The sequence below is a fragment of the Nocardioides sp. genome (assembly GCF_035503875.1).
Taxonomy (GTDB): Bacteria; Actinomycetota; Actinomycetes; order Propionibacteriales; family Nocardioidaceae; genus Nocardioides.
The window spans coordinates 1-55877 of the sequence record NZ_DATJTA010000092.1 but is presented as its reverse complement, the minus strand read 5'-3'; the positions used below and the strand labels follow the sequence as shown (position 1 = coordinate 55877).

The following is a 55877-nucleotide window of genomic DNA, read 5'->3' as shown; positions in this document are numbered from 1 at the left end:
GCAGGTCCACGCGGCGACGACCAGCGTCACCGCGACCGCGGCGTACCCGAGGCAGATCGCGGGGGTCGGCGACGTCCACCAGCCGGCGTACGGCGTGAACGTCAACGCGGTGGCGATCCCCAGGGACAGACCCGGTGAGCTGGTCAGTCGCAGCACGAGCGCGAAGCAGCCGAGCAGGCAGACCAGGAAGGACCACCACCAGCTCCAGGCCAGTCCGCGGCTGGGCCCGAGCGCGAGGTAGCCCCAGTTCTGCGGGGTGAGCACGCTGGCCCAGGTGCGGGTCGGGCCGGCGTGCGAGGCCGCGGCGTTGTCGACGTACGTCAGGCCCATCCAGCTGCGGTCCGGGAAGTCCTGGCGGGCCGCGGAGATGGCCATCGGCGTGCGGAGCTGGAACTCGTCGCTGCGCACCACCCGGGGGGTGCCCGCGATGGTGCCGGCGTCGTCGGGGTCCTCGGCCAGCAGGGCGAGCGAGGACCCGTTGACGTTGAGGCCGACGAACAGGAGCAGCAGGGCGCCGAGCCCCAGCCCGAGGACGAGCACGGGCCGCGCGAGCAGGGCGGCGGCGCGGCGGCGCGCGGCCGTCACCCGGCGCCGTCCTGCTTCTCGCGAAGGATGGCGATCTCCTCGGCGAGCCGCTGCAGCTGGCGCTCGACGGTGGTCAGCTCGCGCGAGACCTGCAGGTTCACGCAGAGCAGCAGCCCGAGGGCCGCGAAGAACAGGAAGTTGGAGGGCACCTCGAAGCCGGCCAGGTCCGAGAGCGCCTCGACGCTGTCGGGGATGATCGCCATCACCGCGAGGGTCACGGACACGACCAGCCACAGGACGGCGTACTTCACCAGCAGCCGGCGGCTGGCCACCAGCCGCAGCACGAGGGCCACGACCAGGACCGCGACCAGGCCCGCGAAGATCTCCGGACTCATGCGACGACCACCTTCCGTCGGCCGCGGGCCAGGCGGATCAGGGCGAGCACCAGCATCACGCCGACGCGGGAGAGGTAGAGCGCCGAGCGAAAGGCCTGGTGGCTCGGCACGCCACCCTGACGCACGCGCATGGCGACCGGGACCTGCCCGACGCTCAGCCGGCCCTCCTTGGCCACGATCAGCGCCTCCACGGTGTCGCCGAGGTACTCGCGCGGCATGTCGGTGCTCATGAGCAGCAGGGCGCGCGGGCCGAAGGCCCGGAACCCCGAGGTCACGTCGGTCAGCCGCTGGTGGTGGACGCGCGACATCACGGCGGCCAGCAGGCGCATCGCGGCGGCCCGCGCCCCGCGGACGTCGTACTCCCCCTCGCCGGCGAAGCGGGCGCCGATCACCAGGTCGTGGTGCTCGAGGGCCGCGACCAGGCGCGGGATCTCCTCGGGACGGTGCTGGCCGTCGGCGTCGCACTGCACGACGACGTCGAAGCCCTCGCGTTGAGCCAACAGCAGACCGGCCCGGAGCGCCCCGCCGACCCCGAGGTTGAAGGGCAGCTCGAGCACCCGCACGCCCGAGGCCCGTGCGATCGCGGCCGTGTCGTCGGACGAGCCGTCGTCCACCACGAGCACCGTCGCGTCGGGCAGCGCCTCGACGAGCTCGGCCAGCACACCGGGGAGCGCCTCGCGCTCGTTGTAGGCCGGAAGCAGCACCAGCACCCGGGTCGGATCCACGTCCACTACCTCTCCCCGCCGTCGGCCGTCGCAGCCCCCGTGAAGACCCAGGTCCGGTACAGCACCGTGTTGCCGAGGAGCAGTCCCAGGACCGTGATGGCCTTGGCGAGCAGCAGCGACGCATCCGGCGACAGCGCGCCGTCGAAACCGCCGGCCAGCAGGGGCACGAGGAGTGTAGTCACCACCAGATTGAACGCGAAAAGCGCAAGGAATCGGCGACCGTGCCGGGCCACGTCGCCCCCACGGGCGCCGAAGACGCTGCGGTTCAGGAGGAAGACGACGACGCCCGAGACCGCGTAGCTGGTCGCCGCCGCCGCGGCGCGCGGGACGTCCAGCTCGACAGCCAGGATCCAGAGCACGCTGACGTCCACGAGGAGTCCGGCGCCGCCCGCCAGCGCGACGCCGAGGAGCTGCCACGCCCATCGGAGCCGGGACACGGCACGCGCCGGTTCCTCAGTCGTCAGCACTCCCCGCCTCGTCGACGACCCGGACCCGCAGCATGGTCGAGCGCACGTTGCGGCGGTGGACCGTCGCCTGGCGACCGGCGTGCTCGGCACTCGCCCACTTCTCCACGATGGACCGCTCGTCGGGGCGGTCGGTGTCGTCGAGCACCACCGTGGCACCGTCGCGGAGCAGGTCGGCGAAGAACGGGTACGCCGGGTAGCGGGCCTCGTGCGTCGAGCCACCCACCGGTCCGTCGACGAAGAGCAGGTCGATCCCGTCGAGGTCCGGCAGACCGGAGGTGTCGAACCACAGCCGGTGGTCCCCGGGCGTGTGCTCGCGCTCCACCAGCGGCGCGTGGACCACGGTCGCGATCTCCGCGACGCCGGCCCGGGCGAGGTGCCCGCGGGTCTCCTCCGCGAACGCGGCGTCGCTCTCGAGTGCGACGACCCGGCTGCCGTCACCGCGCTGCTGCAGGGCGAGGCCGAGAAAGAGGGTGGAGGTCCCGGACCCGCACTCGACCACGGTCACGGGTCCGGTGCGCGTGGCGACGTCGGACAGCATGGCCAGCAGGCTCGAGGTCGTGATCGCCCAGTCGCCCAGGCCAGGGAAGTCCGCCGTACCCGGCATCAGGCGCTCCGTGGTGCGCATCAGCCGCAGCGTGTCGCTGGGCAGGGTGTCCAGCGACGTGCGGAAGCGGTGCGAGTCGACCCGCGCGCCCCGCAGGACGTCGTCGACGCGCGCGAGGTTCTGGCCGGCCACCACCCGCAGCTCGCGGGTCTCGTGAAGGAGCGACTCCTCGACCGCGGTGAGGCGCTTGCCGAGCGCGGCAGCGTCCCGCGCCGCCCGCCCGCTGCTGCGCGACGCCCTGCGGATCAGCGGGCCCGTGCGCTTGCGCGCCTCGTCGAGACGGCGCACGGTCCGAGTCGTCCGCTGCTGCTGTGCCCCGAGGGCACTCAGCTCGCGAAGCACCAACTGACCGACGCGGGCCAGGCCGAGCAAGCCGAGCGCGAGCGCGAGACTGGCGACGGCCACCGCCCAGCGGGTGCTGCCGGCCACGGCGACGACGGCGGCCACCACGGCAGCGCCTGCGGCGACCACCAGGGCCGCCTCACTCCTGCGCAGTCTCATCGCGAGTACCGTAGCCGATCCAGGCCTCGGGCGACCCGCCACGAGACCGACGGTCGTCGGCCGCAGGAGACGACTTCCCGGTCGCCGTACGACGCAGCCGTCGTCGGGCGCGCGGGGGCACTCTCGGGCATGGGTCTCCGTTCCACGTGAGGGGCGTGCGGCCGACGGACCGCACGCGCTCCGGGAAACCTACCGCCCCCCGGGGCCATCGGCCGAGCGGGCCTCCGGCCTCAGCCGAGCAGTGCGTCGACGAACGCCTCGGGGCTGAAGGGGGCCAGGTCGTCGGCACCCTCGCCGAGGCCGACCAGCTTGACCGGGACACCCAGCTCGCGCTGGACGGCGACCACGATGCCGCCCTTGGCCGAGCCGTCCAGCTTGGTCAGCACGATGCCGGTGACGTCGACGACCTCACTGAAGACCCGAGCCTGGATCATGCCGTTCTGGCCGGTGGTCGCGTCGAGGACGAGCAGCACCTCGGTCACCGGCGCCTGCTTCTCGATGACCCGCTTCACCTTGCCGAGCTCGTCCATCAGGCCGGCCTTGTTCTGCAGCCGCCCGGCGGTGTCGACGATGACGGTGTCGGCGTCGCGGACGACGCCCTCCTTGACCGCCTCGAACGCGACGCTCGCGGGGTCGGTGCCCTCGGCGCCGCGGACCACCTCGACACCGACCCGCTCGCCCCAGGTGGCGAGCTGGTCGACGGCGGCGGCGCGGAACGTGTCGGCCGCGCCCAGGACCACCTGGCGGTCCTCGGCGACGAGGATCCGGGCGATCTTGCCGACCGTGGTCGTCTTGCCGGCGCCGTTGACGCCGACCACCAGGACGACGCCGGGCTGCCCGTCGGCGCCGCTCACCTGCAGGCGCCGGTCCATGGTCGGGTCGACCAGGGAGACGAGCTCCTCGCGCAGCACGGTCCGGGCGTCGGCCGGCGAGCCCTCCACCCGCAGCCGGGTGCGCAGCCGCTCGACCAGCTCCTGGGTCGGCGCGACGCCGACGTCGGCGGTCAGCAGGGTGTCCTCGATCGACTCCCAGGTGTCCTCGTCGAGGCGGTCGCGGCTCAGCAGGGCCAGCAGACCGCGCCCGAGGCCGCCCTGGGACCCGGCCAGCCGCTGGCGCAGCCGGACCAGCCGGGAGGCGGTGCCTTCGGGCTTCTCGAGGGCCGGAGCCGCCGGTGCCTCCGGCTCGAGCTCGACCGGGACGTCGGCCTCGGGCTCGATGGTCGCCGGCGGCGAGCTCAGCTCGACCGGGGGTGCATCCGGAGTGGCGGGCGGCTTCCCGAGGACGTCGGTGTGGGTGTTCGGGAGCGGGCCGGGCTTGCGGCGGCGCGTCACCACCAGGCCGGCGACGGTCGCCACGAGGGCGAACGCGACCAGCGCGACGATCAGGACGAGAACGGCGACGGCATCCATGCCGACATCCAATCAGGAGTGCTCGCGCGAGCGGCTATCGGTGGAAGTCCATCGAGCGCTCCTCGGTCTCCACGGGCTCCACGGTCGGCACCTTCTCGGCGGCCCGCGCCATCGCCCGGCCGAGCCAGGGCACCGCCGGGATGCTCTCGCCGCGGTGCGGGTACGCCGCGTAGAGCACGACCCCGGCGCAGATCACCAGGATCACGAGCATGGTGACGATGAGGTAGACCACGAGACGTCCTCCCGAGAGCGTGTGCATCCGTCGGGGCCGATACCCCGGCCCCCACCGTGCCACACGCGTCCCACCGGTCGCGGGTCAGGCACGCAGCAGCGGCTCCACTGCGGCACGGATCACGTCGGGCATCGGCGCGACCGGACGCGCCGGATCGGTGTCGTCGACGTACACGTGCACGAACCGGCCCTCGGCGGCCGCCTCCTCGCCGTCGCCCTGGAAGAGCCCGATCCGGTAGACCACGCTCGACCGGCCGACCTTGTCGACCACCAGGCCGGTCTCGATCGGCTCGGGGAAGCCGAGCTCGCGGAAGTAGCGACAGCCGGTCTCGGCGACGACGCCGATCTGGGGCAGGCGCCGGATGTTGGTGCCGGTCGCCTCGAACAGGTACGCGTTGACCGCGGTGTCGAAGAGCTCGTAGTACGTCGCGTTGTTGAGGTGTCCGTAGGCGTCGTCGTCGCGCCAGCGCGTCGTGACAGTGCGCCACGCGACGTAGTCGGCGCGGGTCGGGCGCTCCCTCATGCCGGCTCGGCCTCGCGCAGCCGCTGGCTGATGACCGCCGAGACACCGTCGCCGCGCATCGTGACGCCGTACAGCGCGTCGCCGACCTCCATGGTCCGCTTCTGGTGGGTGATGACGAGCAGCTGGGAGTTCTCGCGCAGCTCCTCGTAGATCTCCAGCAGCCGGCCCAGGTTGGTGTCGTCGAGCGCCGCCTCGACCTCGTCGAGGATGTAGAACGGCGAGGGCCGGGCCTTGAACAGCGAGACCAGGAAGCAGACCGCGACCAGCGAGCGCTCGCCGCCGGAGAGCAGCGAGAGCCGCTTGACCTTCTTGCCGGCGGGCCGCGCCTCGACCTCGATGCCCGTGGTGAGCATGTTGCCGGGATCGGTGAGGACCAGCCGGCCCTCGCCTCCCGGGAAGAGCCGGGTGAAGGTCGCGTCGAAGGCGCGCTCCACGTCGGCGTACGCCTCGGTGAAGACCTGCTCGACCCGGGTGTCGACCTCGCGGACGATGTCGAGCAGGTCCTTGCGGGTCTTGCGGAGGTCCTCCAGCTGCTCGGTGAGGAACTTGTGCCGCTCCTCCATCGCGGAGAACTCCTCGAGTGCCAGCGGGTTCACCTTGCCGAGCATGGACAGCGCCCGCTCGGCGCTGCGCAGCCGCTTCTGCTGCTCCTCGCGGACGTACGGCGTGGGCGGCGGCTCCTCCTCCCCGGCCTCGACCTGCTCGGGGGTGAGCGCGGCGGCGGGCACCGGCACCTCGGGACCGTAGTCGGCGACCAGGCCCTCGGGCTCCAGCCCGAGCTCCTCGAGCGCACGCTCCTCCAGCTGCTCGATCCGCATCCGCTGCTGGGCGCGGGCGAGCTCGTCGCGGTGCACCGAGCTGACCAGCTCGTCGTGCTCCCTGCCCAGCTCGCGCAGCCGGGTGCGCACGGTCATCAGCTCCTGCTCCCGCCCCCGGCGCGCCTGCTCGATCGCGGTCCGGGCCTCGGCGGCGCGGTGCACCGACACCTCGAGGCGGGCGAGGACGACGGCGACGGCCACGCCCACCGCCTCGGCGGCCCGGCCCTCGCGCAGCAGCCGCTCGCGGCGCTCGCGGGCGCGGGCGCGGGTCTCGCGCTCGGCCCGGGCGGCCCGGCGCAGCGAGTCGGCGCGCCCGTGCAGCGCCCGGGCCCGTTCCTCGGCGGTACGCAGCGCGAGCCGCGCGTCCATCTCCGCCTGCCGGGCCGTGCGGGCGGCCTCGACGAGTCGCTCGCGCTCCGTGGTGTCGGGCTCCTCCTCCGGGGCTTCCTCGGCGCTGGCGAGGCGGGTTTCCAGCTCGGCCAGCCCAGCCACCGCCTGCTCGCGGGCCTCCTCGGCCGTCGCGATCGCCTGGGTCAGCCGCTCGGCCTCGCCGCGAGCGGCGCGGGCCTGCGAGCCGTACTGCCCCAGCTCCTCGGCCACCGCCGCCAGCGTGGCGTCGGACTCGTGCAGCTTGGCCAGCGCGACGTCGGCCCGCTTCTGCGCCTCCAGACGCTCGGCCTCCAGCCGGCTGATGTCGAAGCCCAGGCGCTCCCCGGCAGCCACGGCCTCGGCCAGCTGGGCGTCGGCCTCGTCGACGGCGGCCTGGATCTCGATCAGGCTCGGCTGGTCGGACGAGCCGCCGGAGGCGAAGTGGGCGCCGATGAGGTCGCCCTCGCGGGTGACGGCGACGACGTCCGACGACTCGCGCACCAGTGCCCGGGCGGCGTCGAGGTCCTCGACGACAGCGACCTTGAAGAGCAGTCGCGCCAGCGCCGGGCGCAGGGGCTCGGGGCACTCCACGACGTCGACGGCGTACGCCGCCTCGGCGGGCAGGCCCGGCCAGTCCCGGTCGTCGAGCAGGCCGTCGGTGGGACCGCCGCCGAGCAGCATCCCGGCGCGACCGAGGGCATCGCCCTTGAGGTGACCGATGGCCGCGACCGCCGCCTCGGGGCCGGTGACGGCGACGGCGTCGGCGGCCGAGCCGAGCGCGGCGGCCACCGCGGTCTCGTAGCCGCCACGCACGCTCAGCAGCGCTGCCACCGAGCCGAGCAGGCCGGAGAGCTCGTCGGTGGCGGCCAGCAGCGCACCGGCACCGTCCTTGCGGGAGAGTCCCATCTCCAGCGCGTCCTTGCGGGCGGCGAGCGTCGAGCGGGCACGGTCGGCCTGCTGGGCCTCGTCGCGAGCCTTGGCCAGGCGCTCCTCGATGTCGTCGAGCAGGCCGACGGCGGCCTCGTGCTCGGCGTCGAGACCCTCCTCGCCTGCGTCGAGGCCGGCCACCTTGGTCTCCAGCGCGGTGAAGTCGCGCTGGGCCCGCTCGGCGCGGGTCACCGCGTCCTCGCGGGCCTGCCGGAGCCGGCCGACCTCCTCGTCGGCCGCTGCCGCGCGCGAGCGCAGGGCGTTGACCTGCCCGTGCAGCCGCGCCAGCCCCTCGCGGCGGTCGGCGGCCGCGCGCTGCAGGCCGGAGATCCGCCGCTCCTCCTCCGCCGCGGCGTCCTCGGCGGCCTGACGCGCCGTGACCGCCTGCTCCAGGCCGGTCCGGTGGGCGTCGACCTCGGCGCCGATCCGCTGCTCCTGCGCCTGGACCTGCTCGGCCTGGGCGTCCAGCTCCTCGGGGTCGCGGCCCGCGTGGGTCTCGGTGTCGGCCGTGCCGGCGGCGTTGCGGACCCGCTCGGAGGCCAGCGACTGCGTCCCCCGCAGTCGCTCCCGCAGCCCGGACAGCGCGAACCAGGTGTCCTGGGCCTGCGAGAGCGCGGGCAGGTCCTCCCGCAGGGCGGCCTCGAGGGCGCTCTCCCGCTCGCGGGCCTGCTGGGTCTCGGACTCCACCTGCTCGCGCCGCTGGAGCAGGACGGACTCGTCGGCCATCTCCTGCTCCAGCGCGGTGCGGGCGGTCACGAGGTCGTCGGCGAGCAGCCGCGCCCGGGCGTCGCGGACGTCGGCCTGGACCGTGGCCGCGCGCCGGGCGACCTCGGCCTGCCGCCCGAGCGGCTTGAGCTGGCGCCGGATCTCGGTGATCAGGTCGCTCAGCCGGTTCAGGTTGCCCTCGGTCGAGTCGAGCTTGCGCAGCGCCTTCTCCTTGCGCTTGCGGTGCTTGAGGACGCCCGCGGCCTCCTCGATGAAGCCGCGGCGGTCCTCGGGCGTCGCGTGCAGGATCTGGTCGAGCTGACCCTGACCGACGATGACGTGCATCTCCCGGCCGATGCCGGAGTCCGAGAGCAGCTCCTGGACGTCGAGGAGCCGGCAGGTCTGGCCGTTGATGGCGTACTCGGAGCCGCCGCTGCGGAACATCGTCCGGGTGATCGTGACCTCGGCGTACTCGATCGGCAGCGCGCCGTCGGAGTTGTCGATGGTCAGCACGACCTCGGCCCGGCCGAGCGGCGGGCGGCCGGAGGTGCCGGCGAAGATGACGTCCTCCATCTTGCCGCCGCGCAGCGACTTGGCCCCCTGCTCGCCCATCACCCAGGCGAGCGCGTCGACGACGTTCGACTTCCCCGAGCCGTTCGGGCCGACGATGCACGTGATGCCCGGTTCGAGCTGGAGCGTCGTCGAGGAGGCGAAGGACTTGAACCCCTTCAGGGTCAGGCTCTTCAGGTACAACGTCGGGCTCCCTCAACGTCGGCGGTCGGTCGGGCACGAGCGTCGCAACGTCGCTGCGCTGCGCGGGGGAAGCTCAGCGGGGTCACTCTAACGCGCGCGAGCGCCGCGAACGGGAGCGGTTTGCCGACCGGTCCGAGAGGGTGCTGCTCAGGCGGGCTGCATCTCCTGCAGCGCCGGCGAGGTCTCGATCTCCAACAGCTCGGCGGCGCGGGCCGCGACGAGCTTGTCGTTCTCCTCCGAGAGCTTGAGGACGAGTGCCTCGAGCTCACCCACGCGCGCCCGCAACCGGGCGTTGTCGGCGACGAGCCGGGTGGGGGTTCGCAGGTCGCTGTTCAGGTAGCCGATCAGCGCCTTGGCCATGGACTAGCCTTCCGGGTCTGGGGGTGCGGCCCACTCTGGCGGACCGTCTTCAAGAGTCCCACCACGAGGCCCTGGGGTCAATCTGAGAGCGGGGGCCTACGGGCGGTGGTCCGGCGGCGCCGCGGCACCGGCTGGCAGACCGGGCAGAAGTACGACGAGCGGTTCATGAACGCCACGCGCCGGATCGGGGTGCCGCACCGGTCGCAGGGCTCGTCCTCGCGGCCGTAGGCGTGCAGCGACCGGTCGAAGTAGCCGGACTCGCCGTTGACGTTGACGTAGAGGGCGTCGAACGACGTGCCGCCCTGCCCGAGCGCGTCGGCCATCACCTCCCGGGCGTGCCGGAGCAGCTCGCGGACCTGGACGGCGCTGAGCCGGTCCCCCGGCCGCTCGCCGTGGATCCGGGAGCGCCACAGCGCCTCGTCGGCGTAGATGTTGCCGACGCCCGAGACGAGGTTCTGGTCGAGGAGCTGCCGCTTCACGCCGGACTGGCGGCGGCGTACCTTCGCCACGAAGGCGTCGTCGTCGAACTCCGGGTCGAGCGGGTCGCGGGCGATGTGAGCGATCTCCGGCGGCAGGTCCGCACCGCCCGCGGAGACCGACAGCCCGCCGAACATCCGCTGGTCGACGAAGCGCAGCTCACGTCCCTCGTCGGCCCCGTCGAGCGCGAGCCGGATGCGGAGGTGCCGCTCGGCGGGCGCGCCCGGGGGCTGGACGAGCAGCTGCCCGCTCATCCCGAGGTGCGCCAGCACGGCGTCGCCGTTGTCGAGCGGCAGCCAGAGGTACTTGCCGCGGCGCCGGGCGGCGGCGATGCGACGGCCCGCGAGGGCGGCCGCGAAGCCGGCGGGCCCGCGCGGGTCGCGCCGGACCGGCCGGTCGTGGAGGACGTCGACCCGGGTGATCGTGGCGCCGAGGACGTGGCGCTCGAGGCCGGCCCGGACGACCTCGACCTCGGGGAGCTCGGGCACCGCAGCTACTCGGCGGCGGCCTGCTCGGCCGCGTCCTGCGCGGGGTCGGTAGTGCCGACGGCCGCGGCGATCTCGCCGTACGCCGTCTCGGCCGCGGCCTGCTCGGCCTCCTTCTTGGAGCGACCGACGCCGTTGCCGTAGAGCCGGTCGGCGACCCGCACCTGGGCGGTGAAGGTCTTCATGTGATCGGGGCCGGCGTCCTCGATGACGTACTCCGGCACGCCGAGCGAGTGCTCCGCGGCGAGCTCCTGGAGCGAGGTCTTCCAGTCGAGACCGGCGCCCATGGCGGACGCGGCCTCGATGAGCGGGTCGAAGAGGCGGTGCACGACCTCCGCGGAGACCTCGAAGCCGCCGCTGAGGTGGATCGCGCCGATCACGGCCTCGACGGTGTCGGAGATGATCGACGCCTTCTGCCGGCCGCCGGTCGTCTCCTCACCGCGACCGAGCTTGACGTGCTCCCCCAGCCCGATCGACCGCCCCACGCCCGCGAGCGCGCGGGCGTTGACGACCGCGGCCCGCAGCTTCGCGAGCCGTCCCTCGGACAGGTCCGGGTGCGTGCGGTAGAGCTTCTCGGTCACGACGACGCCGAGCACCGAGTCGCCCAGGAACTCCAGGCGCTCGTTGGTCGGCAGCCCGCCGTTCTCGTAGGCGTACGAGCGGTGGGTGAGGGCACGCTCCAGCAGCTCGGGGTCCAGGATCGGATCCCCGAGCGCGCTGCGGAGCTCTGCGTAGGTGGTCAGCGGACCGGACGCGCTGCTGCTCAGAGGACCTGACGACGAGCGGCGCGCGCGCCGTACTGGCCGCAGGTGCCGCACGCGCGGTGCGGCAGGTGCTTGGCACCGCAGGCGGGGTTCGCGCAGGTCACCAGCGTCGGGGCGACGGCCTTCCAGGCCGAACGACGGTGACGCGTGTTGCTGCGCGACATCTTCCGCTTCGGGACAGCCACTGTTCTCTCCTCATCCGGGGCCGGAGGTCGGCCCAGTTGCACTACTCGTCGTCGTTCTTCAGCGCTGCCAGCCCGGCCCATCGTGGGTCGACCGGCGCGTCGTGCTGGTGGTCGGGATCGTCCGCGAGCCGGGCACCACACTCGATGCACAGTCCGGGACAGTCGTCCTCGCACAGCGGCTGGAACGGCAGTGCAAGCACCACCGCGTCCCGCAGTTGCGGCTCCAGGTCGACCAGGTCGTCCTGCAGCCTGCTGACGTCGTCGTCCTCGTCGTGCGGGGTCTGGTGCTCGGGATAGACGTACAGCTCCTGGAACGTGACCTCGACGTCGTCGGAGATCGGCTCCAGGCACCTCACGCACTCGCCCTCGAGCGCGGCTCGCGCCGTGCCCGTGACCAGGACCCCCTCCATGACCGCCTCGAGGCGCAGGTCGATCTCGACCGGCGCACCCTCGGGGACATGGAGGACTTCGATGCCCAGCTCCGCCGGAGCCGGAACCGTCTGCGTCACCTCACGCTGGGACCCCGGGCGGCGGCCGAGCTCGCGGGTGTCGAGCACGAGCGGCGCTCTCGGGTCCAGGCTGGTCAGGAGATCACTTCCGGGTCCGGGCACTGACAGAACTCAGGAATGCTATCCGGCCGACGGACCACCGACCAAACCAGCGCCCGTCCTCACTCCCCCCGGCGCTCGGCCAACCGGGCGGTCAACCGCGCGTTGACGAAGCCCGGCACCAGCGACGAGACGTCGCCCCCGAAGGAGGCGACCTCCTTGACCAGGCTGGAGGCCAGGAAGGAGTACTCCGGGCTGGTCGGCACGAACACCGTCTCGACGTCGGTCAGCGAGGCGTTCATCTGCGCCATCTGCAGCTCGTAGTCGAAGTCGGAGACCGCTCGCAGGCCCTTGACGATGGCGTGGATGCCGCGCTCCTCGCAGAAGGTCGTGAGCAGCCCGCTGAACCCGGCGACGCTGACGTTGTCGAAGCCCGCGCAGGCCTGCTGCAGCATCTCGATGCGCTCCTCGTCGGAGAAGAGCCGACGCTTGGAGGCGTTCACCCCGACGGCGACGACGACCTCGTCGAACAGCGACGCGGCACGCCCGACGATGTCGAGGTGCCCGTTGGTGACCGGGTCGAAGGATCCGGGGCAGACAGCGCGGCGCACTCAGCACTCCTGTTCGTCGAGAGGGTCACCGGACGGGTCGTCTGGCTGGGCGGCGTGACCGTACCAAAGCACGGTCTCGCCGTAGGCGCGTCGGCGGTCCAGCGACAGGCCGTCCGGCCACGCCGGCTCCGGGCTGCGCACGGAGCGCTCGACGACGACCAGGGCGCCCGGGACCAGCCAGTCGTGCTCCACCAGCGCGGCGAGGTCGGCCGCCACGCTCGCGTCGTCGAGGGGGTACGGCGGGTCGAGGAACACCAGGTCGTACGGGGCGGACGGGCGACGCGCCAGCACGCTGCTCACCGACGCGGCCAGCACCTCGGCCCGGGCGAAGCCCAGCGAGCGCGCGTTCGCACCGACCAGAGCAGCCGTACGGCGGTCGGACTCGACCAGCGTCACGACGCCGGCTCCGCGCGACCACGCCTCCAGGCCGACCGCGCCGGATCCGGCGTACAGGTCGAGGACGCGCAGACCGGTGAGCGTGCCGCACCAGGACTCGACCGAGGAGAAAAGGGCCTCGCGGACCCGGTCGCTCGTGGGACGCGTCGCGGCACCGCCGGGCGTCTGCAGTCGCCGGCCGCCGGCCTGGCCACCGATGATCCGGGTCATCGCGGTCCCCTCATGACTTGTCCAGGAACTCGGAGCGCGCGGACGCCTCCAGCCGGGCCACCTCGGCGGCGAGCAGCGGCGCCCCCGCCAGGTCCGGGTCGTCGTCGAGCAGCGCGTTCGCGGCCTCGCGGGCCGACACGATGGTCTTCTCGTCGCGCAGCACCCGCAGGCTCTGCAGGCTGGAGCGGAAGCCGGACTGCGAGGCGCCCAGCACGTCACCCTCGCGTCGCTGCTCGAGGTCGACCCGGCTCAGCTCGAAGCCGTCGGTCGTCGCGGCCACGGCGTCGAGCCGCTCCCGGGCCGGCGTACCGGCGTCGGCGCGGCTGACGAGGAGGCAGAGCCCGGGCAGGCCGCCTCGCCCGACCCGGCCGCGGAGCTGGTGGAGCTGGGAGACGCCGAACCGGTCGGCGTCGAGCAGGACCATCGCGGTCGCGTTGGCGACGTCGACGCCGACCTCGATGACGGTCGTGGAGACCAGCACGTCGATCTCGCCCGCGGCGAAGGACCGCATCGTCTGGTCCTTGACGTCGGGCGCGAGGCGACCGTGGAGCACCGCGATCCGCAGGCCCTGCAGCGCCCCGTCCGCGAGCTCGCTCGCCATCTCCTCGACGGCGGCGAGCGCGCCCGGCGCGGCCTTGGGCCGGCCGTCGGCGTCCAGGTCGAGCTGGTCCTCCTCGCCCGTCTCCTGCACGTCACCGCTGATCCGCGGGCAGACGACGTAGGCCTGGTGCCCCTTGGCGACCTCCTCGCGCACCCGCTCCCAGACCCGGTTGACCCAGGACGGGTGGTCGGCGAGCGGGACGACGGTGGACTGGATCGGCGCCCGACCGGCGGGCAGCTCGGTGAGCACCGACGTCTCCAGGTCGCCGAAGACCGTCATCGCCACGGTGCGCGGGATCGGGGTCGCGGTCATCACCAGCACGTGCGGCGGACTGCCCGCCTTGTCGGTGAGCGCGGCCCGCTGCTCGACACCGAAGCGGTGCTGCTCGTCGACCACGACCAGACCGAGGTCGACGAACTGCACCGTGTCCTCGAGCAGGGCGTGGGTGCCGATCACGATGCCGGCCTCCCCGCTCGCGAGCCGGCTCAGCGGCGCGGTGCGCTGGGTCTTGGTCATCGAGCCGGTGAGCAGCTCGACCGACGTGGCCTCCGGGGCTCCGCCCAGCATCCCGCCCGCGGCGAGGTCGCCAAGCATGGCCGTGATCGAGCGGTGGTGCTGCTGGGCCAGGACCTCGGTCGGGGCCAGCAGCGCCGCCTGTCCGCCCGAGTCGACGACCCGCAGCATGGCCCGCAGCGCCACGAGGGTCTTGCCGGAGCCGACCTCGCCCTGGAGCAGGCGGTTCATCGGATGGGCCTCGGCCAGGTCCGCCTCGATCTCGGCGCCCACGGACCGCTGGCCCGCGGTCAGCTCGAACGGCAGTCGCTCGTCGAACGCCGCCAGCAGCCCGCCGCCACCGGTGCGGGCCTGGGCGCCCTGTGCCCGCAGCGCTCGCCGCCGGCGGCCGAGGACCACCTGGGTCACCAGCGCCTCCTCGAAGCGGTAGCGCCGCTGCGCCGCCCCCACCTGGCCGTAGTCGTCGGGGGCGTGGACCCAGTTCAGCGCCGTGCGCGCCTCGACGAGGTCGTAGCGCTCGCGGACCTCGACCGGCAGCAGGTCGGGCACGTCGTCGAGGACGGTGCGGGCGAAGGTGATCGCCCGCTGGAGGTCCCAGGACTCCACGCCCTTGGTCAGCGGGTAGACCGGGAAGAGCGCCGGGATCTCGACGGGCTCCTCCCCGTCGTCGTCCTCGCCGCCGAACAGCGTCAGCTGCGGGTTGGTGAGCTGCCAGTTGCCCTTGAAGGAGCTGACCTGCCCGACGAAGATGCCCCGGCGGCCCACGGCGAGGCGCTTGGCGTTGAAGGCGGCGACGCCCTTGTTCTTGGCGAAGAACGACATCCGCAGCGAGGGCCCGTCGGTGCTCGCCACCGTGTCCAGGCGGTACGCCGTCCGGCCGGTGCGCCGGTCGAGGTAGGTGTTGATGTCGCTCTTCACGATCTGCCCGACCACCGTCAGCACCTGGCCGACCTCCAGGTCGTCGACCTTGGTGAGCTCGCCGGTCCTGATGTAGCGACGCGGGAGGTGCCGCAGCAGGTCCCCGACGGTCTCCAGGTGCAGCCCCTTGATCACCTGGTCCCGCTTCTTGGTCTCGGAGCCGAAGACCGTGGCGATGGGTGAGTCGAAACCGATCACTCGACCGACACCAACAGCGGGTAGCGCTCCTGGCCGCCGTCGTAGACGACGACGTCGACCGCCGGGTGGTGCTCCTCGACGTAGCCGGCGACCCGGGTCGCCAGCGAGCCCTCGGCGTCCTCCTCGCCGGCGACGAGCGTCACGAGCTCGCCGCCGCCGCCGAGCAGCCGGTCGACGACGTCGGTCGCGACGGCGTACTGCTCGGAGCCGACCACCGCGAAGTCGCCGGCCACCACGCCGAGGACGTCGCCGACCTCGCACGGTCCGGCCATCGTCATCGCCTGGCGGGCCGCCACGGTGACCGCGCCGTGACGCGCATGGCGGGCCGTGGCGGTCATCTCCAGGACGTCGGAGTCGAAGCCGCGACCGGGCTCGTGGACCGCCAGCGCCGCGAGCCCCTGCACCTGCGCATGCGTCGGGATGACCGCCACCCGCAGACCGCCGTCGGCGTCGGCCTCGGCCGTCGACGCGGCGATCTGGGCGACCCGGACGGAGTCGTGGTCGTTCGGGAGCAGCACCACCTCGCTGGCCCCGCAGGCGGTGACGGCCTCCAGGATCTGGCCGGTCGAGGGACGCCGGCCCGGACCGCCGGGCACGACCACCGCCCCCGCCTCCTCGAAGAGCCTCGCCAGGCCCGGACCCGCCGCGACCGCGACGATGCGACGACCCACCCGGGCGTCCGGACGCGACCGCGCCTCGGCGACCTGCTCGGCGAAGTGGGTGACGCGCACCCGGTGCGGCCGGCCCGCCTCGATCCCGGCCTCGATCGCGGCGCCCACGTCGTCGACGTGGACGTGGACGTTCCACAGGCCGTCGCCGCCGACCACGACCAGCGAGTCGCCGAGGGCCGCCAACCGGCCACGCAGCTCGCTCACCCGGTCGTCGTCCGCGTCGAGGAGGTACATCACCTCGTACGCCGGGCCGTCCGGGCTGAGATCAGGGCCGGCACCGAGCGGCACCGGGATCGTGTGGCGGCCGATGGGGCTGGTGACGGGCACCGGACGGCGGCCGGTCAGCACCGTCTCGGCCGCGTCGAGCACCACGCTGAGCCCGCGACCACCCGCGTCGACCACCCCGGCCTCGGCCAGCACCGGCAGCTGCTCGGGGGTGCGCGCGAGCGCCTCGCGGGCCGCCTGCGCGGCCGCGGCGAACACGTCGCGTGCCCGCGCCCCGGGCTCGCCGGCCGCCCGGGCCGCGGCGTCGGACGCGGCCCGCGAGACGGTCAGGATCGTGCCCTCGACCGGCGTGCCGACCGCCGCGTAGCTGGCGTCCGTCGCCTGTTGCAGCGCCTCGGCCACCACGACCGCGTTGCGCTCCTCGCCCGTCGCCCGGGCGAGGCGGCGCACGATCGCGCCCAGCATCTCGCTCAGGATCACCCCGGAGTTGCCGCGGGCGCCGAGCAGCGCGCCCCGGCTCAGCCGGGCGAGCGCCGAGGGGACGTCGGCGCCGGGGTCGGCGTCGGCGACCTCGCGGATCGCGTCGCGGGCGGCGGAGACGGTGAGGTACATGTTCGTGCCGGTGTCGCCGTCGGGCACCGGGTAGACGTTGAGCGCGTCGATCTCCTCGCGCGCGCTCGCCAGGGCGTCCGTGGCGATGTCGACGAACCGCAGCACCACGGCGAGCTGCACGCCGCCGCTGTGCGGGACCTCCATCCGCTCCCCTTCCCTCGCCTCGTCCGTCGCCGTTCCGACACCCTAGTGTCGGGGACCGACGGTCACCGGGCGGCACCTCGCTCGATTTCCGCCCGACGCACGGAGTCGGATACTCTTGCTCGGTTGCCCGCTGAGCGGGCTCTCTCTTTCTAACCTCGATCCATCAGGAGTTCACGGTGGCTGCCGTCTGCGACATCTGCGCCAAGAAGCCGGGCTTCGGCAACAACCGACCCTGGTCGCGCAAGATCACGAAGCGTCGCTTCGACCCCAACATCCAGCGCGTCCGGGCGACCGTCAACGGCACGCCCAAGCGCCTCAACGTGTGCACCGGCTGCCTGAAGGCGGGCAAGGTCACGCGCTGACCCCAGCTTGACGAGCGGCCCCCGACCTCGCGGTCGGGGGCCGTTCTGCATTGGGCCAACCTCGGTGGTCGAGTAGCGAGCGCCAGCGGATCTCGGTGGTCGAGTAGCGAGCGCCAGCGAGCGTATCGAGACCCTCGGACCTGGTCTCGATACGCCCGTCGCGTCCTCGTGCCTCGGACGCGGGGCTACTCGACCTGGCGCGTGCCTCCCCGCCCTCGCGAGCTCGGGCGAGGCGCGCTCAAAAATGCGTCCAGCCGGTGGGGCCGTCGTACGGCGTGCCGTCGACGGTGACGCCCTCCCCCGCGGCGACCGTGCCGACGACGGTCCAACCCTCGGGCACCGAACCCCGGTCGGGGAACGTCGCGAGCAGGGCGTGGTCGTCGCCCCCGCCGAGGACGAAGCTCATCGGGTCCGCACCCACCGCGGCGCCGACGGCCTCGAGCGGCTCGGGGATCTCGAAGGACGACGTGTCGACGTCGATCGCCACCCCCGAGTCGGCCGCGAGGTGACCCGCCTCCGCCAGCAGCCCGTCGGACACGTCGATCATCGACGTCGCCCCGGCCTCGGCCGCCCGCGCGCCCTCCTGGTACGGCGGCGCGGGGCGCCGGTAGGCCTCCACGAGCGCCCGCGGCGAGCGGAAGCCGCGTCCCAGGACCGCCAGACCGCCGGCCGCCCAGCCCTGCCGCCCGGTGAGCGCGAGCACGTCGCCGGGCTGTGCCCCGGAGCGCAGTACCGGCGCCTGCGTGCAGGCGCCGAGGACGGTCACCGCGATCACCACCTGGTCGGCGCGGGTCAGGTCGCCGCCGACCACGCTAGCCCCCACCAGCTCGCACTCGGCGGCGAAGCCGGCGGCGAAGTCGAGCGCCCACTGCACCGGCAGGTCGGCCGGAGCCGCCAGTCCGACGGTGAGCGAGGTCGCCGTACCGCCCATCGCGTTGATGTCCGAGATGTTCTGCGCCGCCGCGCGGTGCCCCACGTCGGCGCCGCTCGCCCACTCGCGGCGGAAGTGCCGGCCCTCGACCATCAGGTCGGTGGACACGACCACGTGGCCGGTGCGCACTCGCAGCACGGCGGCGTCGTCGCCGGGGCCGACGAGCACCTGCTCGCCCTGCGGGAAGAGCCGGACGAGCTCGCCGATGAGCCCGAACTCGCCGGCGTCGGCCAGGGTCGCGTCGCTGGGGAAAGCCATGTCCCCATCCCACCAGACCCGGGACGCCTCCGGCCCGGCGGCCGACTATGGACACGGCAGGGTGACCGGGTAGGTTGAGCAGCGGTTCACAGGCCGTCACACACGCGGGCAACCCCCGCTCACCCAGGGAGAAGCACGATGGTCGTCCAGGCGTACATCCTCATCCAGACCGACGTCGGCAAGGCTGCCGAGGTCGCGAAGGCGATCGCCCAGGTCAAGGGCGTCACCCTCGCCGAGGACGTCACCGGTCCGTACGACGTGATCGTGCGCGCCGAGGCCCGCAACGTCGACGAGCTCGGCAAGCTGGTCGTCGCCAAGGTGCAGACCCTCGACGGCATCACCCGCACGCTGACCTGCCCGGTCGTGCACATCTGAGCGTGCGCCCGGATGTGACGCGACGCGCTGATCTCCGACGCCCCCGGCCCCTGCGGACCGGGGGCGTCGTCGCGTGCGCGGCCCTGGTGGTCGCACTGACCGGCTGCGGGCCGGTCGAGCTGGCGACGCCGGACCTCGACGAGGCCGACGCCGCCACGTGTGCCGCGCTCGTCGCCGACCTGCCCGACACGCTCGCCGGGGAGAAGCCGGTGGACACCGAGCCCGAGGGCGCCCCCGGGGCGGCGTACGGCGACCCGCCGATCGTCGTCTCCTGCGGTGCGCCGGAGCCCGAGGACTTCCGGGAGACGGCCGACTGCCTGGTCGTGAACGACGTCGGGTGGTTCGTGCCGCCGTCGCAGGACGCGGACAACGAGGCCGACCTGGTGCTGACGTCCGCCGGGTACTCGCCGCGGCTGCGGGTCGACGTCCCCGCCGAGTACCGGCCCGAGGGCAGCGCCGCCGTCCTGGCCGAGCTGGCGTCCGTGGTCTCCGCGCATCTCGACCTCGTCGAGCGCTGCGTCTGACGTCGGTGGGGTGTGGGATCCTCGTCCTATGACCACCGAGGAGTTCGCCGGACCCGTGGCCGTCATCGCCGGAGGCCTCAGCCACGAGCGTGACGTGTCCCTGGCCAGTGGCCGCAACCTGGTCCGGGAGCTGCGCACGCGCGGGGTCGAGGCGCACGTCTACGACTTCGACCGCCAGCTGCTGCACAGCCTCGAGCGCGACAAGGTCGTCGCCGCGTTCCCCATGCTGCACGGTCAGTTCGGCGAGGACGGCGAGATCCAGACCCTGCTGGAGCTGATCGACCTCCCGTACGTCGGGTCCAGCAGCCGGGCCTGCAAGGTGGCCTGGGACAAGGGCGCCGCCCGCGAGCTGCTGCACCGCGCCGGCATCCCGGTCCCCGACAGCGTCGGCCTGTCCGCGACGACCTTCCGCGACATCGGCGCCACCGCCCTGATGGAGCACGTCATGCACCGCCTCGGCCACCGGGTGGTCGTGAAGCCGGCCCGGGGCGGCAGCGCGCTCGGCGTCACCGGGGTCGACGGGCTGGGGGTCCTGCCCTCCGCGCTCGTGGAGACCTACGCCTACTGCGAGGACGCGCTGATCGAGCGGTTCTACGACGGCATCGACGTCAGCGTCGTGTGCCACGAGACCGCCGACGGGCTGACCTCGCTGACCCCGATCGCGATCGAGTACGAGAAGGGCCACGAGTTCGACTTCAGCGCCCGCTACACCGCCGAGTTCGTCTCGCTGCTCGCGCCCGACCTGCCTGATGAGCTGATGGCGCGGCTCGGGGAGGTCGCCCGCGAGGCGCACCGGGTGCTGGGCCTCGCGGACCTGTCCCGGTCCGACTTCATCGTCTCCCCCGACGGCAGCTTCGTGCTCCTCGAGACCGCGATCACCCCGGGCACCACCGAGACCTCGGTCCTGCCGTTCGCGTGCACCGCGAGCGACACCTCGCTGGGCGAGGTCGCGCACGACCTGCTGCAGGCGAGGATCGCGGCACGCTGATCGCGGAACCCCAGCGCCGACCCCTGCGGTTCCCCTAGGGTCAGGGGGTGACGTCCTCCCTCCGGTCCACCCGCGGCCAGGGCCGCGCCCGACGCCCGCTCCCCGAGAACGAGTCCGTCGAGACCGTCGAGGCGGCGCCACCGGCCGCGCCGGTCCCGCTCGCGGGGCTCGCCCGGGCCGTGGCCGGCGAGAGCACCGACGTGATGGGCGGCGAGGCCGTGCCCGACGCCGTCCAGGAGACGATCCGCCGGCGGGCCGGCAAGGGCAGCACGCTCCCCCGCCGTACCGCCCAGGACCTCGGGGACCGGCTCGGCACCGACCTCAGCGGCGTCCGGGTGCATGCCGACGCCGAGGCCGACACCGTGGCCCGGTCCGTGCAGGCCAAGGCGTTCACCCTCGGCTCGGACATCTACTTCAGCAAGGGCACCTACTCCCCCGACAGCCGCGAGGGCCGGTCCCTGCTGGCGCACGAGCTCACCCACGTGCGCCAGCACCAGCACGGCACCTCCGGCGGTGGCGGCGGGCTCCGCGTGGGTCGGGTCGATGACCCGGCCGAGCGTGAGGCCGAGCAGGTCGCGCGTCAGGTCGACGCGGGCCGTCCGGTCGCACCCGCCGCCGGTCCGGGGCACGCCCCCGCCGCCCGCCGCAGCACCGACGCCACGATCCGCCGGCTGTTCGGGCTCTTCGGCACCTCCGGTGTCGGCAACCTGCGCGAGGGCGAGCTCAGCACCGACGACGAGGGCGTCCCGCTGGAGTTCATCGACCTCGCCGACACCCTGCAGGCGGTCCCCCAGCTCAAGGACGCCGAGGGCCTGAAGTACGACGGCAAGGCCTTCGACGAGGCCGACACCTTCACCGGGTCAGCCGGCATGAAGGCCTTCGGCGGGACGATGGCCGTCGTCGGTGGGCTGAAGGAGGTCGGCAGCAGCCTGCTGGAGGGCAAGGACGCGGTCGAGAACCTCTGGCACGCCTACCAGAGCTACGACTTCGGCCTCGGCGGCGGGCCGAGCCAGGACTCGATCGGGAAGAACCTCGGCGCCCAGCAGATGGAGTCGGCCGCGACGAACCTCCTCGGCGGGGGCGGCAACATCACCTCCGGGGTGAGCTCCTTCATGGAGATCGCCGGTAGCGAGATCCCGTTCGTCGACGTCGGTCTGAACGCCTACCAGGGCACCGTCAAGACCAAGAAGGCCATCGAGGACAGCGTCGCCTCCGGCAAGCTCGGCCGGCAGAAGACCCACGTCAAGCGCGAGCAGGACACGTTCCTGCCCGAGGACGTCCGCGCCGAGCGGTTCGGCGAGTTCGCCACCGCGCTGAAGTCCGGCGGCAAGGTCAAGGGCAGCGACCGCAAGCGGTGGCACGAGTTCCACGTCGCCTGGGTCGCGCATGCAGGTGGCCTGGCCGCGGTCGGCAGCTTCGACCTCGCCGCTCCCGACCCGGACGCCGCCAAGACGAAGAAGAAGCCGTCCGGCCCGCCCACCCCGGTCATCTCGGCACCGATCCAGTCCGGCACGACGCCTCCTCCTCCGCCGCCCGCGCCGTTCAACCCGCTCACCGCCGACTGGGCCAAGGCCACCGAGCACGCGGCGGAGAAGACCGCGTTCCTGGCCTTCCTGCGCACCACCGGCAAGAAGGACTTCGGCTACGGCACCAAGCTCCGCACGAAGTACGAGGACGACCTCAAGGCCGGCGGCACCCGCCAGGAGGGCTCCCAGGACTACGAGCAGATGCGCGACCTCGGCAAGGTGGCGAGCTTCGGCCAGCGCCGCAAGGGCGAGACGGCGACCGTCAACAGCATCGAGGCCGCGGGTCACTACGCCGACGCCGTCGGCACCTTCACCGCGGCCGGCGACTTCGGCGCCACCAAGGCCACCGGCAAGGCCCTCAAGGCCGGGTCCGCGCTCTACAAGGGCCTCAAGAGCCTGGTCAAGCGCGGCCGCCGGGTGCACAAGCTGCGTACCGCCAAGAACGACATGGAGTACGGCGGCCAGAAGGATCGCGGCGTCCTGTGGGGGGCCAAGCAGTTCTTCTTCGGCAACGTCGACAAGCAGCAGAAGACCGCCCGCGGCGCCCTCAACGCGGCCGTCTCGGCGCCGGAGCGGCACGAGCAGGCCCACCAGCAGGCGCTCGCCGCGTGGCAGGACCGCAAGGACGCGTACGACGCCTACGTCGAGGAGCGCGACACCTACGAGCAGATGAAGCAGCTCATCATGAACGACACCGGCTGGGACGAGGCGAAGTTCACCAAGATCTTCACCCCCGGCCCCACGCCGGTCCCCGACCCCGGCTCGGCGCCGGTGAAGGGCGCGACCCCGACGAACGCCGCCAAGATGGTCGGCGGCGCGGCGGTCACCAAGACGGCGCGGGTGATGACGAAGGCGGAGGCCACGCCGCTGATCAAGAAGCTGACCCTGCAGTGCAAGCGGAAGGTCGACGACCTGATCACGTGCCTGCTCAGCGACAACGCGACCGTCCGGCTGCGCGCCCGGGAGATCCTGCACATCATCGCCGAGACCAACCTGGCCGGGGCGATCGCGCGGATCGACGACAAGGACCTGGACCTGCTCTACGAGGTGAACAAGAAGCTGAAGACCGACGAGACGTACCGCAAGAACGCCAAGCACCAGGAGGAGTTCAAGCGGCGGAAGTCGGCCATCAAGGAGATCGTCAGTGGCCAGCTGGCCGGGATCGGAGGCTGAGGTGGGCGCGCTCCTCGACCGCGTCGTCGCCGTGCTCCAGGGCCTGCAGTGGCAGGTGGAGCTCGACGACGAGCACCCGGGCGGCATGCTCCTGGAGCCCTCCGACGGCGACGCCCCGTGGCCGTTCGTGGCCCAGGTCGACCCCGACGACCAGCAGATCGCCTTCTACAGCCTGCTGCCCGACGAGGTGCCGGAGGACCGCCGGGAGGCGGTGGCCGCGGTGCTCACGCACGCCAACTACGGGCTCACCGTCGGGTCGTTCGAGATCGACACGACCGACGGCGACGTCCGGCTCCGGACCTCGATCGACCTCGGGAAGGCCGACGTCGACGATGCCGTCCTGGCCGCGCTGGTCTCCCCGCTGATCGCCCACAACCTGGCCGCGATGGACCTGTGGATCGACGCCCTGCAGGGCGTGGCCGAGGGCGCCGACCCCGAGGACCTGCTCGCGCAGTGACCGCGCTCAGCGCAGGCCGGTCGGGCGCTCCAGGGCCAGCTGGATCAGCTCGTCGATGAGCTCCGGGTAGGCCAGCCCGGTCGCCTCCCACATCTTGGGGTACATCGAGATGGGCGTGAAACCGGGCATCGTGTTGATCTCGTTGAGGACGACCTCGCCGTCGGGCTGCACGAAGACGTCGACGCGCGAGAGCCCCTCGCCCCCGATGGCCTCGAACGCCCGGACCGCCAGGTCGCGCACCCGCTCGCTCACGTCGTCGGGCAGGTCGGCCGGCGCCTCGGTGCGGGCCTGGGTGGCGCTGAGGTACTTGGCGTCGAAGTCGTAGAACTCGGCGGCGTCGTGGTCGACGACGATCTCGCCGGGCACCGAGGCACGCGGGGCCGCTCCCCCACGACCGCCGAGCACCGAGCACTCGATCTCGCGGCCCTCGAGTCCCTGCTCCACGAGCACCTTCGGGTCGTGGTAGCGCGCCTCCTCGATGGCGTCGGGCAACCCGCTGGGGTCCTCGACCCGAGTGACGCCGAGCGAGGAACCCGCCCGGGCCGGCTTCACGAACACCGGGAACCGCAGCTCCTGCACGCGGGACAGCACCTGGTCGCGGCGCTGCTCCCAGTCCCGCGGGTGGACGACGACGTACGGCCCGACGGGCAGCCCGTGACCGGCGAAGACCAGCTTCATGTAGTGCTTGTCCATCCCGACGGCCGAGGCCAGCACCCCGGCGCCGACGTACCGCACCCCGGCGAGCTCGAGCATGCCCTGGACGGTGCCGTCCTCGCCGAAGGGACCGTGCAGCAGGGGGAAGACGACGTCGACCTCGCCCAGGTCGGCCAGACCGGTGACCGCCCGGCCGGCGTCGGGGGTCACCTCGGCCAGCCCGCCGGCGGTGAGCTCCCACCGGGAGGCGTCGCCCCCGGCGAGTACCCACTGTCCGTCCCGGGTGATGCCGACCGGCAGGACGTCGTACTTGGCCGGGTCCATCGCCTTCATCACCCCGGCGGCGGTCGCGGTGGAGACGCCGTGCTCGCCGGAGAGACCGCCGAAGAGCAGGGCGACCCGCACCTTCGGGCGCGGCGGATCAGCAGGGGCGGGGGAAGCGTCGGCCATGTCGCCCGACATTACTGAAGGGTCGCGGCGACCTCGTCGAGGCGCGCCCCCCGCGACGCCTTGAGGAGTACGGCGTCGCCCGCGCCGAGGTGCTCGCGCAGCCAGGCGACGGCATCGGCGTTGTCGGCGACGAAGACGCTGGCCGTGGCGTTCCCGCTCTCGGCGCCGCGGTGGATGCCCCGCGCGGGCTCGCCCACGACCAGCACCTGGTCGACGCCGACGCGGGCGGCGTACTCGCCGATGGCGACGTGCTCGGCGTCGCTGTCCTCGCCCAGCTCGCGCATCTCGCCGAGGACGGCGACGGTCCGGCGTACCGACGCGTCGGCGCCGATCGCGGCCAGGGCGTCCAGGCCGGCCCGCATCGAGTCGGGGTTGGCGTTGTAGGAGTCGTTGAGGACGGTGATGCCGCCCGGGAGCTCGCGCAGCTCCATCCGCCACTGCGACAGGGTCGCGACAGCGGAGAGCGCCTCACCCACCTGCTCGGGCGTGAGCCCGAGCGCCAGGGCGGCGGTCGCCGCCGCGGCCGCGTTGAGCGCCTGGTGGGCGCCGACCAGTTGCAGGGTGACCGGCACCCGGTCCTGCGCCGTCGCGAGCACGAACGACGGCCGGCCGAGCCGGTCCAGCGTCAGCTCCTCGACCCGGACGTCGGCCGGGTGCTCCTGCCCGAAGGTGACGACGCCTGCCTGCGTGCGCGTGGTCATCGCCGCGACCCGGGGGTCGTCGGCGTTGAGCACCGCCGTACCGTCCTCGGCCAGGCTCTCGACGAGCTCGCCCTTGGCGACGGCGATGGCGTCGCGCGAGCCGAACTCGCCGAGGTGGGCCTGGCCGACGTTCAGGACGACGCCGACGTCGGGCGGCACGAGCCGCGCCAGGTCGGCGATGTGGCCCCGCCCCCGAGCGCCGAGCTCGAGCACCAGGAACCGGGTGTCGGCCTCGACGCCCAGCGCGGTCAGCGGCATCCCCAGCTCGTTGTTGAACGAGCCGCGGGTGAGAACGGTCGGGCCGACCCGGCCCAGCACCGCACCCAGCAGGTCCTTCGTCGAGGTCTTGCCCTGGGACCCGGTGATCCCGACCACCGTGAGGCCGCCCGCGCGGCGTACCCGCGCGACGACGTACGCCGCGAGCAGCTGGAGCGCCCGCTGCGGGTCCTCCACCACCACCGTCGGGAGCGCCGTGGGCCGGCTGCCGAGCACCGCGACCGCGCCCTGCTCCGCGGCCTGGGGCGCGTGCTCGTGGCCGTCACTGTGCTCGCCCACGAACGCCGCGAAGAGGCTGCCCGGCCGCGCCTCGCGGCCGTCGATGACGACCGGACCGGTGACGGTGACCTCGGCGACCTCCGGTGCCACCGCACCGTCGACGACGGCGGCGATCTCGGCCAGGGTCAGGGCGATCATGGCCACCGACCCTAGTCTGTGACCCATGGTCGACCACCCCTTGCCCTCCACGCTCGCCGTCCACGCCGGCCGCCCTCCGCACGAGGCCGACGAGCCCCTGAACACCCCGATCACCATGGCCTCCACGTTCGTCGGGGGCGGCGATCGGGAGTACGGCCGCTGGGGCAACCCCACCTGGCAGGCCTTCGAGTCCGCGCTGGGCGCGCTGGAGGGCGGCCGCGCGCTGGCCTTCTCGTCCGGGCTGGCCGCGATCTCGGTGGTCCTCGACCTCGTGGGCCAGAGCGGCAAGGTGGTCGCTCCTGCCCACTCCTACAACGGCACGATCGTCCAGCTGGGCGACCTGGAGGCGCGCGGGCGGATCACCACCGCGCTCGTCGACGTGACCGACACGGCCGCCTGCGTGGCCGCGTGCGAGGACGCGGCCCTCGTCGTCCTGGAGTCGCCCACCAACCCCGCGCTGGAGATCGCCGACATCGAGACCATCGCCGCCGCCGCCCACGAGGCCGGTGCGTACGTCGTGGTCGACAACACCTTCGCCACGCCGCTGCTGCAGAAGCCGATCGAGCTCGGCGCCGACATCGTGGTGCACTCGGCCACGAAGTACCTCTCCGGTCACAGCGACGTGCTGATGGGCGCTCTGGTCACGGCCGACGACGAGCTGTACGGCGTACTCAAGGGGCGCCGCGACCTGCTCGGCGCCGTACCGGGAACGTTCGAGGCCTGGCTGGCGCTGCGCGGCATGCGCACGCTGCACCTGCGCGTCGAGCGGGCACAGAGCAGCGCCACCGAGCTGGCCTCCCGGCTCGCCGAGCACCCGGCGATCGCCGAGGTCCGCTACCCCGGCTTCGGCGGCATCGTCTCGATCGTCCTCGCCGGCGGCGCCATGGCCGCCGACCTGCTCACCCACTCGACCGAGCTGTGGGTCTACACGACCAGCCTGGGCGGCGTGGAGTCGACCTTCGAGCGCCGGCGCCGCTGGAAGGCCGAGCCGGCCACCATCCCCGAGGCCCTCGTGCGGCTCTCCGTCGGCATCGAGGACGTCGAGGACCTCTGGGCCGACCTCGAGCAGGCCCTGGCCAAGCTCCCCTGACCACCCTCACCGCCGACCCGGCGCGAGTTCGCGCCGGGTGGGCACCACATTCACGCCGGGTCGGCGGTCAGTCGGTCTCGGCCTTGGTGTCGCGGGCGATGAAGGCGTCCATCATCTCGTTGGCGGTCAGCCGGCCGGCGACGACGTCGTCGACGTGCTGGGCGATCGGTGCGTCGATGTCGGACCGCTCGGCGAGGGCGCGCAGCGAGGCGCAGGACTTGGCCCCCTCGGCGACCTGGCGGGTCGAGGCGTAGATCTCGGCCGACGTCATGCCCTGGCCGAGCTTCTCGCCGAAGGTGCGGTTGCGCGACAGCGGGGAGGAGCAGGTGGCCACCAGGTCACCGAGGCCCGCGAGCCCCATCAGGGTCAGCGGGTTGGCCCCGAGCTTCATCGCGAGCCGGGCGGTCTCGGCCAGCCCGCGGGTGATCACCGACGCCGTGGTGTTGTCGCCGAAGCCGAGGCCGACCGCCATGCCGACCGCGAGACCGACGACGTTCTTGTAGGCGCCGCCCAGCTCGCAGCCAAGCACGTCGACCGAGGTGTAGGGCCGGAACGCCGGCGAGTGGACGCGCGCCTGCAGCATCCGGGCGACGTCCTCGTCCTCGCACGCGACGACCGAGGCGGCGGGCTCGCGGCGGGCGATCTCCTTGGCCAGGTTGGGCCCGCTGATGACCGAGATCCGGTCGGGTCCGGCGCCGGTGACCTCCGCGATCACCTCGCTCATCCGCTTGAGGGTGCCGAGCTCGACGCCCTTCATCAGCGACACCATCACCGCGTCGTCGGGCAGGTACGGCGCCCACTCGGTGAGGTTGGCCCGCAGCGACTGGGACGGCACCGCGAGCACGACGACGTCCGCGCCGGCGAGCGCCTTCTCCGCGTCGTGGGTCGCCGAGACGGTGGGCGGCAGCTGGACGCCGGGGAGGTACTCGACGTTCTCGTGCCGGTCGTTGATCGCCTCGCACACCTCCTCGCGACGTCCCCACATGGTGACCTCGTTGCCGCCGTCGGCGAGCACGATCGAGAAGGCGGTGCCCCACGACCCGGCGCCGAGGACGGCGACCTTGCCGGTGCTGGGATGGCTCATGCTGGGTCCTCCCCCGGCTCGTGCGGCTCTGGACGGCCGGGGTTGCCGATCTCGCGCACCCCTGCCTTGCGCATGTCGAAACGCTCGGCCGGGGCGGTCTCGCCCCGGATCTCCTCGACGAGCGACACCACGGCGGCCATGATCCGCGCGGTCGCCTGCTGGACGACCGGCGGGGTGACCTCCTGCGCCAGCAGGTCGTCGAGGGGGACCGGGTCGCCGACGATCATCCGGATCCGCTTGCGCGGGAACAGGTCGGGCTTCTTCGCGTACGGCGCGAGCAGCTCCTGCGCTCCCCACTGGCCGATCGGGATCACCGGGCAGCCGGTCGCGAGCGCGATCCGGGCCGCGCCGGACTTGCCGGTCATCGGCCAGCCACCGGGGTCGCGGGTGATGGTGCCCTCGGGGTAGACCACGACGCACTCGCCCGCGCGCACGGCCGCGACGGCCGCGTCGTACGCCCCGACGGCGTTGACGCTGAGTCGCTCGACGGGGATCTGGCCCGCGGCCCGCATGAAGAAGCCGAGCGCCCGGTTGCGGAACAGCCCCGACTTGGCGAGGTAGCGCGGCACCCGGCCGTGGTCCCACACGATGTGGGCGGCGGTGAACGGGTCGACGTGGGAGATGTGGTTCAGCACCAGGATGCAGCCGCCCGTGGCGGGGATCTTCTCGCCGCCGGTCCACTCGTGGGTGGTCGTGGCCAGCAGCACGGGCTTCACGATGGGGACGGCCACATGCCATGCCCAGCCACGTCGCTGCTGAAGCTTGCGTACCTTCACGTGCTCCCTCGTCTTGTCCTCCGGCTCGCGCTGACGTCCCCCACGCCCGAACGCAGGCTACTCGGTCGGTGCCGCACGGTCCGGCACCACGACCTGACAGGATCGACCCGATGTCCCGTCCTCCCTCAGCGCCGACCGCCGCGCACCGTCGGTTCGCGCTGCTCGTGCCCGTCAAGCCACCGGCCCGCGGGAAGTCCCGCCTGCTCGGACTGCCCGACGACGTACGCCGCGACCTCGCCGCGGCGTTCGCGCTCGACACCGTCGCCGCCGGGATGGCGAGCGCGTACGTCGGCGCCGTGCTCGTCGCGACGGACGACGCGGCGTTCTCCGTCCGGTTCGCCACCCTCGGCTGCCCGGCCATCCCGGACGGCGTCACGGGCGACCTCAACGCGAGCCTGCGACAGGCCGCGGCGGAGGCCAGGCGCCGGTGGCCGGACCTGCAGCCGGTCGCCCTCTGCGCGGACCTGCCCGCGCTCCGGTCCGCCGACCTCGACGCCGCGCTGGCGCAGGTCGGCGAGGAGCCGGCGTACGTCCCGGATGCCGCCGGCACCGGCACCACTCTGTACACCGCGGAGTGGGACCGTTTCGAGCCGCGCTTCGGGCCGGGGTCGCGCGACGCCCACGACGAGCGGGCCTTCGCGGTCGGCCTGGACGCGACCACCCTGCGCTGCGACGTCGACGACCTCGACGACCTGCGCACCGCGGTCGCGCTGGGCGTGGGTCCGCGCACCCGCGCCCTCGCCGCGGACCTCTGACACGCGACGGGGCCGCCTCCGGCTGGAGGCGGCCCCGTCGTGGTCGGTCGGTCAGGACTTCTTGGCGGCCGTCTTCTTGGCCGGGGACTTCTTCGCCGCCGGCGCCTTCTTGGCGGCGGCCGTCTTCGTGGCCGCCGTCTTGGCGGTCGTGGTCTTGGCCGCAGAGGTCTTGGCCGCCGAGGTCTTCTTCGCCGTCGACGCCTTCTTGGCCGGTGCGGCCGCCTTCTTCGCCGAGGCGGTGGTGGCGGTGGTCTTCTTGGCCGGCGTCGCCTTCTTGGTCGCCGTCGCCTTCGTGGCCGTGGCCTTCTTCGCCGGCGCCGACTTCTTCGCGGCCGTCGACTTGGACGCGGTCGACTTGGACGCGGTCGCGGTCTTCCTCGCCGGAGCCGCGGCCTTGGTCGCGGTGGCCTTCGTCGCGGGGGTCGCGGCCTTCTTGGCCGCGGCCGGTCCGGCCTTGGCAGCGGCCAGGGTCAGCTTCGGGAGCTTCTTCGCCCCCGAGACGACACCCTTCAGGTCGGCACCGGCCGTGAACTTCGGCACCGCCTTCTTCTTCGCCTTGATCCGCTCGCCGGTCTGCGGATTCCGCACCCAACGCGCCTCGCGGACCTTCTTCTCGAACGACCCGAAGCCGGTGATCGCGACCTTCTCGCCCTTCGCCACCTCGCGGGTGATCGTGTCCAGGACGGACTCGAGCGCGTGGGCCGCGGCCTTCTTGTTCCCTTCGTAACGCGCCGCCAGCGCGTCGATGAGCTGTGACTTGTTCACGGTCTTCCCTTCGGAAATGCACCTCGAGCCGAGCCCGTGCTCGACTTTCTCGTTCGCACGCTAGGTATTCGTGGCCCCCCTCACAATCACCACGCCGCCCGTCTAGGCAACTTTTTTGCGCGGCGACGACGGCGGACCAGGCGCCCCCGAGACGCGGCTCGCCCCCAGTCCGGACGCGGACTGGGGGCGAGTCGGGGGTCGGGCGCGCGACCTCAGGCGAGCTTCGTGACCGGCTTCCAGCTCGGTCGCTTCGCCTCGTACGCCGCGATGTCGGCCTCGTGGCCGAGGGTGATCCCGATGTCGTCGAGACCCTCCAGCAGCCGCCAGCGGGTGTAGTCGTCGATGTCGAACGACTCCTCGATCGCGTCGACGCCCTCGCCGGCACGGACGGTGCGCGACTCCAGGTCGACGGTGACCGAGCCGCCCGGGTTGTCGTCGAGGAAGTCCCAGAGCTTCTGGACGACCTTCTCGTCGACCTTGGCCGTGAGCAGCCCGGCCTTGCCGGAGTTGCCGCGGAAGATGTCGCCGAAGCGCGCGGAGATGACGACCTTGAAGCCGTAGTTCTGCAGCGCCCAGACGGCGTGCTCGCGCGAGGAGCCGGTGCCGAAGTCGGGGCCGGCGACGAGCACCGAGCAGCCGTCGTACACCGGGTTGTTGAGCACGAACGTCGGGTCGCCCCGCCAGGCGGAGAACAGGCCGTCCTCGAAGCCGTTGCGGGTGACCCGCTTGAGGTAGACGGCCGGGATGATCTGGTCGGTGTCGACGTTGCTGCGCTTCAGCGGGACGGCGACGCCGGTGTGGGTCGTGAACTTGTCCATGTCAGCTCCCGTTCAGTTCGTCGCCGCGGCGGGCTGCAGGTCGGCGGGTGAGGAGAGGGTGCCGCGGACGGCGGTCGCCGCCGCGACGGGCACGGAGACCAGGTGGGTGCGCCCACCCTTGCCCTGCCGGCCCTCGAAGTTGCGGTTGGAGGTCGACGCGCTGCGCTCACCGGGAGCGATGGTGTCGGGGTTCATGCCGAGACACATCGAGCAGCCGGCGCCGCGCCACTCGGCGCCCGCCTCCTTGAAGATCACGTCGAGGCCCTCGCCCTCGGCCTGCAGGCGCACCCGCGCCGAGCCCGGGACGACGAGCATCCGGGTGTTCTCCGCGACCTTGTGGCCCTTGATGACCTCGGCGGCGAGCCGCAGGTCCTCGATCCGGCCGTTGGTGCAGGAGCCGATGAACACGGTGTCGACCTGGACCTCGCGCAGCGGGGTGCCGGCCTCGAGGCCCATGTACTCCAGCGCACGCTCGGCGGCGATCCGGTCCTGCTCGTCCTCGAAGTCGGACGGCGCCGGCACGCTGGCGCCCAGCGGCGCGCCCTGGCCCGGGTTGGTGCCCCAGGTGACGAACGGCGTCATCGTCGAGGCGTCGAGCACGATCTCCTTGTCGAAGACCGCGTCCTCGTCGGTGACCAGGGTCTTCCAGTGCGCGACGGCGGCGTCCCACTCGGCGCCCTGCGGCGCGTGCGGGCGGCCCTGGATGTAGGCGAAGGTGGTCTCGTCGGGCGCGACCATGCCCGCCTTCGCACCCCACTCGATGCTGAGGTTGCACAGCGTCATCCGGCCCTCCATCGAGAGCTCGCGGACGGCCTGCCCGCGGTACTCCACGATGTAGCCCTGTCCGCCGCCGGTGCCGGCGTGGGCGATCAGGTTGAGCGCCATGTCCTTGGCGGTGACGCCCTCGGGCAGGCTGCCGTTGATGGTCACGGCCATCGTCTTCGGCTTGGCCTGCACCAGGGTCTGGGTCGCGAGCACGTGCTCGACCTCGGAGGTGCCGATGCCGTGCGCGATCGAGCCGAACGCACCGTGGGTGCTGGTGTGGCTGTCGCCGCAGACGATCGTCATGCCGGGCTGGGTCAGCCCGAGCTGCGGGCCGATGATGTGCACGATGCCCTGGTCGGCGTCACCGAGCTTGTGGTTGACCACGCTGAACTCGTCGGAGTTCTTGCGCAGCGCCTCGATCTGGGTGCGCGAGACCGGATCGGCGATCGGCTTGTCCCAGTCCAGGGTCGGGACGTTGTGGTCCTCGGTCGCCAGGGTGAGGTCGGTACGACGCACGGTCCGGCCGGCCATGCGCAGGCCGTCGAACGCCTGCGGCGAGGTCACCTCGTGGACGAGGTGAAGGTCGATGTAGAGCAGGTCCGGCTCTCCGGGGGCCGATCGCACGACGTGCTCGTCCCACACCTTCTCCGACAGGGTCCTGCCCATGATCACTCCCTCGTGACGTGCTGCTTCCGACTCTTAGAGAGTACGCCGCCGATCCCATGATCTGAGACGTGAATCTCGATATGCAAGACGCCGAATCCGAGAGCGTCCTTCCGCCGGTCGAGCGGTGCGGGACTGATCACACCCCTTGCATCCCATGATCCGAGACGGGAGTATTGGCATATGGACAACTCCAGCGGCGTGGGCGTGCTCGACAAGGCGGCACTGGTGCTGACCGCACTGGAGTCCGGACCGGCGACGCTGGCCGGCCTGGTGGCCGCGACCGGGCTGGCTCGCCCGACGGCGCACCGTCTCGCCGTCGCGCTCGAGCACCACCGGCTGGTCGCCCGCGACATGCAGGGCCGCTTCGTGCTCGGTCCCCGGCTGGCCGAGCTCTCCGCCGCCGCCGGTGAGGACCGCCTGCTCGCCACGGCCGGTCCCGTGCTCGCCCGGCTGCGCGACATCACCGGCGAGTCCGCGCAGCTGTGGCGACGCCAGGGCGAGCACCGGGTGTGCGTCGCCGCGGCCGAGCGGCCCAGCGGCCTGCGCGACACCATCCCGGTCGGCTCGCAGCTGACCATGCGTGCCGGATCGGCCGCTCAGGTGCTGCTGGCCTGGGAGGACCCCGAGCGCATGCACCGCGGCCTGCAGAACGCCGCCTTCTCCGCGGCCGCACTCTCCGGCATCCGCCGCCGCGGCTGGGCCCAGTCCGTCGGCGAGCGCGAGCAGGGCGTCGCGTCGGTGTCCGCGCCCGTCCGCTCCCCCAGCGGCAAGATCATCGCCGCCGTCTCGGTCTCCGGCCCCCTGGAGCGGCTCTCGCGCCAGCCCGGCCGGATGCACGCCCCCGCGGTGCTCGCCGCGGCCGAGCGGCTCTCCGAGTCACTGCGGCGCGCGGCCGCGGAGTAGCAACTCCGGGCCGTCAGCCGATCCGGCCCAGCTCGAGACCGGCCAGCATCAGGCAGGAGATCGTCTCGCTGTCGTGGATCTCGCCGGTGCGCACCATCCGCAGCACGTCGTCCCACGCCACCGCCAGCACCTCGGAGATCCCCTCCTCCTCGAGGCTGCCCCCGCCGACGTCCGCGAGGCCACGGGCCAGGAACACCTCGGCCGGGGCGTCGGCCACCCCGTTGAGGGAGAAGACCCTCCCGAGCCGGGTCCAGGTCTGCGCCGTACGTCCCGTCTCCTCGCGCAGCTCGCGCTGCGCGGCCACCAGCAGGTCCTGGCCGTCCGAGCCACCGGCCGGCACCTCGAGGGAATCGCGCCCGATCGTGTAGCGGAACAGCCGGACCAGCAGCACCTCACTGTTATCGGTGACCGGGACGATGAACACCGCCGGGTGGCGGACCTCGGTCACGCCGTACACGCCGGTGCTGCCGTCGGGACGGGTCACGTCGTCCTCGCGCACCCGGATCCACGCGTTCTCGTACGCCGTCCGGGTCGCATGCGTCTGCCAGCCGCTCATGGCGCCCAGCCTGACAGGCCGGCCCGGCACGGCGTCAGAACAGGGCGTCCTGCTCCAGCTCAAGCAGCAGCTGCTTGCGCTCCAGCCCGCCGGCGTACCCGGTGAGGGTGCCGTTGGCGCCGATCACCCGATGGCACGGGATCACGATCGGGATCGGGTTGCGGCCGTTGGCGAGGCCCACCGCGCGGGACGCCGCGTTGGTCATGCCGAGCCGGTGGGCGACCTGGCCGTACGACGCGGTCTCGCCGTAGCCGATCGCGACGAGCTGGTCCCACACCCGTCGCTGGAAGTCGCTGCCGACCGGGGCCAGCGGCAGGTCGAACTCCGTCAGGTCGCGGTCGAAGTACGCGCCGAGCTGGCGCGCGGTCTCGACGAGCAGCGGGTGCGCGTCGTCGCGGTCGCCGCGGACCCGGCCGTCGCCGTCGCGGAACGGCGAGAACTCGATGGCGACGATCGTGTCGTCGCGCTCGACGAGCCGGAGCTCGCCGACCGGCGAGTCGATGACGGTCCACATGGTCAGCTCTCCTCAGGGATGACGGGGACGGGTGGCATGAGGGTGTTCCACAGGTGCATCAGGGCATAGGAGCGCCACGGTCGCCAGCGATCGCTCGCGGCGACCACCACGGCCGGCTCGTGGCCCAGACGGGCCAGGGCGTTGCGGACGCCGACGTCGGTCGGCAGGAAGACGTCGGGGTGGGCCAGCGCCCGCATCGCGACGTAGTCGGCCGTCCAATGCCCGATGCCGGGCAGCTCCAGCAGTCGGTGGCGTACGACGTCGCGGTCGGGGCCGCGGTCGAGCGCGACCTCGCCGGCGGCCAGCGCCGCACACATTCCGACGAGCGCCCGTCCGCGCGAGCGCGGCATCGGCAGCGTCTCCGGGTCCAGGGCCGCCAGGGTGGCGGCGGACGGGAACAGGTGGGTGAGTCCGGGGATGTCCGAGTCGACGCGGGTGCCGTGCTCGGCGACCAACCGGCCGGTGACGGTGCAGGCCCCGGCCACGCTGACCTGCTGGCCGATCACGGTGCGGATCGCGACCTCGTCGCCGTCGACCTGACCCGGCACCCGCAGGCCGGGGGTCGCCCGGGCGAGCGGGCCGATGACCGCGTCGCCCGCGAAGTGGTCGTCCACCGCGAGCGGGTCGCAGTCGGCGTCGACCAGGCGGCGCGCCCGCTCGACGGCGGCGGTCGTGTCGCGCAGGTCCGCGAGCGCGAAGGTCGCCGTGACGAAGGCCGTCTCGCCGCCCGCGGTGGCGTCGTCGACGTCGAGGCGGACCGTGCCCGGCCCGTGCGGGAGGTCAAGCGTGCGGGCGTACCAGCCCGGTCCGGCAACCTCGACCCCCGGGATGAGGTGGTGGGCGAGGAAGTCGAGCAGCGCCCGGCCCGCGAACGGGGTGCGGACCGCGAGTCGCATCGCGACCGTGCCGGTCGTCGCCCGGGAGCCACCGCGACGGCCGCGCAGCTCGGTCGGGCTGGCGGAGTAGACCTCGCGGATCGTGTCGTTGAACTGGCGCACGCTGGAGAAGCCCGCGGCGAAGGCGACGTCGGTGTGTGTCAGCGCGGTCGTCTCGATCAGGACCCGGGCCGTCTGTGCCCGCCGGGCGCGGGCCAGGGCGAGCGGGCCCGCGCCCAGCTCGGCGGTGAGGATCCGGCTGAGGTGGCGCGGGGTATAGCCCACCCGGCGCGCGAGACCGTCCACGCCCTCCCGGTCGACGACGCCGTCGGCGATCAGCCGCATCGCGCGACCGGCCGCGGTCGCGGACACGTCCCAGTCCGGGCTGCCGGGGGTCGCGTCGGGCAGGCAGCGCTTGCAGGCGCGGTAGCCGGCCGCCTGGGCCGCCGCCGCGCTGGGGTGGAAGGTCACGTTGGCGTACCCCGGGGTGCGGGCGGGGCAGCTGGGCCGGCAGTAGATGCCGGTGGTGCGGACCGCGGTGTAGAAGACCCCGTCGAAGCGACGGTCGCGCGACTTCACCGCGCGGTAGCACGACTCGGGGTCGAGGTGCCCCGCCTGCCTCGTCTGCGCCGTCGGCCTCGGTGTCATGACGTCATCCTCCCCCACGCCACCGACAACGTCTGGCGGAAATCGGACACCGTCGTACCGAGCCCGCTCGCTGAGAGAATGGCAAGAATCGTGCGTGGGATGCCCCGATCCGCCCGGTATCCGGGCATCCGGGTGCCACGATGATCCCGTGGCCGACGACGTACAGCCGCCGGCGGAGCCGGCACCAGCGACCCGACCCAGCGCGATCCGATCCAGCGCGACCCGTCGCCGCCGACTCTCCCCCGTGCTCACCGTCATCCTCGTCACCCAGCTGGTCGTCGCCCTGGTGACCGCCACGACCGTCTGGGCGGTCGTCCGCCAGCTCGACGCCGACCTGAAACCGGGTCTGGAGATCCCGCACTCGGACGAGGACAAGCCGGAGGCCGACGGCCCGAAGGAGCCGCTCAACATCCTGGTCATGGGCACCGACGACCGCAGCTGCGAGGGCTGTGCGATCGACGGCGAGGCGGGCGGGGGCGGGTCCGACACCACGATGCTGCTGCACGTCTCGGCCGACCGGAAGGAGGCGTACGGCGTGAGCCTGCCGCGCGACGCGATGGTCGACCGTCCCGACTGCCTGGACGAGGACGGCCGAACGGTGCCCGGCGCCGAGGCGGTCATGTTCAACACCGCCTTCGCCCGGGGCGGTCCGCTGTGCACCATCCAGATGGTCGAGGAGCTCACCGGCGTCTTCATCGACCACTTCATCGTCGTCGACTTCCGCGGCTTCGAGGACATGGTGGACGCCGTCGACGGCGTCCAGGTCTGCATCCCCCAGGAGGTGAACGACCCGGAGCACAACATCTTCCTGCCCGCCGGGACCCAGGAGCTCGACGGTAGGCAGTCCCGCGACTACGTGCGCGAGCGCTACACACTCTCGGTCACCGGCGACATCGGCCGGATGAAGCGGCAGCAGGCGTTCGTGGCCTCGATGATCAACAAGGTGATGTCGGCGAACACGCTGAGCCGGCCCAACCGGGTCCGCAACTTCCTGCGGGCCGTCGTCGGCTCGATCCAGGTCGACGACGACCTCGACACGGTCAAGGACCTCGCCGACCTCGCGATGCAGTTCCGCGAGACCGACCTCGGCGAGATCCGGTTCATCACCGTGCCGATCGAGGAGTACCCGCTCGACGCGAACCGGCTGCAGTGGACCGCCGACGCGGACCGGCTGTGGAAGCGGATCGCCGCCGACGCGCCGTTGGGGCGCAACTTCGGAGGCGGCTCGATCAGCGCCGCCAAGCCTCCGACGAGCCAGTCCCCGACGCCGACCGCCGGTGCGACGGCCTCGCCCGAGCAGGAGAGGGAGCAGGCCGAGGCCCGCGCCGCGGGGCTCTGCGGCTAGCCCGTCCGGGAACCAGCGCACAACGCAGCAGGACCCGGATCCTGGTGGATCCGGGTCCTGCTGGTGGTGTACCCCCGACCGGATTCGAACCGGCGCTAACGCCGTGAGAGGGCGCCGTGCTAGGCCGCTACACAACGGGGGCTTTGCTCTTGCGAGCTGTGCGAAACCTTAACCAGAGTCTCGGTCTCACTCAAAATCGGGGCGTTTCCGGCTTCGGAACTTCCTCGATCTCGCTGGGATACTAGGACTCGAACCTAGAATAACTGGACCAGAACCAGTCGTGTTGCCAATTACACCATATCCCAATGGCACGCCGGCGAACGGCGCTCCGGCTCGTCTCCGAACCGAGAGGAAACACTACACGCGAGGTCCGGGCGCCTCCAAAACGAGCCTCTCGGTGCGGGTCTGCAGGCCCGTCGCGCGGGCAACCAGCACGGTCAGGCCGAGGAACGACAGCGACTGGGTGAGCGTCACCGGCAGGCTCCACCAGGTGCCGCCCGTGGGGTTGAGGACCGTCGCCATCTCGCCGAACGCCAGGGCGACCCCGAAGGCCAGGAAGTTGTTCAGCACGTGCATGGCGATGCCCGCCTCCAGGCCGCCGGTCAGGATGACCAGGAGGCCCGAGACGACCCCGAAGGCGAAGCGGTCGAAGAAGACCGGCGGGTCCTGGGCGCCGTGCGCGAGGGCGAACAGCAACGCCGGCCCCAGCACCGCCAGCCAGGGCGCGCGCACCAGCCCGCCGAACGCCTGGGTCAGGTAGCCGCGGAAGACGTACTCCTCCCCCGCGGCCTGCAGCGGGGTCAGCAGCGCGATGATGAGCAGGAAGTCGCGCGTGGTGCTGGTGAAGTCGTTGAGCCCACCGCCCAGCTCGGCCCCCTCGGCCCGCGCCGGCAGCAGCGCGGCGACCATCAGCGTGACCACCAGCGAGGCCATGGCGAGGCCGAAGCAGGCCGCCAGCCAGCGCCAGCGGATCCGGGGGGCCACCGAGGCCAGCCAGCGCGGCCGCAGGCCGTGCAGCGCCCGCATCAGCAGCCAGGTGACCGGGATCATCGCCCCGATGGCGACGTTGAGGTACGCCAACGCCAGCGGGGTGACCCGGTCGGTGTCGAGCATCCGCTCCACCGTCGAGGTGACGTCGGCGCCCGAGACCACGATGCCTGCGGTGAACACGACCAGCACCACGACCGGGACCACCACGACGAAGGCGACCAGCAGGCCGAGCACCCCCAGCACCGGGCGCCACCAGGACCACGGCCCGAGCCGCTGCAGGCGGTGGTAGGCCAGTCCCCCGCCGTCGATCGCCGTGTCACTCATCCCGGCGGCTCCCTCCACGAACCCCGTCAGCCCAGGGCGGAGCGCAGCCGGGCCAGGCTCCGCTCGCGACCGAGGAGCTCCATCGACTCGAACAGCGGCGGCGAGACCCGCTTCCCGGTGACGGCCACCCGGACCGGGCCGTAGGCGTTGCGCGGCTTGAGGCCGAGCTCGTCGACGAGCTTCGCCTGCAGCGCCTCCTGCAGCGCCGCGGTGGACCACTGGGCGAGCGGCTCGACGGCGTCGTACGCCGCCTGCACGACCCGCAGGCCGTCCTCGTCCAGGACCTTCGCGACATCGGTCTCGTCGCGGGTGAACGCGTCCTCGTCCACGAAGAGGAAGCCGAGCATCCCTGCCGCCTCGGTGAGCTTGTTGATGCGCTCGGCCACCAGCGGCATGGCCTGCTCCAGCAGCTGCGCGTCGGCGTCGCCGACCGGGTCGCCGACGACGCCGGCCTCCTTGAGGAACGGCAGCGCGCGGTGGGTGATCTCCTCCACCGACAGCGTGCGCATGTGGGCGCCGTTGATGGCGTCGGCCTTCTTCAGGTCGAAGCGCGCCGGGTTGGGGTTGACGTCCTTGATGTCGAACGCCTCGACCATCTCCGCCAGGGTGAAGATGTCGCGGTCGGCGGCGATCGACCAGCCCAGCAGGGCCAGGTAGTTGAGCAGGCCCTCGGGCAGGAAGCCCTGGTCGCGGTAGGCCAGCGCGTGCGCCTCCGGGTCGCGCTTGGAGAGCTTCTTGTTGCCCTCGCCCAGGACGTAGGGCAGGTGGCCGAACTCCGGCGTCCGCTGAGCGATCCCGAGCTCGGTGAGGGCGGCGTACAGCGCGATCTGGCGCGGGGTGCTGGAGAGCAGGTCCTCGCCCCGCAGCACGTGGGTGATCTCCATCAGCGCGTCGTCGACCGGGTTGACCAGCGTGTAGAGCGGGTCGCCGTTCGCGCGGCACAGCGCGTAGTCGGGGACGAACTGGGTCTCGAAGGTGACCTCGCCGCGGACCAGGTCGGTCCAGGTGATCGAGCCGTCGGGCATCCGGAAGCGGACGACCGGCCGGCGGTCCTCCGCCTGGAACGCCGCCACCTGCTCGTCGGTGAGCTCGCGGCAGAAGCCGTCGTACCCCATCACCTTGGAGCCGGAGGCCTTGCGACGCGCGTCGACCTCCTCGTTGGTGCAGTAGCAGTCGTAGGTGAAGCGCGACTCGCGCAGCCGGACCAGGGCGTCGGCGTACAGCTCGCTCCGCTCGCTCTGGAAGTACGGCGCGTGCGGTCCGCCGACCTCGGGCCCCTCGTCCCAGTCGAGGCCGAGCCAGCGCATCAGGTCGACGATCGAGTCGTACGACTCCTGGGTGGAGCGGGCCTTGTCGGTGTCCTCGATGCGGACGACGAAGGTGCCACCGTGGTGGCGGGCGAAGGCCCAGTTGAACAGGGCGGTGCGGACGAGCCCGACGTGCGGGCTGCCCGTCGGGGACGGCGCCATGCGGACGCGGACGTTCGGGCCGGTGGGGACGGTCATGAGCTGCTTCTACCTTGCTTTCACGGTGTTCGTGAGGGCGCCGAGGCCGGCGATCGAGACCTCGACCTCGTCCCCGACGTTCATGGGACCGACGCCCTCGGGGGTGCCGGTGAGGATGACGTCGCCCGGGAGCAGCGTCATGATGCTGGAGACGTGGGCGACGAGCGTGGGGATGTCGAAGACCATGTCGGCGGTGCTGCCGTCCTGGACGGTCTCGCCGTTGAGGTGGGTCTGCACCCGGACGCCGTCCCTGAAGGTCTGCGGGTCCAGGTCGGTCTCGATCCAGGGACCGAGCGGGCAGAAGGAGTCGAAGCCCTTCGCCCGGGTGAAGTGTCCGTCCCGACGCTGGAGGTCGCGGGCGGTCACGTCGTTGGCGATGGTGTAGCCGTGGATGACGTCGGTGGCCTTCTCGGGCGGGACGTCGCGGCAGATCCGGCCGATGACGACGGCCAGCTCGCCCTCGTAGTGCACCTCGCTGCTCTGCGGCGGGTAGAACACCGGGTCGCCGGGTCCGACGACGCTGGTGTTGGGCTTGAGGAACATGATCGGCTCGGCCGGGACCTCGTTGCCGAGCTCCGCGGCGTGGGCGGCGTAGTTGCGGCCGATGCCCACGACCTTGCTCCGCGGCAGCACCGGCGCGAGCAACCGGACGTCCTCGAGTCGGTGCTCGGTGTCGAGCAGCTTGACGCCGACGTACAGCGGGTCGCCGGCGAGCGCGACGATGACGCTGTCCTCGCTGGGCTGGCCGAACTCGTCGACCTCCCCGGTCACGACGCCGTACTGGGGGTCCTCACCCGTGGTGAACCTCGCGATGCGCACCTTCCGACCCTATCCGCCTAGGCTCGAGCCCCGTGGAGGTGCTGGAGGAGGCGACCTGGCGCGCGTGTGCCGCCGCACACGCGGAGCGGGTCGACGCGTTCCTCGCGCCGCACCTCGCCCGCCGGGAGTCCGGGGTCAAGCACCCCGTGCACGACTTCCTGTTCACCTACTACTCCCAGCGTCCGGCGCAGCTGCGCCGCTGGCACCCGGGGTACGCCGTCCGGCTCGCCGACGCGCCGGAGTACGACGGCCTGAAGGGGTACGTCGACGGCGCGGTGACCTCCGCGTACGTCGAGTCGCAGCGGCCGATGCTCGAGTCGCTGCACCGGCTGCTGGCCGCGACCGCCGCGCGGCCGGCGAGCTTCGGCTGCTTCGGTCTGCACGAGTGGGCGATGGTGCACCGGCTCGCCGACGACGAGACCCGGCACGCCGACTGGCCGCTGCGCCTCGGCGGCGCCGGCACCGACGCGGTCGTCGAGTCGCACCGGATCGCCTGCTCGCACTTCGACGCGTACCGCTTCTTCACGCCGTCGGCCGTCGGGCTCAACACCCTGCGACCCACCGCGCAGGACAGGCCGGACTTCGAGCAGCCGGGATGCCTGCACGCCGGCATGGACCTCTACAAGCACGCCTTCCGGCTCACGCCGATGATCAGCTCGGACCTGGTCGCGGACTGCTTCGAGCTGGCCCGCGACATCCGGGTGCTCGACATGCGCGCCTCGCCGTACGACCTCGCCGACCTCGGGTTCGAGCCGGTCCCGATCGAGACCGCGGCCGGCAAGGCGGCGTACGCCGAGGCGCAGCGCGGGTTCGCCGAGCGCGGAGCGCCGCTGCGCGCCCGGCTGGTGGCCGAGTGCGAGCGGCTGCTCGACGTCGTCGCTCAGGCGGCTTCGAGGACCTGAGGCTGCGGGCGTCGTACGGCGAGGGCGATGAGCACCGCCGCGGCCGAGATCGCGCCGCCGTAGAGGAACGCGGTGTGGATGCCGTCGGCCGTGGCCTCGACGACCGAGAGGCCGTCCTCCACGCCGGCGACCTGACCGCGCGTCATCACGGTGACGAACAGCGCGGTTCCGGCGGCGCCGGCGACCTGCTGGAGCGTCGAGACGGTGGCGCTGCCGTGGGCGTAGAGGTGCTGGGGCAGCGAGCCGAGCGCGGAGGTCATCAGCGGCGTGAACATGAGGGCGAGGCCGATGCTGAGCAGCACGTGCACCCCGATCACGTCGCCGCGCCCGGTGCTCGGGTCGAAGGTGGTCATCAGCCACAGCGCGACCGACGCGACGGCGGCGCCGGGCGCGACGAGGGGCCGCGGACCCACGCGGTCGAAGAGCCGACCGACGACCGGGGCGAGCAGACCCATCGCCAGCCCGCCCGGGAGCAGCACCAGGCCCGCGTCGAGGGTCGACAGGCCGAGCACCGACTGCAGGTAGATGGGCAGCAGGATGAGCGTGCCGAACAGCGCCATCATGCTGACCGCCACGAGGACCACGGCGACGGAGAAGGTGCGGCTGGCGAACGTGCGGACGTCGAGCAGTGCCCGGTCGCGCAGCGCCAGCTGACGCCCGACGAACGCGGCCAGCGCGACCGCGCCGATCACGAGCGGGATCCACGGCGCCACGGGCGCGTGGCCGGCGGCGGACTCGCCGATGCTGCTGAGGCCGTAGACGAGGCCACCGAAGGCGAGCGCGGAGAGCGCCACCGAGAGGACGTCGAGCGGGGCGCGGACGGGCTCGGTGACGTTGCGCACCCAGGCGGCGCCGAGGCCGAGGGAGAGCAGGGCGATCGGCAGGACCAACCAGAACATCCAGCGCCAGTCGAGCTGGTCGAGGACGATGCCGGAGATCGTGGGGCCGACCGCCGGGGCGACCGAGATGACGATGGAGATCGTGCCCATCATCCGGCCGCGGCGCTCGGGCTCGACGATGGTGAGGATCGTCGTCATCAGCAGCGGCATCATCAGCGCGGTGCCGACGGCCTGCACGACGCGCGCCGCCACCAGGACGGCGAAGGTCGGCGCGGCACCGGCGAGCGCCGTGCCGATGGTGAACGAGATCATCGCGGCCAGGAACACCTGGCGCAGGGTGAAGCGGCGCAGCAGCCAGCCGGTGACCGGGATGACCACGGCCATCGTCAGCAGGAACGCGGTCGTCAGCCACTGCGCGCTGGTCGCCTCGACCCCGAACTCCTTCATCAGCTCGGGCAGCGCGACGCCCATGATCGTCTCGTTGAGGATCACGACGAAGGCGGACCCGACGAGCAGGGCGACGAGCGGCCCGACGCGGACGCCCGGGGGCAGCGTGGGACGGGCGGGTACGGCGGTGGCGGACACGGTTCTCCTGTCGAGCGGTGGCAGCGATGGCCAGTGTGGCAGTGACTGCCAACACGGCAGGGGCTGACAACATTCCCGCTACCCTGGCGGCATGACGCCCGAGGCCCTGCACGAGCGCCGGCGGCACCGGACCGAGCGGGAGATCCGGGAGGCGGCGCTCACCCTCTTCGAGGAGCACGGCGTCGACGGCACCACGGTCGACGACATCGCCCGGGAGGCGGGCGTCTCGCCGCGCACGGTCTTCCGGTACGCCGCCACCAAGGAGCGGGCCGCGCTCATCCCGGAGCCCGAGATCGAGCGCCGGGTCGACGAGGCGCTCGCCGCCCTCGACCCGGGCGAGCGACTCGGCCCGCAGCTCGAGCGGCTCTGGCGCGAGGTGCTGGCGTCCTTCGACGACGGCCGGAGCGAGGCCGGCCGCGAGGCGCTGCGACTGTGGCGCCTGGTCCCCCGCGAGCCGCGGCTGCTGCTCGCGGCGATCGCCGTCGACGAGGAGCGGCTGGGCCGGACGCAGCGGATGCTGATCGATCTGGGCCACGACGCGCTCACCGCCCGCGTCGTCCTGGAGACCACCTCGGCGGTCCTGCGGGTGGCGCTCGACCGGTGGGCGCGGGAGCCGGCCGGGCCAGGGCTGGTCGCGACGTACGACGAGGCCTGCGCCGCCCTGCGGAAGCACGCCTGAGTCGGGACTTCCGACCCTTCCGGCACGGCCCCGCCCGGCGCAGGCTGGAGGCATGGGGAAGCCGGTGCCGCAGTGCCCGATCCGGCTCGGGGAGCCGTGCTCGCTGTGCGAGCCGGGCGTGACCGGGCCGGAGGACTGCGGCCTGGTGTGGCTGGTGATGACCGATCCCGAGCTCCGCGAGCGGCTCGCGGAGCTCCGGCGGCAGCGCACGTCCCACCAGGCGGAGGACGGGTTGCGGACGCCTCCCTCTCGAGCAATAAGGTGAGCCTAACCTAATTTCCTTGCTCGGAAGGACCGATTCGGTGTCACCCTCCCCTGCCCAGCTGCAGCACCTGTTCCATCCGGACCACCTCGACGGGTACGTCGACGCGATGCGGCTCGGCGTGGACCATCTCGCCGCCACGATGCGTCGGCTGACCGGACCGGCGACGGGCGTGCAGCCCGAGCAGGCCGCGAAGCCGATCGCCGACGTCGACCTCGACGCCCCGCTCGGCGACGCCGCCGAGGCGCTGGCCGAGATGAGCCGGGTCTACCTCGACGACGCGATCTGGTTCCACGACCCGACGTACGCCGCCCACCTCAACTGCCCGGTGGTGCTGCCCGCGCTCCTGGCCGAGGTGTTCGTGAGCGCCGTGAACTCCAGCCTCGACACCTTCGACCAGAGCGTCGGCGGGACCTTCGTCGAGCGGCACCTGGTCGACTGGACCAACGGCCGGATCGGCTTCGGCCGTGGCGCGGACGGCATCTTCACCAGCGGCGGCACCCAGTCCAACCTGCAGGGCCTGCACCTGGCCCGCGACCGCGCCCTGGCGCGCACCGCCCACGGCGGGCCGCACGCGCTGTCCCGGCTGCGGATCCTGGCCAGCGCCGACGCGCACTTCTCCGTGCAGAAGTCGGCCCGGCTGCTCGGGCTCGGCGCGGACGCCGTCGTCGCGGTCCCGGTCGGTCCCGACCGGCGGATGGACGTCGACGCGCTCGCCGGCGCGCTGGACGACCTCGCAGCGTACGGCCTCTCCCCCATGGCCGTGGTCGCCACCGCCGGCACCACCGACTTCGGGGCGATCGACCCGCTCGCCGCGATCGCCGAGCTCTGCCGGCGCCACGACACCTGGCTGCACGTCGACGCGGCGTACGGCGGCGGCCTGCTGGTCTCCCCCACCCGTCGGCACCTGCTCGTCGGCATCGAGCACGCCGACTCGGTGACCGTGGACTACCACAAGACGTGGTTCCAGCCGGTCTCCGCCAGCGCGCTGCTGGTCCGCGACGGGCGCCACCTGGGCCACGTCACGTGGAACGCGGACTACCTCAATCCCAAGGATGCGGCCCACCCCAACCAGGTCGACAAGAGCCTCCAGACCACGCGCCGATTCGACGCGTTGAAGCTCTGGCTGACCCTGCGGACCATGGGCCCCGACACCATCGGCGCGTACGTCGACACCGTGGTCGACCTGGCCCGGGACGCCTACGACGCGCTCGCGGACGACCCCTACCTGGAGCTCTGCGCCGAACCCGGCCTGAGCACGCTCGTGCTCCGCTACCGGCCCGCGGGCATGAGCGAGGACGAGGCGGACCTGCTCGCGCCCCGGATCCGGCAGGTGGTCTACGAGCGCGGCACCGCGATGGTCGCCGCCACCAAGGTGAACGGTCGCTGCTGGCTGAAGCTCACCCTGCTCAACCCGCTCGCGACCCTCGACGACGTGCTGAGCGTGACCGGCCGGCTCGTCGAGGTCGGGCGCGAGCTGACCGAGGAGGCCGCGGCATGAGGGACGTGATCGGCATTGGCCTCGGCCCGTTCAACCTCGGCCTGGCCTGCCTGCTCGACCCCGTCGAGGACGTCGACGCGGTCTTCCTCGAGGCCCGCGACTCCCTCGCCTGGCACCCCGGCATGCTGCTCGACGAGGCCACGCTCCAGGTGCCGTTCCTGGCCGACCTGGTGACGATGGCCGACCCGACGTCGCGCTGGTCGTTCCTGAACTACCTGAAGGAGACCGGCCACCTCTACCCCTTCTACATCCGCGAGTCCTTCTATCCGCTGCGCAGCGAGTACGACGACTACTGCCGCTGGGCCGCCGAACGGCTCGACTCGGTCCGCTTCGGCCAGACCGTGACGAGCGTCGAGTGGGACGGGACGGCGTACGTCGTCTCGACCGCCGCGGGCGACACCTTCCGCGGCCGCCGGATCGTCCTGGGCGTCGGCACCTCACCCCGGATCCTCGACTGCGTGCGGGAGGCCGGCGGGCCGGCGATCCACTCCGGGCAGTACCTCGACCACAAGGCCGAGCTGCAGCAGCGCGAGTCGATCACCATCGTCGGCAGCGGCCAGAGCGCGGCGGAGATCTACCAGGACCTGCTGGCCGAGTCGCCCGACCACGACTACCGGCTGACCTGGCTGACCCGCAGCCCGCGGTTCTTCTCGATGGAGTACACCAAGCTCACCCTCGAGCTGACCTCGCCGGAGTACACGGCGTACTTCCAGGACCTGCCGGAGCTGACGCGCGCCCGGCTGCTGCGCGAGCAGCGCTCGCTCTACAAGGGCATCAGCGGCGACCTGGTCGACGACATCTTCGACCTGCACTACCGGCTGCGGGTCCAGGGAGAGGGTCCGCGCACCACGCTGGTCACCAACACCGCCGTGACCGGCGCGAGGTGGGACGGCACGTCGTACGACCTCGACCTGCACCACGAGGAGACCGACGAGCGCTTCGGCCTGCGCACCGACGGGCTGGTGCTCGCGACCGGGTACGCCGCGCAGGTGCCGGACTTCCTGGAGCCGGTGCGCGACCGGATCCGGTGGGACGACCAGGGGCGGTTCGCCGCGTCGCCGACGTACTCGGTCGACCACGGCGACCGCGAGATCTACGTGCAGAACGCCGAGGAGCACACCCACGGCTTCGTCGCGCCCGACCTGGGCATGGGCGCCTACCGCAACTCCGTGCTCGTGGCCGCCCTGACCGGCCGCGAGGTCTACCCGATCGAGAAGCGGATCGCCGTGCAGAGCTTCGGCGTCCCCGACCACCTGAGGAGGGCCCGCTGATGAAGGCCACGCTCGAACCGCTCGACCTCGACCGCGACCTGGCGCTGGTGCACGCCTGGGTCACCCACCCGCGCTCGGTCTACTGGGAGATGCAGGGGGCCTCGGTCGACGAGGTCGCCGCGGAGTACGCCCGGATCGTCGCCGACCCGCACCACCAGGCCTGGCTGGGCCGGGTGGACGGCGAGCCGGCGTTCCTCGCCGAGACCTACGACCCGGCGCACTCGCCACTTGCCTCGCTCCCCGAGATCGCCCCCGGCGACCTGGGGATGCACGTGCTGGTGGCGCCCACGGACTCGCCCGTCCCCGGCTTCACCCGGCTGGTCTTCCGGGCGGTGATGGAGCACTGCTTCGCCGACACCTCGGTACGACGCGTCGTGGTCGAGCCGGACGTGCGCAACGACCGGATCGGCGCGATGAACGCCGCGTTCGGCTTCGTCGTCGCGCGGGTCGTGGACCTGGGCTCGAAGACCGCCGCGCTGTCGTTCTGCACGCGGTCGGCGTTCGAGGGTCCGACCGCGCACCTGTCGCCCGAGCGGCTCGCGACCGCCCAGCGGCACCTGGTCGCCAAGGCGATCAGCGAGTACGCGCACGAGCGGATCGTGACGCCCGTCGCGGACGCCGACGCCTGGCGGCTCGCGGCGCCGGACGGCGGGTCGTCGTACACCTTCCGGGCGCGGCGGCTCGCCCTCGAGCACTGGGCGATCGAGGAGGACTCGCTGACCCGCTGGGTCGACGGCGCGCCCGCGGACCTCGACGTGCAGGCCTTCGTCGCGGAGTTCGCCGGGCCGCTCGGGATCCCGGACCCGCTGCTGCCGACGTACCTGGAGGAGCTGGCGAGCACGCTGGCCAGCGCCTGCTGGAAGCTCGCACACTCGTCGGCGAGCGTCGCGCAGCTGCTGGAGGCCGACTACCAGGAGCTCGAGGCGGCGATGACCGAGGGCCATCCCGGCTTCGTCGCGAACAACGGCCGGATCGGCTACGACCTGGCCGACTACGCGGCGTACGCGCCCGAGACGGGGTCGGCGGTCCGGCTCGAGTGGCTGGCCGCCCGGCGCTCGCTCACCCGGCTCTCGCTCGGCCAGGACCTCTCCGAGGCGCGGCTGTACGACGGCGAGCTGGACGCGTCGGTGCGCGCGTCGTTCTCCGCGGTGCTGCGCGGGCTAGGCCTGGACCCGGACGACTACCTCTACGTGCCCGTGCACCCGTGGCAGTGGCGCCACCAGCTGGCCATCACCTTCGCGCCCGACCTGGCCCGGCGCGACCTCGTGCACCTCGGCACCGGCCCGGACGACTACCGCGCGCAGCAGTCGATCCGCACCTTCTTCAACACCACCCGGCCCGAGCGGCACTACGTGAAGACGGCGCTGTCGATCCAGAACATGGGCTTCAAGCGTGGCCTGTCGCCGCGCTACATGGCGGCGACGCCGGCCATCAACGACTGGGTGCACCGCCTCGTCGAGGACGACCCGACGCTGAAGGGCTGCGGGTTCACGGTGCTGCGCGAGCGGGCCGCGATCGGCTACACCGGCGACGCGTTCCACGCGCTGGACGTGCGCTCGCCGTACCAGAAGATGGTCGCGGCGCTGTGGCGCGAGAGCCCGGTGCCGCTGCTGTCGCGGGGCGAGCGGCTCGCGTCGATGACGTCGCTGCTGCACCGCGACGCGTCCGGTGCCGCGCTGGTGACCGCGATGATCGAGGCGTCGCCGATGGATGCGAGCGGTTGGGTACGCAGCTACCTGCACGCCTACGTCCGCCCGATCGTGCACTGCCTGCTCGCCCACGAGCTCGCGTTCATGCCGCACGGCGAGAACCTGGTGCTGGTGCTGCGCGACCACGTTCCCGTCCGGGCGCTGATGAAGGACGTCGGCGAGGAGGTCTGCGTCATGGACTCCTCGATCGCGGTGCCCGAGGAGGTCGAGCGGGTCCGGGCCGACGTACCGCAGGACATCAAGGCGCTGGCGCTGCACACCGACGTCTTCGACGGCTTCCTGCGCCACCTCGCCGCGATCCTCGACACCGACGGCGTCCTCCCCGAGGCGGAGTTCTGGGCCGAGGTACGCCGCTGCGTCGAGCAGCACGCCGAGGAGCACCCGGAGCTGGCCGCGCAGGTCGAGGCCTACGACCTGCAGCGCCCGGAGTTCAGGCACAGCTGCCTGAACCGGCTGCAGCTGCTCAACACCCTCGAGATGGTCGACATCACCGACCAGGCCTCGTCCCTGCAGTACGCCGGAACGCTGGTGAACCCGATCGCGGCGGATCGACACGAGGTGATCGACTGAATCGGCTACGCCCGAGCGACGGGCTGAGAGGATCCGGCACGTGATCGACGTCCTCGTCCGCCCCGACCAGCTCGACGGTCCCGACCGGCGTGGACTCGTCGATTGCTGGGTCGCCGTCACCAACGCGGGTGGTGCCGTCGGCTTCCCGTTCCCGCCCGTCGACGTCGCCGAGGTCGCTCCGGCCGTCGACGAGCTGGCGTCCGAACTAGACCCGGGCCGGTGCGTGCTCTTCCGCTCGCGCTCCGACGGAGCCGTGCAGGGCTGGGTGGTGCTCCGGCGCAGCACGTCGTACCTGGTCTCGCACTGGGCGACGGTGGAGCGGCTCCAGACCCTGCCCCGGTATCGAGGGCGAGGGATCGCCCGCGACCTGATGGCGTCCCTCGAGGGCTACGCCCGCGACGAGCTGGGCGTGGAGCAGCTGCGGCTGGCGGCACGGGGCGGCCTGGGACTGGAGGGCTACTACGAGGCGCAGGGCTGGCGCGAGGTCGGCCGCTGGCCCCGCGCGCTCCGGCTGGCGGCCGACGACGTACGCGACGAGGTGCTGATGGCCAAGGCACTCGGCACGCCACCCGTGGTCGACGCCGACTGACGGAGGCGCCGGTGTGGGAAGGTGCCGTCGTGACCGACCGGAGGACGCGCCCTGTGCGGCGCTGGTGGTCCGGCCCCCTGGACGTCGAGGGTCTCGCGCTGGACGCCGTCGGCCGGGTCTGCTCCGCGACGCGCGACGTTGCCGCGGCTCGCGACCTGGCGATCGACGTCTCGACCACTCCGGAACTCGTGGCGGCCTCCTTCGCGACTGTCGACCACCTGCGCATCGCGGGTCGGGAGCCCGAGGGCTGGGCGCCGTTCTCGGGGTTCTTCGAGGCGTACGACGGCTGGGTGCGGCTGCACGGCAACTATCCCCACCACGCGGCCGCCATCGCAGGAGCCCTCGGCGCCTCCTCGAAGCAGGAGCTGGTCGACGCGATCTCCCGGCTCGCGACCGACGAGATCGAGCGGCGGGTCACGGCCGCCGGAGGCATCGCCACGGTCGTGCGCACCGAGCGCGAGTGGGCGACGCATCCGCACGGCCGCGCGACGGCGGCCGATCCGTGGTGGACGACCTCGGTCGGCGCCCGACGCGCACCGCTGCGACCGCTGACGGGCGGTCTGCCCCTGGCCGGCGTGCGGGTACTCGATCTCACCCGCGTCATCGCCGGTCCGACCTGCTCGCAGGTTCTCGCGTGCCTCGGAGCCGACGTACTCCGCGTGGACCCACCCCGGACGCCGGAGCTGCTCGAGCAGTACCTGTCGAACGGCATGGGCAAGCGATCGGTCGAGGTCGACCTGGCCGTCGACGCCGACATCCTGCGACACGAACTGCTGGCGAGCGCCGATGTCGTGCTCCTCGGCTACCGTCCCGGCGCCCTGGCGGCGTACGGCCTCGACGCGGACACGGTGGCCACCGACCGTCCCCGGCTGGTCGTCGGCTCACTGTCGGCCTGGGGAGAGCACGGTCCGTGGCGGGACCGACGGGGCTTCGACTCGATCGTGCAGGCGGCCACCGGCATCGCCGACCTGTACGGCGACGGCAGCCGCCCCGGAGCGCTGCCGGTGCAGGCGCTCGACCACGCCACCGGGCACGTCCTGGCCGCCGAGGTCATCTCGCTGCTGGCACGGGGCCACGGCGGAGTCGTCCGGACCAGCCTGCTCGGAGCGGCCAGGGAGCTGCTCGGGCTCCCCCGCTCCGCCGCCCCCGAGGTGAGCCTCGACGTGCCGACCGTGACGGTCGACTCGCCGTACGGCGCGCTGCGCACCGTGCCCCCGCCGATTCTGCTCGACGGTCGCCACGCGCTCGGCGACGTGAGTGCCTACGGATCCGCGGGCCTGACCTGGCGGTGATGCACGGTCAGTACGGCGGCAGTGCCGGGTCGTCGGTCTGGCTGGCGCCGATCCGGGCAGCGGCCGAGTCGCGGCCCCGACGGAGCGGCACGGCGGCGCTGGCCGCAGCCAGCCCGTGCGCCGGCATGTTGCCGTAGATGGTCTCGATGTCCGCGGTCTGCACCCGGTAGGTCTCGTGCCAGATCCCGACGTCGCCGGAGGCGCCGATGCGCCTGTTGAACTGCCGCCAGGGCTCGAGGTGGGGGTCCGTGCTGTCCCGCGCGAAGCGCGCGAGGTCGTCGAAGGAGCGCCAGTACTGGACGACCATCGGCGCCGGCAGGAGTGCCTGCTGGTACCCGAGCAGGCCCTTCTCGGAATGCTGGGCGAGGTAGCTCAGCATCTTCGGCATCGCGACGAAGACCGGCCACCAGGCCCGGACCTTCCACGGCTTGTTGATCCTCATCCCGATCAGGAAGACGATCACCTCGCTCCCCAGCAAGCCGGTGTCCGCGGTGAAGCGGCCCTTCAGGATCTCGGCCATGGTCCGCTACCTCCTCACCCACCCACTGTCGCCCCGCACCGGCCGCGAGCGCATCCCCTGGACGGTCAATTTCGGGACGGTCCCGTCGGGCGGGCGCGTACGCCGTCGCCGCCGCGGGATCAGCTCCCCGGTGATCAGCTGCTCGCTCACATATCCGTAGTGGTGACCCATCGCTACCTCCTCGACACCAGCAAAAACGCTACGCCGGTGTTCCGGCGAGCGCAACCACCAATCGGCCTACACTGGTGTCGTGGCACGCCAACCCTCGCCCGCCGACGACAGCGCGCAGGACCGGACTCCCCCGCCGGCCGCACTGCTCCGCGACTTCGTCAACACCCTCGACCACGAGCTCGGCACCGACGAGCTCGCCACCACCGCCGGCCTGACGGACTTCCTGGTCGGTCACGGTCTGCTCGCCGGCGGCGCCACGGCCGGTGAGGCAGAGCGCGAGGCGTCCGTGCGACTGCGGGAGGGTCTGCACGCCGCGTTCGAGCTCAACCACGCCGCCGAGGAGGCGCCGCTGACGACGTTCGACGACACCCTCGGCACGCTGTCCGTCCGCCTGCAGTGGGACGGCGGCGGCGTGGCCGTCGCCCCGGCCGAGGACGGCGTCGCGGGCGCGCTGACCCGCATCGCGCTGGCCGCTCACGCGGCACGGGCGAGCGACCTCTGGTGGCGGCTCAAGATCTGTGCCTTCGACGAGTGCCGGTGGGCCTACTACGACCAGTCGAAGAACCGTTCGCGGCACTACTGCGAGTACGGCTGCGGCAACAAGCTCAAGACGCGCGCCTACCGCGCTCGGCGTCGCGCCGACCAGCGCGAGAACCCAGCGGAGTCGGCCGGCGGACTCTAGGCTCCGGTCGTGACGTCACACCCCGAGGCCGACGACGCCGTTTCCTCGACCGACGCCGTCACCAGCAACGCTCGACGCAGGCGGCTCGCCACCGCCGCCGGCCTCGCGGCTGCGGTGGTCGGGATCGCGGGCGCGGCAGCGGCGTGGCACTGGCACACCCACCCCGACGCACTGTCGGACGTCGGCACCACGACCATGAAGCTCCGACCCGGAGAGACCGCGTACGCCGGCGTGACGTTTCCCGACCCGGACGACAGCGCCTCGATCACGATCACCAGCGCATCGGCGAAGGTGGTCGAGAACAGCGCCGACGCCCGCACCCGGTTCTTCGTGTGCGCCCTCGACACCGACCGGCCAGACTCCAGTGCCATCGGCGTCGTCGACGCCACGACGTTCTCGCACCTGTGTCCGAACCCTGAACCCGTGGTGCCCGGCATCGAGCTCGATCTCGGTACCGGCAGGCCCGCGCAGCTGGTCGCCGCGATCACCGTCAACCATCGCGGCAACATGCGAGCCGAAGGAGTCGACGTCTCCTACGAGCACGGTTGGCAGAACGGCACCCAGACCGTTGCCGCCAATCTGTTCATCCGCGCGAAGTAGGGACTCAGTCAGCGCCACTGCCCTTTGACGAGCGGCGGGAGCAAAGCTGCCCGACTGCCCCGATCCCGATGCCGACCGTGAGCACGACGGTCCACCAGTCGACCGTCGTGGTGGTCCACATCAGCACCACCACGACGGGGACGATCGTCCAGAAGATGGCATCGTCGTGGCGACGGCAGAACCGGGTGAATCGGTTGTCCGCCCGGTCCAAGCGGACGGTCCACACCAGGATGCGCACGATGAGGCCGATGCCGCCGACCAGGACGACCAGGAAGATCCAGTCGTCGCGACGGCCAGCGTCGAGCAGCAGAATGACGCCGGCGATGCCGAGCGCCCATGCGGCCAGTTCAGCGATGCCGCGCACGCCCTGATTCGTCACCGACGCACCTTCTCAGAGGTCGCTACCGCACGGCCGGGAATCCGCACATCTCTGGCTCGCCAGGGCCACCCCGGACCGACCGGAGCACGATCACACGCCGGTGCACAGGAACGCGGGCTCGCCAAGGACGGGCCAGGACTCGACCTCGTCGCCGCCCGAGGTCCCGCCGGGTGTGGTGTCGGACAGCTGGATGCCGAACCGGTACGGCCTGGCTAGCGAGACCGTCACAGAGACGTTCATGCCCGGAGTCAGTACGGGCGAGGTGTAGACGGGAGTGTCGTCAGCAGTGAAGGCGATCTGGCCCGACGATCCGTCGCCAGAGATGTCCCCGACCCCGAGCACTGCCTTGAAGGACGTGCAGTGCCGCCCCGGCGTGAATCGCGCCTCCCACGACCCGAGGTGGGAGTAGTAGGCGGCACCCCAGCCGTTGTAGACGCGCCCGTCGATGCTCGGCGTCCCGAAGCCCACCCCTCGGGTCTCGTAGTACGGCGAGTAGGCGCTGAGCGGGATCCATCGCCAGATCGTCACGGCAATGGGCTTGGAGACGACGACTCGCTTCACCTTCCTGTACGCGACCGTCACCCGGTACCGCTCCCTGTTCTCACCGGTGGCGACGACCTTGAAGGCGACCTTCCGCCTGCCACGAGTCTTGGCCGCCTTGACCGGCTCCCAGATCGGATCGCCGAAGATGCCGAGTCTGAACTTCTGCAACGTCACACGGGTCGCCCGCGCAGGCGACTTCACGATGGCCCGAAGGGTCACGCGGTCGCCTTCGTTGACCTCCTTGGCCGACACCTTCAACACCGGCCGGCGCCCTGCCCTCTTCTCGGCGCCGGCCTGGACCGGCTCTGCAGCCTTGACGTACGCCCCGGTCGACGCAGCAGACGCGCCACCGACGTCGATTCCTATCAACATCGCGGCTACCAAGCCGACGACTCCCCACCGAACTCGCTGCACCATCACGTGACCTCACTCAACGACTGACTCTGTGCCCCGCACTGGCTTATCGGTCGCCGAACGACGCCACACGAGACCCATCGCGTCGAGAGCTAGCGGCGTTGCCGCGCCCTCCAAGCGGCACGAGCTGCGCGTTCGTCTGCGCTCATGCGTGCTCGCACCCGTACGTCGACGCCGGGCGGGCAGTAGCCCGCTCGGCGACGCTCGAGAGCGAGGACGTACCACCAGGGAGGGCGCGCGTTCGACTTCCGGCGGTTGTGTCCGCGGCACAGCGCTTGACCGTTGCTCACGACCGTGGGTCCGCCCTTCGACCACGGATAGATGTGGTCGACCTCCTTCGCCTCCTCACGACAGCGGCCGACCACCAGGAACAGTGGGCCTTCACATCGACCACCGGCACGAACCAGGACCATGTGGCGGGCTGCGAAACGGAATCCGCGCCACGGGTCGCGACACTGGAACGGCCGTGGTCCTCGACCTGGCAAGGGTGAAGCCACCACCAGCACGAACAGGCCCAACGCACCCACCATCGGTAGGAGCGGCCGTAGCCCGTCCAAGATCGAAGGCAGGACAGTGTCGGTCACGGGGCGAGTGTTTTCTGCTTCAGCGCGCCCCGCAGCCGGAACGGTCAGAACTTCACCGAAGTGCTCACACCGTCTACGTCCGCCGGTGGAAGCGGACGCCTCCGTCGGCCAGTCGTTCGGTCGTGTAGATCGGGTCGTGGGCTCGGTGGTGATGGTGCGAACAGAGGAGCATCCCGTCGGCGAGGTCGGTGCGGCCGCCGGTGGACCAGGGATCTCGATGGTGGGCCTCGCACCACGGAGCCGGGATGTGACAGCCCTCGGCGCGGCACTCGCCGTCCCGGAGCACCAGCGCCCGTCGCTGCCCGCGGGCGAAGAGTCGTTTGCTCCGGCCAAGGTCGAGGACCTCGCCCTTCCCGCCAAGGACCGCCGGGACGATGCCTGCGGTGCAGGCCAGGCGCCGGGCTTCCTCGGCGGTGATGCGGTCGTGGGAGTCGCCGGGCGCTGGGTTGCCGAGGGTCGCGGTGCCGAGATCGGCGCGCAGCGAGTCCAAGCTCATCGTGACGACCAGGGTGGTGGCGTCGCCGCCGTGGATCGGGAGGCGGGTGGGGTCGAGGGTCTCCAGGAGCTGGCAGAACGCCTGCGCTGTCTTGCGGCCGTAGGGCACCGGGCTGCTGGTCGGCTCACC

Annotated in this window: 58 protein-coding genes and 2 tRNA genes (1 of these 60 running past the window's edge); 20 read left to right on the top strand and 40 right to left on the bottom strand. The window is 72.4% G+C overall.

All coding sequences use genetic code 11. The features are described from left to right. The 18 genes from VMF51_RS22735 to VMF51_RS22650 form a co-directional block, all read right to left on the bottom strand. On the bottom strand, window positions 1-585 hold the start of the coding sequence (locus tag VMF51_RS22735) for a DUF7657 domain-containing protein (RefSeq protein ID WP_325476759.1). 1407 nt of this gene lie to the left of the window's left edge; 585 of the gene's 1992 nt are visible here — the first part of the coding sequence; its start codon is at window positions 583-585; the stop codon falls past the left edge of the window. Beyond that, the gene (locus VMF51_RS22730; RefSeq protein WP_325476758.1) at window positions 582-920 is read right to left on the bottom strand and encodes a DUF2304 domain-containing protein; all 339 of its coding nucleotides are present in this window, start codon (window positions 918-920) and stop codon (window positions 582-584) included. Before VMF51_RS22730 ends, VMF51_RS22735 begins: the two co-directional genes overlap by 4 nt. Next, window positions 917-1645 carry a glycosyltransferase family 2 protein gene (locus VMF51_RS22725; protein WP_325476757.1) on the bottom strand — a complete coding sequence of 243 codons (729 nt, stop codon included), beginning with the start codon at window positions 1643-1645 and terminating at the stop codon, window positions 917-919. The genes VMF51_RS22730 and VMF51_RS22725 overlap by 4 nt, the downstream gene beginning before the upstream one ends. Window positions 1646-1650: 5 nt before the next feature. Next, the gene (locus tag VMF51_RS22720; RefSeq protein ID WP_325476756.1) at window positions 1651-2082 is read right to left on the bottom strand and encodes a GtrA family protein; all 432 of its coding nucleotides are present in this window, start codon (window positions 2080-2082) and stop codon (window positions 1651-1653) included. A 16-nt stretch (window positions 2083-2098) separates the two neighbouring features. Next, entirely contained in the window at window positions 2099-3217 is a 1119-nt protein-coding gene (locus VMF51_RS22715) for a class I SAM-dependent methyltransferase (RefSeq protein ID WP_325476755.1), read from the bottom strand. A gap of 230 nt (window positions 3218-3447) precedes the next feature. Further along, a complete protein-coding gene (gene ftsY, locus VMF51_RS22710) occupies window positions 3448-4626 on the bottom strand; it encodes a signal recognition particle-docking protein FtsY (RefSeq protein ID WP_325476754.1) in 1179 nt (392 codons plus the stop codon). Between the two features lie 34 nt (window positions 4627-4660). Next, window positions 4661-4858 (bottom strand): hypothetical protein, encoded by a 198-nt coding sequence (locus VMF51_RS22705; protein ID WP_325476753.1) that lies wholly within the window; start codon window positions 4856-4858, stop codon window positions 4661-4663. Window positions 4859-4942: 84 nt separating this feature from the next. Then, window positions 4943-5380: a thioesterase family protein gene (locus VMF51_RS22700; protein ID WP_325476752.1), complete on the bottom strand. Its 438-nt coding sequence runs from the start codon at window positions 5378-5380 to the stop codon at window positions 4943-4945. Further along, entirely contained in the window at window positions 5377-8952 is a 3576-nt protein-coding gene (gene smc / locus VMF51_RS22695) for a chromosome segregation protein SMC (RefSeq protein ID WP_325476751.1), read from the bottom strand. Before smc ends, VMF51_RS22700 begins: the two co-directional genes overlap by 4 nt. Before the next feature lie 147 nt (window positions 8953-9099). Further along, window positions 9100-9312 (bottom strand): hypothetical protein, encoded by a 213-nt coding sequence (locus tag VMF51_RS22690; protein WP_325476750.1) that lies wholly within the window; start codon window positions 9310-9312, stop codon window positions 9100-9102. A 77-nt stretch (window positions 9313-9389) separates the two neighbouring features. Beyond that, window positions 9390-10277, bottom strand: coding sequence for a bifunctional DNA-formamidopyrimidine glycosylase/DNA-(apurinic or apyrimidinic site) lyase (gene mutM, locus VMF51_RS22685; protein ID WP_325476749.1), 888 nt, complete (start codon window positions 10275-10277; stop codon window positions 9390-9392). A gap of 5 nt (window positions 10278-10282) precedes the next feature. Beyond that, complete coding sequence (gene rnc / locus VMF51_RS22680) at window positions 10283-11083, bottom strand: ribonuclease III (RefSeq protein WP_325476771.1); 801 nt, start codon at window positions 11081-11083, stop codon at window positions 10283-10285. Continuing rightward, window positions 11038-11223: a 50S ribosomal protein L32 gene (gene rpmF / locus VMF51_RS22675; protein WP_325476748.1), complete on the bottom strand. Its 186-nt coding sequence runs from the start codon at window positions 11221-11223 to the stop codon at window positions 11038-11040. The genes rnc and rpmF overlap by 46 nt, the downstream gene beginning before the upstream one ends. Before the next feature lie 41 nt (window positions 11224-11264). Further along, entirely contained in the window at window positions 11265-11780 is a 516-nt protein-coding gene (locus VMF51_RS22670; protein ID WP_325476747.1) for a YceD family protein, read from the bottom strand. Window positions 11781-11893: 113 nt separating this feature from the next. Further along, the gene (gene coaD, locus VMF51_RS22665; protein ID WP_325476746.1) at window positions 11894-12382 is read right to left on the bottom strand and encodes a pantetheine-phosphate adenylyltransferase; all 489 of its coding nucleotides are present in this window, start codon (window positions 12380-12382) and stop codon (window positions 11894-11896) included. Then, the gene (gene rsmD / locus VMF51_RS22660) at window positions 12383-12988 is read right to left on the bottom strand and encodes a 16S rRNA (guanine(966)-N(2))-methyltransferase RsmD (protein WP_325476745.1); all 606 of its coding nucleotides are present in this window, start codon (window positions 12986-12988) and stop codon (window positions 12383-12385) included. Window positions 12989-12998: 10 nt separating this feature from the next. Next, window positions 12999-15218, bottom strand: coding sequence for an ATP-dependent DNA helicase RecG (locus tag VMF51_RS22655; RefSeq protein WP_325476744.1), 2220 nt, complete (start codon window positions 15216-15218; stop codon window positions 12999-13001). After that, window positions 15215-16870, bottom strand: a complete 1656-nt coding sequence (locus tag VMF51_RS22650; RefSeq protein ID WP_325476743.1) for a DAK2 domain-containing protein — start codon at window positions 16868-16870, stop codon at window positions 15215-15217. Before VMF51_RS22650 ends, VMF51_RS22655 begins: the two co-directional genes overlap by 4 nt. A 176-nt stretch (window positions 16871-17046) precedes the next feature. Between VMF51_RS22650 and rpmB the strand changes: the two genes are divergently transcribed. Beyond that, the gene (rpmB, locus tag VMF51_RS22645) at window positions 17047-17232 is read left to right on the top strand and encodes a 50S ribosomal protein L28 (RefSeq protein ID WP_011756723.1); all 186 of its coding nucleotides are present in this window, start codon (window positions 17047-17049) and stop codon (window positions 17230-17232) included. A gap of 238 nt (window positions 17233-17470) precedes the next feature. On the opposite strand, the gene VMF51_RS22640 is transcribed toward rpmB, so the two are convergent. Beyond that, window positions 17471-18421, bottom strand: coding sequence for a thiamine-phosphate kinase (locus tag VMF51_RS22640; protein WP_325476742.1), 951 nt, complete (start codon window positions 18419-18421; stop codon window positions 17471-17473). A 138-nt stretch (window positions 18422-18559) separates the two neighbouring features. Here VMF51_RS22640 and VMF51_RS22635 point away from each other — a divergent pair, with 138 nt between their 5' ends. From VMF51_RS22635 to VMF51_RS22615, 5 genes are read left to right on the top strand one after another with little or no spacing between them, the layout of a single operon-like run. Next, complete coding sequence (locus VMF51_RS22635; protein ID WP_244932230.1) at window positions 18560-18796, top strand: Lrp/AsnC family transcriptional regulator; 237 nt, start codon at window positions 18560-18562, stop codon at window positions 18794-18796. A gap of 2 nt (window positions 18797-18798) precedes the next feature. Then, window positions 18799-19320, top strand: coding sequence for a DUF3515 domain-containing protein (locus VMF51_RS22630; RefSeq protein WP_325476741.1), 522 nt, complete (start codon window positions 18799-18801; stop codon window positions 19318-19320). A gap of 28 nt (window positions 19321-19348) precedes the next feature. Then, window positions 19349-20308 (top strand): D-alanine--D-alanine ligase, encoded by a 960-nt coding sequence (locus VMF51_RS22625; RefSeq protein WP_325476740.1) that lies wholly within the window; start codon window positions 19349-19351, stop codon window positions 20306-20308. 47 nt (window positions 20309-20355) lie between these two features. Further along, on the top strand, window positions 20356-23007 hold the full coding sequence (locus VMF51_RS22620) for a DUF4157 domain-containing protein (RefSeq protein WP_325476739.1): 2652 nt from the start codon (window positions 20356-20358) through the stop codon (window positions 23005-23007). Window position 23008: 1 nt separating this feature from the next. Next, on the top strand, window positions 23009-23464 hold the full coding sequence (locus VMF51_RS22615) for a YbjN domain-containing protein (protein ID WP_325476738.1): 456 nt from the start codon (window positions 23009-23011) through the stop codon (window positions 23462-23464). Window positions 23465-23470: 6 nt separating this feature from the next. On the opposite strand, the gene VMF51_RS22610 is transcribed toward VMF51_RS22615, so the two are convergent. After that, window positions 23471-24568 carry a D-alanine--D-alanine ligase family protein gene (locus VMF51_RS22610; RefSeq protein ID WP_325476737.1) on the bottom strand — a complete coding sequence of 366 codons (1098 nt, stop codon included), beginning with the start codon at window positions 24566-24568 and terminating at the stop codon, window positions 23471-23473. Window positions 24569-24579: 11 nt separating this feature from the next. Further along, a complete protein-coding gene (locus tag VMF51_RS22605; protein ID WP_325476736.1) occupies window positions 24580-25962 on the bottom strand; it encodes a UDP-N-acetylmuramoyl-tripeptide--D-alanyl-D-alanine ligase in 1383 nt (460 codons plus the stop codon). Between the two features lie 25 nt (window positions 25963-25987). Here VMF51_RS22605 and VMF51_RS22600 point away from each other — a divergent pair, with 25 nt between their 5' ends. Beyond that, window positions 25988-27052 carry a PLP-dependent aspartate aminotransferase family protein gene (locus tag VMF51_RS22600; RefSeq protein WP_325476735.1) on the top strand — a complete coding sequence of 355 codons (1065 nt, stop codon included), beginning with the start codon at window positions 25988-25990 and terminating at the stop codon, window positions 27050-27052. Between the two features lie 67 nt (window positions 27053-27119). Here VMF51_RS22600 and VMF51_RS22595 read toward each other — a convergent pair whose 3' ends face one another. Both VMF51_RS22595 and VMF51_RS22590 read right to left on the bottom strand, forming a co-directional pair. After that, on the bottom strand, window positions 27120-28136 hold the full coding sequence (locus VMF51_RS22595) for an NAD(P)H-dependent glycerol-3-phosphate dehydrogenase (protein ID WP_325476734.1): 1017 nt from the start codon (window positions 28134-28136) through the stop codon (window positions 27120-27122). Continuing rightward, window positions 28133-28867 (bottom strand): lysophospholipid acyltransferase family protein, encoded by a 735-nt coding sequence (locus VMF51_RS22590; protein WP_325476733.1) that lies wholly within the window; start codon window positions 28865-28867, stop codon window positions 28133-28135. The genes VMF51_RS22595 and VMF51_RS22590 overlap by 4 nt, the downstream gene beginning before the upstream one ends. A 155-nt stretch (window positions 28868-29022) precedes the next feature. Between VMF51_RS22590 and cofC the strand changes: the two genes are divergently transcribed. Beyond that, complete coding sequence (cofC, locus tag VMF51_RS22585; protein WP_325476732.1) at window positions 29023-29667, top strand: 2-phospho-L-lactate guanylyltransferase; 645 nt, start codon at window positions 29023-29025, stop codon at window positions 29665-29667. A gap of 51 nt (window positions 29668-29718) precedes the next feature. Here the strand turns inward: cofC and VMF51_RS22580 are convergent, their stop codons facing one another. From VMF51_RS22580 to leuC, 3 genes are all read right to left on the bottom strand, one after another. Further along, window positions 29719-30432: an HU family DNA-binding protein gene (locus VMF51_RS22580; protein ID WP_325476731.1), complete on the bottom strand. Its 714-nt coding sequence runs from the start codon at window positions 30430-30432 to the stop codon at window positions 29719-29721. Between the two features lie 212 nt (window positions 30433-30644). Then, the gene (gene leuD / locus VMF51_RS22575; protein ID WP_325476730.1) at window positions 30645-31250 is read right to left on the bottom strand and encodes a 3-isopropylmalate dehydratase small subunit; all 606 of its coding nucleotides are present in this window, start codon (window positions 31248-31250) and stop codon (window positions 30645-30647) included. 12 nt (window positions 31251-31262) lie between these two features. Continuing rightward, window positions 31263-32681, bottom strand: coding sequence for a 3-isopropylmalate dehydratase large subunit (leuC, locus tag VMF51_RS22570; protein ID WP_325476729.1), 1419 nt, complete (start codon window positions 32679-32681; stop codon window positions 31263-31265). Window positions 32682-32861: 180 nt separating this feature from the next. Here leuC and VMF51_RS22565 point away from each other — a divergent pair, with 180 nt between their 5' ends. Continuing rightward, window positions 32862-33584 carry an IclR family transcriptional regulator gene (locus VMF51_RS22565; protein WP_090852934.1) on the top strand — a complete coding sequence of 241 codons (723 nt, stop codon included), beginning with the start codon at window positions 32862-32864 and terminating at the stop codon, window positions 33582-33584. A 13-nt stretch (window positions 33585-33597) separates the two neighbouring features. On the opposite strand, the gene VMF51_RS22560 is transcribed toward VMF51_RS22565, so the two are convergent. The 3 genes from VMF51_RS22560 to VMF51_RS22550 are packed head-to-tail and all read right to left on the bottom strand — an operon-like array spanning window position 33598 to window position 36177. Further along, window positions 33598-34140, bottom strand: a complete 543-nt coding sequence (locus VMF51_RS22560; protein WP_325476728.1) for an NUDIX hydrolase — start codon at window positions 34138-34140, stop codon at window positions 33598-33600. A gap of 34 nt (window positions 34141-34174) precedes the next feature. Continuing rightward, window positions 34175-34654, bottom strand: a complete 480-nt coding sequence (locus tag VMF51_RS22555; RefSeq protein WP_325476727.1) for a methylated-DNA--[protein]-cysteine S-methyltransferase — start codon at window positions 34652-34654, stop codon at window positions 34175-34177. Between the two features lie 2 nt (window positions 34655-34656). Next, window positions 34657-36177, bottom strand: a complete 1521-nt coding sequence (locus VMF51_RS22550) for an AlkA N-terminal domain-containing protein (RefSeq protein ID WP_325476726.1) — start codon at window positions 36175-36177, stop codon at window positions 34657-34659. A gap of 148 nt (window positions 36178-36325) precedes the next feature. On the opposite strand from VMF51_RS22550, the gene VMF51_RS22545 reads away from it, so the two are divergent. Continuing rightward, window positions 36326-37522 (top strand): LCP family protein, encoded by a 1197-nt coding sequence (locus VMF51_RS22545; protein ID WP_325476725.1) that lies wholly within the window; start codon window positions 36326-36328, stop codon window positions 37520-37522. Window positions 37523-37591: 69 nt separating this feature from the next. Here the strand turns inward: VMF51_RS22545 and VMF51_RS22540 are convergent. From VMF51_RS22540 to VMF51_RS22520, 5 genes are all read right to left on the bottom strand, one after another. After that, window positions 37592-37664: transfer RNA gene (locus VMF51_RS22540), tRNA-Glu, on the bottom strand. Between the two features lie 91 nt (window positions 37665-37755). Continuing rightward, window positions 37756-37827, bottom strand: a tRNA-Gln gene (locus VMF51_RS22535). A gap of 52 nt (window positions 37828-37879) precedes the next feature. Then, entirely contained in the window at window positions 37880-38836 is a 957-nt protein-coding gene (locus VMF51_RS22530; RefSeq protein WP_325476724.1) for a type II CAAX endopeptidase family protein, read from the bottom strand. A 26-nt stretch (window positions 38837-38862) separates the two neighbouring features. Further along, window positions 38863-40341, bottom strand: coding sequence for a glutamate--tRNA ligase (gltX, locus tag VMF51_RS22525; protein ID WP_325476723.1), 1479 nt, complete (start codon window positions 40339-40341; stop codon window positions 38863-38865). A 9-nt stretch (window positions 40342-40350) separates the two neighbouring features. Then, window positions 40351-41160, bottom strand: a complete 810-nt coding sequence (locus VMF51_RS22520) for a fumarylacetoacetate hydrolase family protein (RefSeq protein ID WP_325476722.1) — start codon at window positions 41158-41160, stop codon at window positions 40351-40353. A 32-nt stretch (window positions 41161-41192) separates the two neighbouring features. On the opposite strand from VMF51_RS22520, the gene VMF51_RS22515 reads away from it, so the two are divergent. Continuing rightward, complete coding sequence (locus tag VMF51_RS22515; RefSeq protein ID WP_325476721.1) at window positions 41193-42062, top strand: 3-methyladenine DNA glycosylase; 870 nt, start codon at window positions 41193-41195, stop codon at window positions 42060-42062. Here VMF51_RS22515 and VMF51_RS22510 read toward each other — a convergent pair. Then, window positions 42041-43486: an MDR family MFS transporter gene (locus VMF51_RS22510; protein ID WP_325476720.1), complete on the bottom strand. Its 1446-nt coding sequence runs from the start codon at window positions 43484-43486 to the stop codon at window positions 42041-42043. The genes VMF51_RS22515 and VMF51_RS22510 overlap by 22 nt on opposite strands. A 91-nt stretch (window positions 43487-43577) precedes the next feature. On the opposite strand from VMF51_RS22510, the gene VMF51_RS22505 reads away from it, so the two are divergent. Genes VMF51_RS22505 through VMF51_RS22475 form a run of 7 tightly spaced genes read left to right on the top strand, consistent with a single transcriptional unit; the run spans window position 43578 to window position 51359 of the window. Then, the gene (locus VMF51_RS22505; RefSeq protein ID WP_325476719.1) at window positions 43578-44165 is read left to right on the top strand and encodes a helix-turn-helix domain-containing protein; all 588 of its coding nucleotides are present in this window, start codon (window positions 43578-43580) and stop codon (window positions 44163-44165) included. A gap of 52 nt (window positions 44166-44217) precedes the next feature. Continuing rightward, window positions 44218-44430 (top strand): DUF6767 domain-containing protein, encoded by a 213-nt coding sequence (locus VMF51_RS22500; protein WP_325476718.1) that lies wholly within the window; start codon window positions 44218-44220, stop codon window positions 44428-44430. 37 nt (window positions 44431-44467) lie between these two features. Continuing rightward, window positions 44468-45928, top strand: a complete 1461-nt coding sequence (locus VMF51_RS22495; RefSeq protein ID WP_325476717.1) for an aspartate aminotransferase family protein — start codon at window positions 44468-44470, stop codon at window positions 45926-45928. Continuing rightward, window positions 45925-47199, top strand: coding sequence for a lysine N(6)-hydroxylase/L-ornithine N(5)-oxygenase family protein (locus VMF51_RS22490; RefSeq protein WP_325476716.1), 1275 nt, complete (start codon window positions 45925-45927; stop codon window positions 47197-47199). The genes VMF51_RS22495 and VMF51_RS22490 overlap by 4 nt, the downstream gene beginning before the upstream one ends. Further along, complete coding sequence (locus VMF51_RS22485; protein WP_325476715.1) at window positions 47199-49478, top strand: GNAT family N-acetyltransferase; 2280 nt, start codon at window positions 47199-47201, stop codon at window positions 49476-49478. Before VMF51_RS22490 ends, VMF51_RS22485 begins: the two co-directional genes overlap by 1 nt. A 40-nt stretch (window positions 49479-49518) precedes the next feature. Continuing rightward, window positions 49519-50067 carry a GNAT family N-acetyltransferase gene (locus VMF51_RS22480; protein ID WP_325476714.1) on the top strand — a complete coding sequence of 183 codons (549 nt, stop codon included), beginning with the start codon at window positions 49519-49521 and terminating at the stop codon, window positions 50065-50067. Window positions 50068-50120: 53 nt separating this feature from the next. Then, on the top strand, window positions 50121-51359 hold the full coding sequence (locus VMF51_RS22475) for a CoA transferase (RefSeq protein WP_325476713.1): 1239 nt from the start codon (window positions 50121-50123) through the stop codon (window positions 51357-51359). A gap of 7 nt (window positions 51360-51366) precedes the next feature. Here VMF51_RS22475 and VMF51_RS22470 read toward each other — a convergent pair whose 3' ends face one another. Then, window positions 51367-51879 carry a DUF4188 domain-containing protein gene (locus VMF51_RS22470; protein WP_325476712.1) on the bottom strand — a complete coding sequence of 171 codons (513 nt, stop codon included), beginning with the start codon at window positions 51877-51879 and terminating at the stop codon, window positions 51367-51369. A gap of 250 nt (window positions 51880-52129) precedes the next feature. Here VMF51_RS22470 and VMF51_RS22465 point away from each other — a divergent pair, with 250 nt between their 5' ends. Next, window positions 52130-52732, top strand: a complete 603-nt coding sequence (locus VMF51_RS22465) for a CGNR zinc finger domain-containing protein (RefSeq protein WP_325476711.1) — start codon at window positions 52130-52132, stop codon at window positions 52730-52732. A 9-nt stretch (window positions 52733-52741) separates the two neighbouring features. Next, window positions 52742-53332 carry a hypothetical protein gene (locus VMF51_RS22460; protein ID WP_325476710.1) on the top strand — a complete coding sequence of 197 codons (591 nt, stop codon included), beginning with the start codon at window positions 52742-52744 and terminating at the stop codon, window positions 53330-53332. A 4-nt stretch (window positions 53333-53336) separates the two neighbouring features. Here VMF51_RS22460 and VMF51_RS22455 read toward each other — a convergent pair whose 3' ends face one another. The 4 genes from VMF51_RS22455 to VMF51_RS22445 all read right to left on the bottom strand — a co-directional run. Then, window positions 53337-53711, bottom strand: a complete 375-nt coding sequence (locus VMF51_RS22455; protein WP_325476709.1) for a hypothetical protein — start codon at window positions 53709-53711, stop codon at window positions 53337-53339. A 90-nt stretch (window positions 53712-53801) separates the two neighbouring features. After that, on the bottom strand, window positions 53802-54674 hold the full coding sequence (locus VMF51_RS22450; RefSeq protein ID WP_325476708.1) for a hypothetical protein: 873 nt from the start codon (window positions 54672-54674) through the stop codon (window positions 53802-53804). An 86-nt stretch (window positions 54675-54760) separates the two neighbouring features. Then, window positions 54761-55081, bottom strand: coding sequence for an HNH endonuclease (locus VMF51_RS25920; RefSeq protein ID WP_414689498.1), 321 nt, complete (start codon window positions 55079-55081; stop codon window positions 54761-54763). A gap of 244 nt (window positions 55082-55325) precedes the next feature. Then, a partial coding sequence (locus VMF51_RS22445; protein WP_325476707.1) for an HNH endonuclease signature motif containing protein occupies window positions 55326-55877 on the bottom strand: 552 nt, incomplete at its 5' end.

What these genes read in the sequence shown, in the direction of transcription:
- VMF51_RS22730 (WP_325476758.1), bottom strand. Translation starts at nt 920, where the DNA reads ATGAGTCCGGAGATCTTCGCGGGCCTGGTCGCGGTCCTGGTCGTGGCC.
- VMF51_RS22715 (WP_325476755.1), bottom strand. Translation starts at nt 3,217, where the DNA reads ATGAGACTGCGCAGGAGTGAGGCGGCCCTGGTGGTCGCCGCAGGCGCT.
- ftsY (WP_325476754.1), bottom strand. Translation starts at nt 4,626, where the DNA reads ATGGATGCCGTCGCCGTTCTCGTCCTGATCGTCGCGCTGGTCGCGTTC.
- VMF51_RS22700 (WP_325476752.1), bottom strand. Translation starts at nt 5,380, where the DNA reads ATGAGGGAGCGCCCGACCCGCGCCGACTACGTCGCGTGGCGCACTGTC.
- VMF51_RS22690 (WP_325476750.1), bottom strand. Translation starts at nt 9,312, where the DNA reads ATGGCCAAGGCGCTGATCGGCTACCTGAACAGCGACCTGCGAACCCCC.
- rsmD (WP_325476745.1), bottom strand. Translation starts at nt 12,988, where the DNA reads ATGACCCGGATCATCGGTGGCCAGGCCGGCGGCCGGCGACTGCAGACG.
- VMF51_RS22650 (WP_325476743.1), bottom strand. Translation starts at nt 16,870, where the DNA reads ATGGAGGTCCCGCACAGCGGCGGCGTGCAGCTCGCCGTGGTGCTGCGG.
- VMF51_RS22640 (WP_325476742.1), bottom strand. Translation starts at nt 18,421, where the DNA reads ATGGCTTTCCCCAGCGACGCGACCCTGGCCGACGCCGGCGAGTTCGGG.
- VMF51_RS22635 (WP_244932230.1), top strand. Translation starts at nt 18,560, where the DNA reads ATGGTCGTCCAGGCGTACATCCTCATCCAGACCGACGTCGGCAAGGCT.
- VMF51_RS22625 (WP_325476740.1), top strand. Translation starts at nt 19,349, where the DNA reads ATGACCACCGAGGAGTTCGCCGGACCCGTGGCCGTCATCGCCGGAGGC.
- VMF51_RS22610 (WP_325476737.1), bottom strand. Translation starts at nt 24,568, where the DNA reads ATGGCCGACGCTTCCCCCGCCCCTGCTGATCCGCCGCGCCCGAAGGTG.
- VMF51_RS22605 (WP_325476736.1), bottom strand. Translation starts at nt 25,962, where the DNA reads ATGATCGCCCTGACCCTGGCCGAGATCGCCGCCGTCGTCGACGGTGCG.
- VMF51_RS22600 (WP_325476735.1), top strand. Translation starts at nt 25,988, where the DNA reads ATGGTCGACCACCCCTTGCCCTCCACGCTCGCCGTCCACGCCGGCCGC.
- VMF51_RS22595 (WP_325476734.1), bottom strand. Translation starts at nt 28,136, where the DNA reads ATGAGCCATCCCAGCACCGGCAAGGTCGCCGTCCTCGGCGCCGGGTCG.
- cofC (WP_325476732.1), top strand. Translation starts at nt 29,023, where the DNA reads ATGTCCCGTCCTCCCTCAGCGCCGACCGCCGCGCACCGTCGGTTCGCG.
- leuD (WP_325476730.1), bottom strand. Translation starts at nt 31,250, where the DNA reads ATGGACAAGTTCACGACCCACACCGGCGTCGCCGTCCCGCTGAAGCGC.
- leuC (WP_325476729.1), bottom strand. Translation starts at nt 32,681, where the DNA reads ATGGGCAGGACCCTGTCGGAGAAGGTGTGGGACGAGCACGTCGTGCGA.
- VMF51_RS22565 (WP_090852934.1), top strand. Translation starts at nt 32,862, where the DNA reads ATGGACAACTCCAGCGGCGTGGGCGTGCTCGACAAGGCGGCACTGGTG.
- VMF51_RS22560 (WP_325476728.1), bottom strand. Translation starts at nt 34,140, where the DNA reads ATGAGCGGCTGGCAGACGCATGCGACCCGGACGGCGTACGAGAACGCG.
- VMF51_RS22555 (WP_325476727.1), bottom strand. Translation starts at nt 34,654, where the DNA reads ATGTGGACCGTCATCGACTCGCCGGTCGGCGAGCTCCGGCTCGTCGAG.
- VMF51_RS22550 (WP_325476726.1), bottom strand. Translation starts at nt 36,177, where the DNA reads ATGACACCGAGGCCGACGGCGCAGACGAGGCAGGCGGGGCACCTCGAC.
- VMF51_RS22530 (WP_325476724.1), bottom strand. Translation starts at nt 38,836, where the DNA reads ATGAGTGACACGGCGATCGACGGCGGGGGACTGGCCTACCACCGCCTG.
- gltX (WP_325476723.1), bottom strand. Translation starts at nt 40,341, where the DNA reads ATGACCGTCCCCACCGGCCCGAACGTCCGCGTCCGCATGGCGCCGTCC.
- VMF51_RS22505 (WP_325476719.1), top strand. Translation starts at nt 43,578, where the DNA reads ATGACGCCCGAGGCCCTGCACGAGCGCCGGCGGCACCGGACCGAGCGG.
- VMF51_RS22500 (WP_325476718.1), top strand. Translation starts at nt 44,218, where the DNA reads ATGGGGAAGCCGGTGCCGCAGTGCCCGATCCGGCTCGGGGAGCCGTGC.
- VMF51_RS22490 (WP_325476716.1), top strand. Translation starts at nt 45,925, where the DNA reads ATGAGGGACGTGATCGGCATTGGCCTCGGCCCGTTCAACCTCGGCCTG.
- VMF51_RS22485 (WP_325476715.1), top strand. Translation starts at nt 47,199, where the DNA reads ATGAAGGCCACGCTCGAACCGCTCGACCTCGACCGCGACCTGGCGCTG.
- VMF51_RS22470 (WP_325476712.1), bottom strand. Translation starts at nt 51,879, where the DNA reads ATGGCCGAGATCCTGAAGGGCCGCTTCACCGCGGACACCGGCTTGCTG.
- VMF51_RS25920 (WP_414689498.1), bottom strand. Translation starts at nt 55,081, where the DNA reads ATGGTCCTGGTTCGTGCCGGTGGTCGATGTGAAGGCCCACTGTTCCTG.